This is a genomic window from Streptomyces echinoruber, from assembly GCF_014651135.1.
Taxonomy (GTDB): Bacteria; Actinomycetota; Actinomycetes; order Streptomycetales; family Streptomycetaceae; genus Streptomyces; species Streptomyces echinoruber.
This window is the reverse complement of record NZ_BMWH01000006.1, coordinates 1-57,671: the sequence shown is the minus strand read 5'-3', so window position 1 is coordinate 57,671 and position 57,671 is coordinate 1. Positions and strand designations below refer to the sequence as shown.

At 73.7% G+C, this 57,671-nt stretch carries 41 protein-coding genes and 2 pseudogenes (1 of these 43 running past the window's edge); 27 read left to right on the top strand and 16 right to left on the bottom strand.

What is annotated here, in order from left to right; genetic code table 11:
- From IE225_RS10660 to IE225_RS10650, 3 genes are all read left to right on the top strand, one after another.
- Nucleotides 1-323: the 3' portion of a sigma-70 family RNA polymerase sigma factor gene (locus tag IE225_RS10660; protein WP_190057175.1), read on the top strand. It extends 226 nt beyond the left edge of the window; only the last 323 of its 549 coding nucleotides appear in the window; its start codon lies off the left edge, out of view; the stop codon is at nt 321-323.
- Between the two features lie 133 nt (nt 324-456).
- Nucleotides 457-987: a hypothetical protein gene (locus IE225_RS10655; RefSeq protein ID WP_190057174.1), complete on the top strand. Its 531-nt coding sequence runs from the start codon at nt 457-459 to the stop codon at nt 985-987.
- 308 nt (nt 988-1,295) lie between these two features.
- Nucleotides 1,296-1,964, top strand: a complete 669-nt coding sequence (locus IE225_RS10650; RefSeq protein ID WP_190057173.1) for a zf-HC2 domain-containing protein — start codon at nt 1,296-1,298, stop codon at nt 1,962-1,964.
- Nucleotides 1,965-2,075: 111 nt separating this feature from the next.
- Here the strand turns inward: IE225_RS10650 and IE225_RS10645 are convergent, their stop codons facing one another.
- Nucleotides 2,076-4,160, bottom strand: coding sequence for a SpoIIE family protein phosphatase (locus IE225_RS10645; protein WP_190057172.1), 2,085 nt, complete (start codon nt 4,158-4,160; stop codon nt 2,076-2,078).
- 259 nt (nt 4,161-4,419) lie between these two features.
- Between IE225_RS10645 and IE225_RS10640 the strand changes: the two genes are divergently transcribed.
- On the top strand, nt 4,420-5,841 hold the full coding sequence (locus IE225_RS10640; protein ID WP_190057171.1) for a lipase maturation factor family protein: 1,422 nt from the start codon (nt 4,420-4,422) through the stop codon (nt 5,839-5,841).
- A 211-nt stretch (nt 5,842-6,052) separates the two neighbouring features.
- Nucleotides 6,053-7,396: an amidase gene (locus IE225_RS10635; RefSeq protein ID WP_190057170.1), complete on the top strand. Its 1,344-nt coding sequence runs from the start codon at nt 6,053-6,055 to the stop codon at nt 7,394-7,396.
- Nucleotides 7,397-7,408: 12 nt separating this feature from the next.
- Here IE225_RS10635 and IE225_RS10630 read toward each other — a convergent pair whose 3' ends face one another.
- From IE225_RS10630 to IE225_RS10590, 9 genes are all read right to left on the bottom strand, one after another.
- The gene (locus IE225_RS10630) at nt 7,409-7,924 is read right to left on the bottom strand and encodes a GNAT family N-acetyltransferase (protein WP_190057355.1); all 516 of its coding nucleotides are present in this window, start codon (nt 7,922-7,924) and stop codon (nt 7,409-7,411) included.
- A 125-nt stretch (nt 7,925-8,049) separates the two neighbouring features.
- Nucleotides 8,050-8,226: a hypothetical protein gene (locus tag IE225_RS10625; RefSeq protein ID WP_190057169.1), complete on the bottom strand. Its 177-nt coding sequence runs from the start codon at nt 8,224-8,226 to the stop codon at nt 8,050-8,052.
- A 463-nt stretch (nt 8,227-8,689) separates the two neighbouring features.
- Complete coding sequence (locus IE225_RS10620; protein WP_229879416.1) at nt 8,690-10,300, bottom strand: SDR family NAD(P)-dependent oxidoreductase; 1,611 nt, start codon at nt 10,298-10,300, stop codon at nt 8,690-8,692.
- A 125-nt stretch (nt 10,301-10,425) separates the two neighbouring features.
- Nucleotides 10,426-11,787, bottom strand: coding sequence for a wax ester/triacylglycerol synthase family O-acyltransferase (locus IE225_RS10615; RefSeq protein ID WP_190057168.1), 1,362 nt, complete (start codon nt 11,785-11,787; stop codon nt 10,426-10,428).
- A 155-nt stretch (nt 11,788-11,942) separates the two neighbouring features.
- Nucleotides 11,943-14,267, bottom strand: a complete 2,325-nt coding sequence (locus IE225_RS10610; protein ID WP_190057167.1) for a GH92 family glycosyl hydrolase — start codon at nt 14,265-14,267, stop codon at nt 11,943-11,945.
- Between the two features lie 77 nt (nt 14,268-14,344).
- Nucleotides 14,345-16,957 (bottom strand): PA14 domain-containing protein, encoded by a 2,613-nt coding sequence (locus IE225_RS10605; RefSeq protein ID WP_190057166.1) that lies wholly within the window; start codon nt 16,955-16,957, stop codon nt 14,345-14,347.
- Between the two features lie 439 nt (nt 16,958-17,396).
- Nucleotides 17,397-18,617 (bottom strand): glucose-1-phosphate adenylyltransferase, encoded by a 1,221-nt coding sequence (gene glgC, locus IE225_RS10600; RefSeq protein ID WP_190057165.1) that lies wholly within the window; start codon nt 18,615-18,617, stop codon nt 17,397-17,399.
- 50 nt (nt 18,618-18,667) lie between these two features.
- Nucleotides 18,668-19,819, bottom strand: a complete 1,152-nt coding sequence (glgA, locus tag IE225_RS10595; RefSeq protein WP_190057164.1) for a glycogen synthase — start codon at nt 19,817-19,819, stop codon at nt 18,668-18,670.
- Between the two features lie 39 nt (nt 19,820-19,858).
- On the bottom strand, nt 19,859-20,827 hold the full coding sequence (locus IE225_RS10590) for a (2Fe-2S)-binding protein (protein ID WP_190057353.1): 969 nt from the start codon (nt 20,825-20,827) through the stop codon (nt 19,859-19,861).
- A gap of 253 nt (nt 20,828-21,080) precedes the next feature.
- Here IE225_RS10590 and IE225_RS10585 point away from each other — a divergent pair, with 253 nt between their 5' ends.
- Nucleotides 21,081-22,229 carry a DMT family transporter gene (locus IE225_RS10585; protein ID WP_190057163.1) on the top strand — a complete coding sequence of 383 codons (1,149 nt, stop codon included), beginning with the start codon at nt 21,081-21,083 and terminating at the stop codon, nt 22,227-22,229.
- On the opposite strand, the gene IE225_RS10580 is transcribed toward IE225_RS10585, so the two are convergent.
- Entirely contained in the window at nt 22,219-23,472 is a 1,254-nt protein-coding gene (locus IE225_RS10580) for a transglycosylase family protein (RefSeq protein ID WP_190057162.1), read from the bottom strand. The genes IE225_RS10585 and IE225_RS10580 overlap by 11 nt on opposite strands.
- A gap of 461 nt (nt 23,473-23,933) precedes the next feature.
- Between IE225_RS10580 and gnd the strand changes: the two genes are divergently transcribed.
- Nucleotides 23,934-25,373: an NADP-dependent phosphogluconate dehydrogenase gene (gene gnd / locus IE225_RS10575; RefSeq protein ID WP_190057161.1), complete on the top strand. Its 1,440-nt coding sequence runs from the start codon at nt 23,934-23,936 to the stop codon at nt 25,371-25,373.
- 869 nt (nt 25,374-26,242) lie between these two features.
- Here gnd and panD read toward each other — a convergent pair.
- A complete protein-coding gene (gene panD, locus IE225_RS10570) occupies nt 26,243-26,662 on the bottom strand; it encodes an aspartate 1-decarboxylase (RefSeq protein ID WP_190057160.1) in 420 nt (139 codons plus the stop codon).
- 1,262 nt (nt 26,663-27,924) lie between these two features.
- Between panD and IE225_RS10565 the strand changes: the two genes are divergently transcribed.
- The 9 genes from IE225_RS10565 (at nt 27,925) to IE225_RS10525 (ending at nt 40,019) form a co-directional block, all read left to right on the top strand.
- Entirely contained in the window at nt 27,925-29,046 is a 1,122-nt protein-coding gene (locus tag IE225_RS10565) for a hypothetical protein (RefSeq protein WP_190057159.1), read from the top strand.
- A complete protein-coding gene (locus IE225_RS10560; protein WP_190057158.1) occupies nt 29,043-31,535 on the top strand; it encodes a TIGR03986 family type III CRISPR-associated RAMP protein in 2,493 nt (830 codons plus the stop codon). Before IE225_RS10565 ends, IE225_RS10560 begins: the two co-directional genes overlap by 4 nt.
- Nucleotides 31,532-33,259 (top strand): Cas10/Cmr2 second palm domain-containing protein, encoded by a 1,728-nt coding sequence (locus IE225_RS10555; protein ID WP_190057157.1) that lies wholly within the window; start codon nt 31,532-31,534, stop codon nt 33,257-33,259. The genes IE225_RS10560 and IE225_RS10555 overlap by 4 nt, the downstream gene beginning before the upstream one ends.
- Nucleotides 33,244-34,116, top strand: a complete 873-nt coding sequence (locus tag IE225_RS10550) for an RAMP superfamily CRISPR-associated protein (protein WP_190057156.1) — start codon at nt 33,244-33,246, stop codon at nt 34,114-34,116. The genes IE225_RS10555 and IE225_RS10550 overlap by 16 nt, the downstream gene beginning before the upstream one ends.
- Nucleotides 34,113-35,579, top strand: coding sequence for a type III-B CRISPR module-associated Cmr3 family protein (locus IE225_RS10545; RefSeq protein WP_190057155.1), 1,467 nt, complete (start codon nt 34,113-34,115; stop codon nt 35,577-35,579). The genes IE225_RS10550 and IE225_RS10545 overlap by 4 nt, the downstream gene beginning before the upstream one ends.
- The gene (locus tag IE225_RS10540) at nt 35,576-37,372 is read left to right on the top strand and encodes an RAMP superfamily CRISPR-associated protein (RefSeq protein ID WP_190057154.1); all 1,797 of its coding nucleotides are present in this window, start codon (nt 35,576-35,578) and stop codon (nt 37,370-37,372) included. The genes IE225_RS10545 and IE225_RS10540 overlap by 4 nt, the downstream gene beginning before the upstream one ends.
- A complete protein-coding gene (locus IE225_RS10535) occupies nt 37,369-37,920 on the top strand; it encodes a hypothetical protein (RefSeq protein WP_190057153.1) in 552 nt (183 codons plus the stop codon). Before IE225_RS10540 ends, IE225_RS10535 begins: the two co-directional genes overlap by 4 nt.
- Nucleotides 37,920-38,672: a CRISPR system precrRNA processing endoribonuclease RAMP protein Cas6 gene (gene cas6 / locus IE225_RS10530; protein WP_190057152.1), complete on the top strand. Its 753-nt coding sequence runs from the start codon at nt 37,920-37,922 to the stop codon at nt 38,670-38,672. Before IE225_RS10535 ends, cas6 begins: the two co-directional genes overlap by 1 nt.
- A gap of 843 nt (nt 38,673-39,515) precedes the next feature.
- Nucleotides 39,516-40,019, top strand: a complete 504-nt coding sequence (locus IE225_RS10525; protein ID WP_190057151.1) for a hypothetical protein — start codon at nt 39,516-39,518, stop codon at nt 40,017-40,019.
- Between the two features lie 239 nt (nt 40,020-40,258).
- On the opposite strand, the gene IE225_RS10520 is transcribed toward IE225_RS10525, so the two are convergent.
- The 3 genes and pseudogenes from IE225_RS10520 to IE225_RS34220 form a co-directional block, all read right to left on the bottom strand.
- The gene (locus IE225_RS10520; protein WP_190057150.1) at nt 40,259-41,137 is read right to left on the bottom strand and encodes a class I SAM-dependent methyltransferase; all 879 of its coding nucleotides are present in this window, start codon (nt 41,135-41,137) and stop codon (nt 40,259-40,261) included.
- A 120-nt stretch (nt 41,138-41,257) separates the two neighbouring features.
- Entirely contained in the window at nt 41,258-41,854 is a 597-nt protein-coding gene (locus IE225_RS10515; RefSeq protein WP_190057149.1) for a helix-turn-helix domain-containing protein, read from the bottom strand.
- Between the two features lie 151 nt (nt 41,855-42,005).
- Nucleotides 42,006-42,412, bottom strand: a pseudogene (locus tag IE225_RS34220) ((R)-mandelonitrile lyase).
- On the opposite strand from IE225_RS34220, the pseudogene IE225_RS10505 reads away from it, so the two are divergent.
- Together IE225_RS10505 and IE225_RS10500 are read left to right on the top strand one after the other, a co-directional pair.
- Nucleotides 42,360-44,244, top strand: a pseudogene (locus IE225_RS10505) (alpha-L-rhamnosidase-related protein). The pseudogenes IE225_RS34220 and IE225_RS10505 overlap by 53 nt on opposite strands.
- Nucleotides 44,245-44,679: 435 nt before the next feature.
- Nucleotides 44,680-45,396 carry a TetR/AcrR family transcriptional regulator gene (locus IE225_RS10500; RefSeq protein WP_190057148.1) on the top strand — a complete coding sequence of 239 codons (717 nt, stop codon included), beginning with the start codon at nt 44,680-44,682 and terminating at the stop codon, nt 45,394-45,396.
- Here the strand turns inward: IE225_RS10500 and IE225_RS10495 are convergent.
- Entirely contained in the window at nt 45,365-48,217 is a 2,853-nt protein-coding gene (locus IE225_RS10495) for a BREX system ATP-binding domain-containing protein (protein WP_190057147.1), read from the bottom strand. The two genes, IE225_RS10500 and IE225_RS10495, sit on opposite strands and share 32 nt — an antisense overlap.
- A gap of 555 nt (nt 48,218-48,772) precedes the next feature.
- Between IE225_RS10495 and IE225_RS10490 the strand changes: the two genes are divergently transcribed.
- From IE225_RS10490 to IE225_RS10450, 9 genes are all read left to right on the top strand, one after another.
- Nucleotides 48,773-49,375 carry a condensation domain-containing protein gene (locus IE225_RS10490; protein ID WP_190057146.1) on the top strand — a complete coding sequence of 201 codons (603 nt, stop codon included), beginning with the start codon at nt 48,773-48,775 and terminating at the stop codon, nt 49,373-49,375.
- Nucleotides 49,375-50,121, top strand: a complete 747-nt coding sequence (locus IE225_RS10485) for a thioesterase II family protein (RefSeq protein WP_190057145.1) — start codon at nt 49,375-49,377, stop codon at nt 50,119-50,121. The genes IE225_RS10490 and IE225_RS10485 overlap by 1 nt, the downstream gene beginning before the upstream one ends.
- Before the next feature lie 131 nt (nt 50,122-50,252).
- A complete protein-coding gene (locus IE225_RS10480; RefSeq protein ID WP_190057144.1) occupies nt 50,253-51,134 on the top strand; it encodes a class I SAM-dependent methyltransferase in 882 nt (293 codons plus the stop codon).
- 461 nt (nt 51,135-51,595) lie between these two features.
- Complete coding sequence (locus IE225_RS10475; protein WP_190057143.1) at nt 51,596-52,423, top strand: AfsR/SARP family transcriptional regulator; 828 nt, start codon at nt 51,596-51,598, stop codon at nt 52,421-52,423.
- 119 nt (nt 52,424-52,542) lie between these two features.
- Nucleotides 52,543-53,007, top strand: a complete 465-nt coding sequence (locus tag IE225_RS10470; RefSeq protein ID WP_190057142.1) for a group II truncated hemoglobin — start codon at nt 52,543-52,545, stop codon at nt 53,005-53,007.
- A 444-nt stretch (nt 53,008-53,451) separates the two neighbouring features.
- Nucleotides 53,452-54,678: a Cmx/CmrA family chloramphenicol efflux MFS transporter gene (locus IE225_RS10465; protein ID WP_190057141.1), complete on the top strand. Its 1,227-nt coding sequence runs from the start codon at nt 53,452-53,454 to the stop codon at nt 54,676-54,678.
- Between the two features lie 79 nt (nt 54,679-54,757).
- Nucleotides 54,758-55,507 (top strand): methyltransferase, encoded by a 750-nt coding sequence (locus IE225_RS10460; protein WP_190057140.1) that lies wholly within the window; start codon nt 54,758-54,760, stop codon nt 55,505-55,507.
- A 95-nt stretch (nt 55,508-55,602) separates the two neighbouring features.
- Nucleotides 55,603-57,060, top strand: coding sequence for an NAD(P)/FAD-dependent oxidoreductase (locus IE225_RS10455; protein ID WP_190057139.1), 1,458 nt, complete (start codon nt 55,603-55,605; stop codon nt 57,058-57,060).
- Nucleotides 57,061-57,191: 131 nt separating this feature from the next.
- On the top strand, nt 57,192-57,599 hold the full coding sequence (locus IE225_RS10450) for a RidA family protein (protein WP_190057138.1): 408 nt from the start codon (nt 57,192-57,194) through the stop codon (nt 57,597-57,599).
- The last annotated feature ends 72 nt before the right edge of the window (nt 57,600-57,671 follow it).

Below are 57,671 nucleotides of genomic sequence, written 5' to 3'. Positions count from 1 at the left end.
CGGTCGGTCGGCGGCTGGCGATCGACGCCCGCCGCGCCCGGCAGGCACGGCCCGCCGAGGTCGGGGACGCGATCCTGGAGAACCTGCGGGTGAGCGCGGACCACGCCGAACGGGCGGCCGCGGCGCTCGACGTGCGGGAGGCTGTGAAGACCCTCACGCCGGAACACCGTGAAGTCCTGGTGCTGGTGTATTTCGAGGGGGCCAGTGTGGCGGAGGCCGCGCACACCCTCGGCATCCCGCCCGGTACCGTGAAGTCCCGCGCGTATTACGCGCTGCGCGCCCTGCGCCGGATGCTTCCGGGATACGCCGCCGACCTGCGGTGAAACCACCGCCGAAGTAAAGCCTTCGCAAAGCGCCTTGCTGAGGACCGCGGTGGGGAGTCGGCTGTCCTCATCCGTGTTCCGGACTCGGACCCGGGGTCGGGCGACGCGCACCACCGGAGGAAGGCAGGAAGGGATGCTGCACAGAGGTCATGAGGGCACGGACGGCACGGGCGGCGGAGAACTGACCGTCCCCATGGCGTGGTTGTACGCCGAGTACATCGCCGACGAGCTGCTGCGCACCGGCGACCTGATGCCGCCGACGTCCTTCGAGTTCCGCGCCGGGCGGGACGCGCTGGCGCTCACCGTCTTCCTGTCCGGCTCCACGGACGGCGACGCGCCCTGCGTGCACTCCCCCCTGAAGGACGTCTCCCGGCTGGAGACCTGGCTGTCGCTCACGGCGTACGACCAGCCGTGGCAGGACTGGGTGCGCGAGCGTCTCGCCGAACGCGCGGCCGACGCGGCGGCCTCCGGTGTCCCGGCGCCCGACCTGGTGCTCGCCGAGGCCGCCTGGCGCTGGCTGGAGGAGACCGAGCTGCTCGCCCCGGACCTGGACGCGGTGCCGGGCAAGGGAGCGCTGGTCGGCGAGGACGAGGGGCCGAAGGTGTGGACGCCGGCGTGGCAACTGGGACTGCCGCTGGGGCACCTCGCCATCCACCTCTTCTAGCTCTGCGGGCCCTTACGGACCTTCCGGCCCTTTCGGCGCTTCCGGACTTTCCAGCGCTTTCGGACCTTCCGGAGCTCGCGGCTCTTCCGGAGCTTGTGGCCCTTGCGGCGCTGTCGGCTCCTCGGGCCTCGGGGGCCTTCTCGAGGGTCTTTTTTCCGCCTCTTCGGGGACGGGACCAATCCGCGCGGCGGACCGCTCCGAATCCTTCGGTTGCGATTCCGCCGTGGCTTGAGTGATTCGGCTGCCTGGTACGTACCGGTGGGAGCAAGGAGTCACCCCACCCGTACTCACCGGCACGAGGATTCGGCATGAGGTCCCTGGAAAGGCATCGCGACGTCGGCGCCTACGCGCTCGGCGTGCTGGACGATGCGGACGCGTTCCGCTTCGAGGACCACCTCATGGAGTGCCCTCGCTGCGCGGCACACGTCACCGAATTCGGGCCGACGACACGGCAGTTGATGCTGTACCGGCGGGCGACGCCGCGCTCCGTGCACCCCGTGGCCCAGCCCGGTCCCCGACTGTTGGACCGGCTGCTGGGCGAGGTGGCCGTCAGGCGGCGCGCCGGCCGGCGCCGCCTGCTGTTCGCCCTGGCCGCCTCGGTGGTGCTCGCCGTGGCCGGTCCCGGCGTCGCCTTCACGGCCGCCCACCGGGACGCCTCCGCCTCCGAGGCCGGCGTCCGGGTCACCGCGACCGACCGGGCGACCGGCGTATGGGCGGCCGTGAAGGCGGAGGACTACCCCTACGGCAGCGAGGTGGAGCTGCGGGTGAAGGACGGCTCGGGCGCCCACACCTGCCGCCTGGTCGCCGTCGGCCGCGACGGCTCGCAGGAGACGGTCACCACCTGGGCCGTCCCCGGCGGCGGCACCGCCCGCCCCACCACCACCCACGGCGGCACCGCCCTCCATCCCGACGAGATCGCCCGCTTCGAGGTCCGCACGGCCGACGGCCGCCTCCTGGTCGCCCTGGCCCCGCGCTGACCGGGGCGGCGGGCACGGCCGCGGGCACGGCCGCGGGCACGGCGGCGCGCCGCCGGAAGGCCGGCGCCGGCCGCGGTGCCCGTCCGCCGCCCATGGGTCCGGGCCGCCGGCTCAGGCCGGCCTCGCCACCACGAAGTCGCACCACACGACCTTGCCGCCGCCCCGCGCCTCCACGCCCCACCGGTCCGCGAGCAGGTCGACCAGGAGCAGCCCGCGCCCGGAGACGCCGGACTCGCCCGCGTCCCGGGGGCGCGGCAGGGCGCTGGAGGTGTCCTCGACCTCCACCCGCAGCCGCCGGCCGCCGCCGGTGAGGGCGCGCAGGGTGACGACGGCGGCGCCCTCGGTGTGCATCAGGGCGTTGGTGATGAGCTCGTCGGCGACGAGCTCCACCTCGTCGGCGAGCTCGGCGGCGTCCCAGGCGTGCACCGCGGCGCGGATCATCCGCCGGGCCTGGCTGAGCGCTTCGGGGTCGCCGGGCGCCACGTGCTGCTGCAGGCGGCCGCCGGCCTCCTGGACGGCCGGGTCGCTGCGGCGCAGGAGCAGCAGCGCCACGTCGTCGCCCCCGAAGCCGGTGTCGGCCTCGTCGATGAGCCGGTCGGCGAGGACGTGCACGTCCTCGGGGCCGGCGTCGATCAGCGCGGTCAGCGCCCGCATGCCGTCGTCGAGGTCGGAGCCCGGCTTCTCGACCAGGCCGTCGGTGCACAGCAGCAGCGTCTCGCCCGGGTCGAGCTCCAGCGTCGCCACCGGGTAGGCGAGGCGCCCGAACTCGGCGGACAGGCCGAGCGGCAGCCCGCCCTCGACGCTCACGCGGCGGCAGCGGCCGTCGCTGCCGCGCACCAGTGGGTCGATGTGCCCGGCCCGCACCACCTGCACCACCCCGGTGGCGAGGTCGGTCTCGGCGTACAGGCAGGTGGCGAAGCGGTCGGTGTCAAGTTCGTGCAGGAACACGGAGGCGCGGGCCATGACGGTGGCCGGGGTGTGGCCCTCGGCGGCGTAGGCGCGCAGCACGATGCGCAGCTGGCCCATCACGGCGGCGGCGTGCGTGTCGTGGCCCTGCACGTCGCCGATGACGGCGCCGACCCGGCCGCCGGGCAGCGGGATGAGGTCGTACCAGTCGCCGCCGATGTCCCGGCCGAGCATGCCGCCGAGGGAGGCGGCGCGGTAGCGGACGGCGACGTCGGCGCCGGGGACGCTGGGGATGGTGCGCGGCAGCATGGCCTGCTGCAGGCTCTGGGCGAGGTCCATCTCCTGCTCGTAGAGCATGGCGCGCTGCAGGCTCTGCGCGATGCTGCTGCCGAGGGCGAGCAGGACGCTGCGTTCCTCGGGGGTGAAGCCGCGCCGGTCGCTGTAGAGCAGGCCGATGGCGCCGATGGGGCGGGCCTGGGCGATCAGCGGCAGATAGGCGGCGGAGGTGATGCGCAGGCCGGTGATGTGCGGCCACAGGACGGGGTAGCCCTCGGCGAACTCCTGCGGCGACTCGATGAAGCGGGGGCTGAGGGTGCGCACGACCTCGCTCATCGGGTAGGGGTCGTCGATGCCGGTGATGCGGGTGCCGGGCACGAAGCTGCCCGGGGGTCCCTCGGCGACCAGCCGGATGCGGCCGGCCTCGACCAGGCCCATGACCAGGCTGGCGGCGCCCAGGTTGGGCAGGCCCTCGGTGTCCTTCAGCACGTCGAGGACGTCCTCGACGGTGCGGGCGTGGGCGAGGGCGACCGTGGTCCGCTCCACCACGTCGGCCCGTTCGCGGCGGACCGCGTCCCGGACGGGCTCCTCGCGTACGGCGGGGTCGCTGAGCTCCTCGGTGGCGTCCCGGACGATGCCGATGATGCGGCGCGGGCGGCCCGTCTCGTCGCGCCGGATGTAGCCCTGGGTGTGGGCCCAGTGCAGGGTGCCGTCGCGGCGGCGGACGCGGAAGTAGGCGCCGTAGTTCTCGCTGCCGTCCTTGAGCGCCTGGGCGATCAGCGCGTCCAGGCGGTAGGCCTCGGTGGGCGGGACCCGGCGGGTGAGGTGCGCGGGGTGGCCGTCGTACTCGCCGGGACGCAGGTCGAAGATCTCGTGCGCCAGCGGGTCCATGTGGAACAGCCCGACGTCCAGGTCCCAGTCGAAGCTGCCCATGCGGTTGAGCGCCAGAATGGGGTCCGGGTGCGCGGGCCAGTCGTCCGGGAGTGACAGGGCGCTCGCTCCCCGATCAGCCATGCGCCCACCTTGCCAGGATTCACCCGGTTTTTCGACCGGGAAGAGCGGTCTCTTTTCCCCCCGGACACCGGTTTCTCTCTTCTTCACCGGAGTTTTCACCCCGGTCCTCGCCCGAACCACCACCCCCATCCCCACCCGAGCCGCCCCTTCGAGGCAGCCGGTTCCGCGGAAGTGGGTACCGGGCACTACGGCACGACCGGCACGACCGGCGCGGGCGGGCGCGCGGGCGGCGGAGAGATACGGAGAGGAGGACCCGGCCGTGGGATGGTTCACCGCTCCCGACTACTGGCTGAGCCGGCTGGTGTTCCAGCGGGCGCTGGCGGGGGTGTACCTGGTCGCGTTCCTGACGGCCGCGCTGCAGTTCCGGGCGCTGCTCGGCGAGCGCGGGCTGCTGCCCGCCGCGCGGTTCGTGGCGCGGGTGCCGTTCCGGCGGGCGCCGAGCCTGTTCCACCTGCACTGTTCGGACCGGTTCTGCGCGGCCTGCGCGTGGACGGGCTGCGCGGTGTCGGCGGCGCTGGCGGCGGGCGCGGACGGGCTGTTGCCGCTGTGGGGCGGCATGCTGCTGTGGCTGGTGCCGTGGGCGCTGTACCTGTCGATCGTCAACGTGGGCCAGACGTGGTACGCCTTCGGCTGGGAGTCGCTGCTGCTGGAGGTCGGCTTCCTGGCGGTCTTCCTCGGCAACGACGAGGTCGACCCGCCCGTCGTCGTGCTGTTCCTGCTGCGCTGGATCCTGTTCCGGCTGGAGTTCGGCGCCGGCCTGATCAAGATGCGCGGCGACGCCTGCTGGCGGAACCTGACCTGCCTGCACTACCACCACGAGACGCAGCCGATGCCGGGCCCGCTGAGCTGGTTCTTCCACCGCCTGCCGGCCCCCCTGCACAAGGTGGAGACGGCCGCGAACCACGTCACCCAACTGGTGGTGCCGTTCCTGCTGTTCGCCCCGCAGCCCATCGCCGCGGTCGCGGCGGCACTGATGATCGCCACCCAGCTGTGGCTGGTGCTGTCGGGCAACTTCTCCTGGCTGAACTGGCTCACGATCGTGCTGGCGCTGTCGGTGATCCCCTACCCGGTGCACGCCCCGCCGGTGCCCGGAGCACCGCTGTGGTACGGGGTGGTGGTGCTCGCCGTCTCGGCGTTCCTCGTGTTCCTCAGCCACCGCCCGGTGCTGAACATGCTCTCGCGGCGCCAGGTGATGAACCGCTCCTTCGACCCGCTGCACCTGGTCAACACCTACGGCGCCTTCGGCAGCGTCAGCCGGGTCCGGCACGAGGTGGTGCTGGAGGGCACCCTGGACGACACGCCGGCCGAGGACGGCGACTGGCGGGAGTACGAGTTCCGGGGCAAGCCGGGTGATCCGCGGCGCTGGCCGCGCCAGTTCGCGCCGTACCACCTGCGCCTGGACTGGCTGATGTGGTTCGCGGCGCTGTCCCCGGCGTACGCCGGGGAGTGGTTCGGCACGCTGGTGAAGCGGCTGCTGGAGAACGACCCCGGCACACTGAAGCTGCTGCGCCGCTCGCCCTTCCCGTCGGACACCCCGCCGCGCTACGTCCGCGCCCGCCTGTTCCGCTACCGCTTCACCACCTGGCGCGAGCTGCGCGAGACCGGCGCCTGCTGGGAGCGGACGTACGTGCGGGAGTACCTGCCGCCGACCCGGCTGGCCGGGACGGCGCACCGGTCGTAGCCGGTCCTCGGAGCGGAGGGCGGCGCGGAGTACGGCGCGGGGTGCGGCCCGGCGGAGTACGGCGCGGCGGAGTGCGGTGCGCCGCACTCCGCCGGGACCTGCCGTCGGCCTCTCGACGCGGCGGCCTTCCCGGGGCAGAGTGCTCGCAGCGTACTCGCCAGTACGCGGGAAAGTCCCCGCCCGCCATCCCCGCCATCCCCGAGGAGCGCCCGTGACCAGCTGGGTCGGCCGCAGTGCCGCTGACATCGCCGCCGCCGTACGCGAGAAGCGGGCCACGCCCCGCGAGGTGGTGGCCGAGCACCTGGCGCGGATCGAGCGGCTCGACGGCCGCCTCGGCGCCTTCCGCACCGTGCGCGCCGAGGCGGCGCTCGCGGAGGCCGACGAGGTCGCGGACCGGCCGGACCTGGACCGGCTGCCGCTCGCGGGAGTACCGGTGGCCGTCAAGGACAACGTCGCCGTGCGCGGCGAGGCGCGGCGGGTGGGCTCCGCGGCGACACCCGAGGCGCCCGCCGCCGAGGACCACGTGACGGTGACCCGGCTGCGGGCGGCGGGCGCGGTGGTCGTGGGGCTGACCAACGTGCCGGAACTGTGCGTCTTCGGCACCACGGAGGGCGTCCACGGCACCGCCCGCAACCCCTGGGACCTCTCCCGCACGGCCGGCGGCTCCTCCGGCGGCAGCGCGACCGCGGTCGCGGCCGGGATGGTGCCGCTCGCGCTCGGCAACGACGGCATGGGCTCGCTGCGCATCCCGGCCGCCAACTGCGGCCTGGTGACGATCAAACCGGGGTACGGGGTGGTGCCCGCGGGCATCGGTGAGGGCGACTGGTTCGGCATGGCGGAGAACGGGCCGCTCGCCACCACCGTGGAGGACGCGCGCCTGATGCTGTCGGTCCTCGCGGACGCGCCGCTCCCGCCTGTGCGGGAGCCCGGGCCGCGCCGGATCGCCGTCTCGCTGCGCAGCCCGCTCGCGGGCGTGACCGTGAGCCGGCCGTACGCGGCCGCGGTCCGGGAGGCGGCCGGGCTGCTGGCCCGGGCGGGGCACCGGGTGCGGCGGGCCGAGCCGCCGTACCCGGCGTCGCTCGGCGTCACCGCGCTGACGCACTGGACCGCGGGCACCGCCGTGGACGCCCGCGGTCTGGACCCGCGGCGGCTGGCCCGGCGCACGCGCGTGCACGCGGCGGTGGGCCGGCGCTTCGTGGACCGGGTGGCCACGGGTGAGGCCCGGGAGCGGCTGCGGCGGCGCCTGGAGCCGTTCTTCGCCGCGTACGACGTGCTGCTCACACCGGCGCTGGCCCGCCGCTCCCCGTCGGCCGGGCCGTGGCACGAGCGGGGCTGGCTGCGCAACGTGCTGGTCAACACGGCCTACTCGCCGCTGACTCCCCCGTGGAACCTCACCGGCTGGCCCGCGATGGCGGTGCCCTTCGGCGCGCTGCCCTCGGGCGCCCCCTGCGCCGTGCAGCTGGTGGGGCGGCCGGGGACGGAGGCGGAGCTGCTGGCCCTCGCGGAGGAACTGGAGCGGCTCAGGCCCTGGCGGCGCACGGCGCCCCTCGACTGAGCCGGGGCCGGTTCAGCGCGGCTCGTCCTCCAGGGACCGGTACATGATGTGCAGGCCGACGGGTCCGTGCCGGGGGTGGTCGAAGGCCCTGGGCACGGTGCCGAGGACGGTGAAGCCGAGCGAAGTCCACAGTCCGACGGCGGGGTTGGTCTCGACGACCGCGTTGAACACCATGCCCCGGTAGCCGTCGGCGCGGGCCTCGGCCAGGACGTGCTCGGCGAGGGCGCGGCCGATGCCGCGGCCGGTGTGGTCGGGGTCGACCATGAAGCCGGCGTTGGCGATACGGGCGGCGGGCCCGCCGTAGTTGGGGGTGAGGTAGGCGGATCCGACGATCCGGCGGCCGGCGGGGCCGGAACCGGTGTCCTCCTCGGCGACGAAGACGCGCTTGACCGGGTGCATCCACAGGGCCCGGGCCTGTTCCTCGGGGGTGTCCGGGTCCCAGCTGTAGGTCTCGGCGGCGGCCACGATGCGGTGCCAGAAGGGCCAGATCCGCGGCCAGTCCTCGGGGGCGGCGTCTCTGATCTGCAAGGGCGGCTGCATGGGCGTGAGTCTGGCACGCCCATGCGGTGGGCGATCGCGACGGCCTGCCGTCCGGCGCGGGCCGGTCCGCGGGGCCGGTCTGCGCGGGCCGGTCCGCGCGGGTCACACGCCGGTCAGTCCACGCTGGGCAGGATGTGGGGCTCGGCGAGGTCGTCCTCGTAGCCCGCCAGGCGGATCGGGGCGGACCGGGCCCACACGTCGAGGCTCCCCAGGTCCCCGGGCCTGCGGCCGGTCGCGCGCTCGGCGGGTTCCTCGAGCTCCTGGTCGCGCTTGGTCTTTTCCGGTGTCACCGCGCACTCCTTATGTGTCGGTCACCCTCGGGGCAGTCCGGTCACGGTACGGCCCGGCGCCTGACGCCCGCTCGGGTCTGGCTGAAGGACGGTTCGGACGCGGTGGCGCCGTACGACTCGTGGGAGAGCAGGCCGTGGTGCCGGCTTGTCCCATGACGGACCGTGGGTGCGGGTGGAACCCCCAAGGGTGGTGTCCGCCTGTTCCAGGGTAACCAAATGAGCGGCCGTCCGCTCGATAGGGCTGAAAACAACCGGTAACTATTCCGTGTCGATCCGTGTCCCCTAGGGCTGGTCAGGGCTGCTTTGTCAGGGAATGTCCCGCAGGAAATCCACCCGTTCGGACCACTCGTGCGGGCCACCGGGGCGCACCTCCGCCGCGGCTCCCCGAACGCCCGCCCGGGCACCGGACGAGACCGGTGCCCGGGCGGTGCCGGCTGACGCGCTGCCAGTGCCCGGGCGGGACTCACCACTTGCCGGGCGCGTAGTCCTTGAGGAAGACGCCGTACAGATCCTCGCCCGCCTCGCCGCGCACGATGGGGTCGTAGACGCGGGCGGCGCCGTCGACGAGGTCGAGGGGCGCGTGGAAGCCGGCCGCGGCGAGGCGGACCTTGTCCGGGTGCGGGCGCTCGTCGGTGATCCAGCCGGTGTCGACGGACGTCATGAGGATGCCGTCCTTCTCGAACATCTCCCGGGCGCTGGTGCGGGTGAGCATGTTCAGGGCGGCCTTGGCCATGTTGGTGTGCGGGTGGCCGGCGCCCTTGTAGCCGCGGTTGAAGACGCCCTCCATGGCGGAGACGTTGACGATGTACTTCCGCCGGGCCGGGGAGGCGGCCAGTGCCGCGCGCAGGCGGCTGATCAGGATGAACGGCGCCGTGGAGTTGCACAGCTGCACCTCGAGCAGCTCCACCGGCGTGACCTCCTCGACGGTCTGCACCCAGCTGTTGGTGTCGTGCAGGTCGGGCACCAGGCCGCCGGCGTCGATGGCCGTGCCCGCCTGGATGCGCTCCAGGGAGGCCGAGCCGGAGACCAGCGCGAGGTCGGTGACGTCCTGCGCGGTCAGGGCGCCGGAGCCCGCGCCGGGCAGGGCGGCCACGGCGCCGGAGCCGAAGGCGCCGATCACCTCGCGGGCGGGCAGCTCACCGGCGGGCAGCGGGGCGGACTCGGCGGCGAGCAGCTCGCGGTAGGCCTGCGGGGAGCGGCGGACGGTCTGGGCGGCGTTGTTGATCAGGATGTCGAGGGGGCCCTCGGCGGCGACGGAGTCGGCGAGCGCGACGACCTGGGCGGGGTCGCGCAGGTCGATGCCGACGATCTTCAGGCGGTGGATCCACCGGTCGCTGTCGGGCTGGGCCTTGAAGCGGCGCACGGCGTCGTTCGGGAACCGCGTGGTGATGGTGGTGTGCGCGCCGTCGCGCAGCAGCTTCAGCGCGATGTACATGCCGATCTTGGCGCGGCCGCCGGTGAGCAGGGCGCGGCGGCCGGTCAGGTCGGTGCGGGCGTCGCGCCGGGCGCGGTTCTCGGCGGCGCACTTCGGGCAGAGCTGGTGGTAGAAGTAGTCGACCTCGACGTAGCGCTCCTTGCACACGTAGCAGGAGCGGGGCCGCTGGAGTATGCCGGCGATCTGCCCCTCGGCCACCCGCGAGGACGGCAGGATGCCCGCCGTCTCGTCGTCGACGCGCCGCGCCGAGCCCGTCGCGGTGGCCTCGGTGACCTTCCGGTCGTGCGCGGTCTTGGCGGCCCGGCGCTCCTGGCGGCGGCGCTGCTTGACCATGCGGTAGATGTGCGAGGTGGCCCGGCGCACCCTGACCGCGTCGGGGTGGTCGACCTCCAGCCGGTCCAGCTCCTCCAGCACGCTCAGACACACGGCGAGCCGCTCCGGGTCGATCCCGGGTCCGAACGCCTCCGCGGCCTTTTCGCCCGCCGCCTCCACGGCCTTTGCGTCCACCGTCTCCGCGGTTTTTGCCTCCGCCGCCTCCGCGGCTTTCGCGTCCGCCGTCTCCACGGTCGCGGACGCCGTCTCGACGGCCGTCTCGGCCACCTGGTCCGCGGTCACCGGCCCGTCGCCCGTCACCGTCATCGCGCTGCCGTTCCCTCTCCCTGCGCAGCGCTCCGACCGCGCCCGCCTTTGACCGGGGAATTCTACGGAGGCGCGCCCACGGGGCAAAACGGCGGCCGCCCACCGCTCGGGCGGCCGCCCGCCGCTCAGCGGTCGCAGACCGCCAGCAGCGTCTCCACCTCCGCCGACAGCGCCGCCGCCAGCCGGTCCAGGTCGGGCACCGCCTCGGCGTCGGCGACCAGCCCGTAGTGGACGTGGCCCCGGTAGGTGGAGACGGCGACCGCCAGGGACTGGCCGGGAGCGAGCGGCGCGAACGGGTAGACCGCGGTCACGGGATGGCCGCCGAGCCGCAGGCCGATGCCGGGCAGCGGGACGCTGGTGACGAGGATGTCGAACCAGAGGCGGGCGGCCTGGCCGACCAGGGGGCCGCCGAGGCGGTGGCCGAGGGCGGGGACGTGGTCGGCGAGGAGGGCGACGGCGCCCGCGCCGCGGTGCGGGCCGGCGTCCTTGTTGCGGTCCATGGCGGTGCGCACGGCGTTCAGGCGGCCGAGGGGGTCGGCCTCGCCGACGGGCAGCCGCATCAGGTAGCCGGAGAGCCGGTTGCCCTGCGGGTGGGCGGTGCGCGGGCGGCGCCGGGAGACGGGGATCAGCGCGCGGGGCGCCACGCCGTCGCTGCCGTCGCCGCGCGCGTCGAGCCAGCGGCGCAGCGCGCCGGCGACGACGGCGATGAGCACGTCGTTGACGGTGCCGCCGACGCTCTTGCGCACGCGGTGCACGTCGTCGAGGTCGAGGACGACGCCGGCGGTGCGGCGGGTGCCGGTGGCCGGGGCGGTGAGGGCCGGGGTGGGGCGGGCGGTGAGGGTGGACACGGCGAGGGAGGCGCCGATGTCGAGGGCCCGGCCCACGTCGGACACGGTGTCGCGCAGCAGGCCGGGCAGCCGGCGCAGGCCGGGCAGCAGACCGCGCGGCGGGTTTGCGGGGAGCGGCCGGGGGGCGGGCGTGTCCATGGGGTCCAGGACGGCGGCGGCGAGCGTGAGGGCCCGCAGGCCGTCGGCGAGGGCGTGGTGGAACTTGAACAGCACGGCGAACGACATCCCGTCCGCGCCGGGCAGCACGTGCGCCTCCCACGGCGGCCGGTTCCGCGCCAGCGGACGCTGCATCAGGCGCCCGGCGTCCGCGTGGAAGTCGCCGGTGGGGGCGTGCAGCCGGACGTGGTGCAGGGGGTCGAAGTCCGGGTCGGGTTCGCGGGCCGCGCCGCCGAAGACCATCGGCCGGCGCAGCAGGGAGGTCAGCGACGGCTCGGATCCCTTGGGCTGCCACACGTCCCGGATCCGCATGCGCAGGCCGGACACGCCGGCCGCGCGGGCGGCGAGCAGGTCGGCGGCGTGGGCACCGGCGGTGGGCGAGTGGGCCGCGAACACGCCGAGCGCGCCGAGGTGCATGGGGTGCTCGGGGGACTCGATGTGCCAGAACGCCAGATCGAGTGGTGCCAGCAGGTCAGCGGTCACGGGCTTGCCTCGCGTCGACGTCGGGGTGGGCCTGCAGTCAATCCCCGACGGGCGATCACGGTCAAGCACAACAGGGCTACTCTCGGTCAACGGCCGGTCAAGTCCCGCCCCTCGGCGAGGGGCGGGACCCGTGACCGCCCGGGGTCACCCGTATGTCACGTCAGCGCAGGTGGCGCCGCGTCCGGTGCCGTGCCCCAGGCCGACGGCCGTGGGCCGACCGTGAAGCGCAGCGTGTGCAGTGAGCGCAGCGCGTCCGTCGTCAGATACGTCCGGTCGTACGTCACCCCGTCGGCGCGCACGCCCTGCACGTACCGGTCGGTGGCGGAGGTTCCGGGTGCCGTGACGGTCAGCCGGCCGCCCGGGAAGTAGCGGCGGTCCAGCCTCAGGTCGACCCGGTCGAAGACGGGCGTGGACAGCCCCCAGGTGGCGTAGCCGGGCTGCACCGGGAAGATCCCGATCGACGACAGCACCATCCACGCGGACATGGTGCCGAGGTCGTCGTTGCCGGTCATGCCGGTCGGCGCGTCGGTGAACAGGGTCAGCGCCGCGTGCACCACGTCCGTGGTCTTCCACGGCTGCCCGGTGGACAGGTAGGTGTACGGCGCGATGAGGTCGGGTTCGTTCTGCGGGTTGTACTTGTCGGCGTTGTAGTAGTCGTACGGCCCGTTGACCCACACCTCGCGCGCGGTCTTCGCCGGGTCCTTCAGGAGCCGGTCGTAGGCGAAGAAGGCGTCCAGCCGGTCGTTGGTCGCCTGTTTGCCGCCGATGAGGTCGACCAGGCCGGGCAGGTCCTGCGGCACCAGCCACTGGTACTGCCAGGAGGTGCCCTCGTGGAAGCCGACGCTCTGCGCCGGGTCCGCCGGGCCGGTGAAGGCGCCGGAGGCGTCCCGGGCGCGGAAGAAGCCGGTGGAGGGGTCGAAGAGGGTGCGGTAGCTGCGGGCGCGTTCGGTGTAGCGGCGCGCGTCGTCCGGGTGGCCGAGGTCGCGGGCCATGCGCGCGAGCATCGCGTCCGACAGGGCGTACTCCAGGGTGGCGGAGGCGCCGTGGTCGTAGTCGGAGTCGCCGGGCTTGGTGTGCGGGCGGTTCTTGATGTACGGCACGAAGCCGCGCGCGAGGTAGTCCGGGGTGCCCTCCCGGCCCACGTAGGGCGAGTCGGCGGGCGGCACGCCGTCGGCGTTCTTCTTCAGCGCCCGGTACGCCCGCTCCTCCCAGCCCTTCAGCAGGCCCTGCTGGTAGGCGTTGGTGAGGAAGGGAGTGACCGGGTCGCCGGTCATGATGTTGGTCTCGACGGTGCCGTAGCCCCACTTGGGCAGCCAGCCGCCCTCCTCGTCGATCTTGATGACGGAGACGGCCATGTCCCGGGCCTCGCGCGGGGCGAGGAGGGACAGCAGCTGGGACTGGGTGCGGTAGGTGTCCCACAGGGACCAGTTCTGGTAGTACGTGAAGCCCCGCGCGCGGTGGGTCTTCTGGTCCCAGCCGGTGTAGCGGCCGTCGGCGTCGCTGCCGACGTTCGGCGCGAGGAACGACCGGTACAGCGAGGAGTAGAAGGTGCGGCGCAGGCCGTCGTCGCCGCCCCGCACGCGGACGGTCTCCAGGCGCCGCTCCCAGGCCTGCCGGGCGGCGCGGCGCACCCGGTCGAACGGCCGGCCGCCCTCGGCGCGCAGGTTGACCTCCGCGCCGTGGGCGTCGACGTAGGACAGGGCGGTGGTGGCCTCGACGGTGCGGTCCTTCGTGGTGTCGAAGCGGACGTAGGCGCCGTCGGTGCCGGTTCTCGCGCCGTCGGTGACGGTGCCGCCCTGCCAGGTGCCGTGGGCGGTGAAGGGCCGGTCGAAGCGGGTGAGGGTGTAGACGGTGTAGGGGCGGGTGTCACCGCAGAAGCCGCGGCCGGTGATGGCGGTGCGCACGGTGCGGTCGTCCACGATCTCGACGCGGGTGGCGACCTTGCGGTGCAGCGACTGGGCCGCGTTCAGCAGCACGTTCGCCTTGTCGGTGGCGGGGAAGGTGTAGCGCTGCACGCCGGTGCGGGCGGTCGCGGTGAGCTCGGCCTCGATGCCGCTCTTCAGGCCGACCCGGTAGTAGCCGGGGCTCGCCTCCTCGTCGTCGTGGCCGAACCCGGCCGCGTACTTCGCGTAGTCCGTCTGCGTGACATCCCCGGTGGTGGGCAGCACGGGCAGGTCGCCGCCGATGCCGCAGCCGACGCCGGAGAGGTGGACCAGGGAGAAGCCGCGGATGTGGTCGTGGGCGTAGTCGTAGCCGGTGTTGTGGCCGGTGTCCGGGGAAAGCTGGACCATGCCGAAGGGCACGGCCGCGCCGGGGTAGGTGTTGCCCTCGTTCTGGGTGCCGATGAACGGGTTGACCAGGTCGGTGAGGTGGCCGTCGGGCGGCTCGGCGGCCCGTGCGGCGGTGGCGGGGGCGGCCAGCACCGCGGACGCCACCAGCGCGGACGCCGTGCACAGGCGCAGACGCCGGATCCATCTCATACGGGAAGACCTCCGGAAGGAGTCGACATCGTTGTCGTGGGTGCCTGCAGGGTCGCAGCCATGATCAGGGCCGCGGGTCAGTCCGCCGCGCATCCGGCGGGCGTGGCCTGCGACGCGTCGCGGATCAGCGCCTGCTGAGCGGCCCTCACCCGGTCCGCGTCCGGCTTGAGGACGCGCCGGTCGTAGGTGAGCAGGCCGTTGAGTTCGCCCTCGACATCGCTGATCTGGGTGTAGACCGCGCCGTTGCCGCCACGGCAGGCCAGCTGCCGCACCTCGCCCAGCTTGGTGAGGTAGTCGTCGGTGTAGGCCGCCGGGTCGACGTCGACATACGACTGCTGCACCGGCCAGGCGTGGCCGGGCACCGCGAGGCCGAGGCCGCCGTACTCGCCGCTGACCAGGGCGCGTTGGCCGTCGGGGTGGGGCGGCAGGGCGGGGCTGGGGTAGCCGTGCTCGTCCATGATGTCGCCGGCGCCGCCGTCGCGGCCGAGGTTGAGCCCGGACATGCCGTTGACCAGCCGGATCGGGTCCCACTCCTTGGCCTGCCGGGCGATGCGGCCCTCGTCGTACTGGCCCCAGCCCTCGTTGAAGGTGATCCACATGACGATCGACGGGCTGCTCGCGTGCTCGTCGATCATCTCCTTCAGCTCGTGCTCGAACTCGGTGCGGGCCGCGGGCGAGGGGTCGACGCCGGCCGTCATGGCGGGCATGTCCTGCCACACCATCAGACCCAGCCGGTCGGCCCAGTAGTACCAGCGGTCCGGCTCGACCTTGATGTGCTTGCGGACGGCGTTGAAGCCGAGCTGCTTGTGCACCTTCAGGTCGTGGGCGAGGGCCTCGTCGGTGGGCGCGGTGTGCAGGCCGTCGGGCCAGAAGCCCTGATCGAGGGTGGCCATCATGAAGACGGGCTTGCCGTTGAGGAGGGTGCGCGGGGTGCCGCTCACCTTCTCCACGGCGACGGAGCGCAGGCCGAAGTAGCTGCCGACGCGGTCGGCGCCGACGCCGACCTTCAGGCCGTACAGGAACGGGTCGTCCGGCGACCACAGGTGCGGGTCCTTCAGGGTGAGGGTCAGCGGACCGCCGGTACGGCCGCGGGCGGTGGCCACCGCGCGGTGCCCGGCGTAGGCCGTGGCCTTCACCGGCAGGCCGGCGCGGACGCCGCGGGCCTCGACGGTGAGCGTGCCGCGGGCCGCGTCGGGGGTGAGCTTGAGGGAGTCGACGTGGTCGGGGGCGACCGGCTCCATCCACACCGTCTGCCAGATGCCGGAGGTGGGGGTGTACCAGATGCCGCTGGGGTCCAGGCGCTGCTTGCCCAGCGGCGGGTTCTCGCCGCCGGCGGCGTCGGTCGGGTCGTACACGCCGACGATCAGCTCCTGGGTGCGGCCGGGCTTGAGGGCATCGGTGACGTCGGCGCTGAACTTGTCGTAGCCGCCCTGGTGTCGGGCCACCTTCACGCCGTTGACGTACACCTCGGCCCGCCAGTCCACGGCGCCGAAGTTCAGCCGCAGCCGGCGGCCGGAGCCGATGTGCCAGTCGGCGGGGACGGTGAAGGTGCGCCGGTACCACATGCGGTCCTCGTGCCGTTCGAGGCCGGAGAGCTGGGACTCCACCGGGTAGGGCACGACGATGCGCTCGGACAGGGTGCGGCCGGTCGGGGGCCGCTCCCCCGCCGCCGCGGCGGCGAACTGCCAGCGGCCGTTGAGCGAGCGCCACTGACTGCGCGTCAACTGCGGCCGGGGGTACTCGGGCAGGGGGTGGTCCGGGTCCACCCGGTCGGCCCACCGGGTGCGCAGCTCGTGGGTGGAGTGGTTGGGACCGCTGCTCCAGAAGGCGTTGACAACGTTGCCGTCGCCAGCGGCGAGGCCGCCCTGCCCGTCATAGCGGACGTCCGCGGTGCCGGGGGCGGTGCCGGTCTTGTTGCCGACCACGGGCTCCTTCAGGGAGACCAGCAGGGAACGCGGGTCGGCGGGGTCCAGCTCGGCCGTGCCCAGCGGCCACTCGGCGCCGCCGATCACCGCCCGGAGGTGGTCGGTGAGGCCGGCCGGCGGGGCGGCGAGGCGGTGGGCGAAGTCGAGCCGCAGGGTGCGGCCGTCCCGGCCGACCTCGGTGGCGATCGCACCGTCGTAGTCGAAGCCGTCGGGGAGGCGGAACGCCGACTGCGGGACGGTCTGCTTGGTGCCGCCGGGCGGGGTCCAGCGCAGGTGGAAGTTGGAGCCGCCGTAGTGCTCGAAGTACTCGACCTTGATGTCGTAGGCCGTGCCGGCCGTCAACTCCACGGGCGGGGAGGTCTGTTCGACGTCCCAGTCGTCGACCCAGTGGTCGATGACCAGGCGGCCGCCGATCCACAGGCGGAAGCCGTTGTCGGCGCTGACGGCGAAGGTGTGCGGGCCGGTCCGCTCCGGCACGAGCCTGCCGGTCCAGCGGACGCTGACGTCGTCGGACCGCCCGGTGGCGAAGGCCAGGCGGGGTTCGAGATTGTCGAAGTCGAGCTGCGGGTCGAGGCCGGTGGCCTTCAGCTCGTGGAAGTCGAAGGCGCCGGGGGCGGACTGGGTGTAGTAGTCGCCCTTGAGGCCGTGGACCTCGGCCGGGTCGGCGTCGGCGGCGCTCGCGGAGGGTGCGGCGGTGAGTCCGGCGAGGCAGAGGGCCACGCCGAGCAGGAAGGCGAGCCGGTGTTTGAGGCGGGTGTGGCGCAAGGGTCCTCCTGAGGGCAGGAAGGGTCTGTCTTGCTGTGCCTGTGTGCTCGAGTGCGCCCGTAACAACGTTGTCATGGGCAGCAGTTGGCATCACACCATGGGAATCGCGCTCAGTCCAGGTACATGACAAACACGGAGGGGCGCAGAGGGCGCGAGGGGCCCGGCCGACGAGTTGTGCCGGGCCGGGGACGCCTTCCGCACCCCGCTTGGCCATGTGCCCGCGCACAACGCGCCGGGCACGGAGCATCCTCGGTCCGGCCCGGCCGGCGAGCCGCGCCGGACCGAGGAGGTCCTGATGCGGAGCCCCGGTCGGCGCCGTCGATGCGGGCGCCGGGCCGACGGCGTTGAGCTGACGAGGGCGGGCCGACGGCGCCGGGCGGACGAGGGCGGGCCGACGGCGCCGGGCGGACGAGGGCGGGCCGACGGCGCCGGGCGCGCCCTACACCACCCGCTGTCCCTTGCCCAGCGCGATCACCCCGCCCTTGGAGACGGTGTACAGCTCGGCGTCGCGTTCGGCGTTGACCCCGATCGTGGCGCCGGGCGGCACCTCGATGTTCTTGTCCAGGATCGCGCCGCGCACGATCGCGCCCCGCCCGATGTGCACGTTGTCGTGCAGCACCGAGCCCTGCACCACCGCGCCGGGGTCGACGACGACGCCCGGGGAGAGCACCGAGCGGGTGACCTGGCCGCGGATGAGGCAGCCGGAGCTGATGATCGACTCGCTGGCGATGCCGCCGGCGTTGAAGCGGGCCGGCGAGAGCTGGCTGGAGTGGGTGTAGATGGGCCAGCTGCGGTTGTAGAGGTTGAAGGCGGGGCGCTCGGCGATCAGGTCCATGTGCGCCTCGTAGTACGCGTCGATCGTTCCCACGTCACGCCAGTAGCCCTGGTCGCGACTGGTCTCGCCGGGCACGTGGTTTTCGCTGAAGTCGTACAGCTGCGCCTCGCCGCGGTCGGTGAGCTGCGGCAGGATCGATCCGCCCATGTCGTGCGCGGAGTCGTCGTCCTCCGCGTCCCGGTGCAGCGCCTCCACCAGCACCTTGGTGGTGAACAGGTAGTTGCCCATGGAGGCGAAGACGCAGTTCGGGTCGTCGGGCAGGCCGGGCGGGTCGGCGGGCTTCTCCAGGAACCCCTGGACGGTGCGGCCGTCGGAGCCGGGGCTGATGACGCCGAACTGGGACGACTCCTCGCGCGGCACCCGGATGCCGGCGACCGTGACGCCCGCGCCGGACTCGATGTGCTGCTGGAGCATCTGCCGCGGGTCCATGCGGTAGACGTGGTCGGCGCCGAAGACGGCCACGTAGTCGGGCTGCTCGTCGTAAATCAGGTTGAGGGACTGCAGGATCGCGTCGGCGCTGCCCAGGTACCAGCGCGGGCCGAGCCGCTGCTGCGCCGGGACCGGCGTGACGTAGTTGCCGAGCAGGCTGGACATGCGCCACGTGGTGGTGATGTGCCGGTCCAGCGAGTGCGACTTGTACTGGGTCAGCACGCAGATGCGCAGGATGTCGCCGTTGACGAGGTTGGACAGGACGAAGTCGACGAGGCGGTAGGTGCCGCCGAAGGTGACCGCGGGCTTCGCGCGGTCCGCGGTCAGGGGCATCAGGCGTTTGCCCTCTCCACCTGCGAGCACGATGCCGAGCACCGAAGGTCCACCACGACGCATGGCCGCTCCCCTCACGCCAGATGCCCCATGAATGCCCCGAGCCGGGCCGGTCAATCCTGTGTGACGATCTTCTCGTAGAGCCGGACCGTGCGCCGGGCCACCGCGTCCCAGCCGAACTCGCCCACCGCCCGCTCCCGGCCCGCCTCGCCCATCCGCCGGGCGGCCGCCGGATCGCCGAGCACCGTGTCGATCGCCCGCGCCAGGTTCGCCTCGAAGTCGTCGTCCAGCGGCACCAGCAGCCCCGTCTCGCCGTCCGCCACGACCTCCGGGATGCCGCCCACCCGGGAGGCCACGACCGGCGTGCCGCAGGCCATCGCCTCCAGGTTGACGATGCCGAGCGGCTCGTACACCGACGGGCAGACGAACAGGGCCGCGTGGGTGAGCAGCTGCACCACCTCCGAGCGCGGCAGCATCCGCGGGATCCAGTGCACGCCGTCGCGGACCCGGCTCAGCTCCGCGTGCAGCTCGCGGAACTCCCGGTCGATCTCCGGCGTGTCGGGGGCGCCGGCGCACAGCACCACCTGTGCCGCCGGATCGACGTCCCGCACCGCGCGCAGCAGGTGCGGCACGCCCTTCTGCCGGGTGATCCGGCCGACGAACAGTACGTACGGGCGGCCGGTGTCGATGCCCAGGCGGTCGAGGACGTCGGTGCCGTGGTCGGGCCGGTACAGGTCGGTGTCGATGCCGTTGTGCACGACGTGCACCTTCTCCGCGTCCAGCGCCGGGTAGCAGGAGAGGATGTCGTCGCGCATCGCGCCGGAGACGGCGATCACCGCGTCCGCGGCCTCGACGGCCGTGCGCTCGGCCCAGCTGGACAGCGCGTACCCGCCGCCGAGCTGCTCGGCCTTCCAGGGGCGCAGCGGCTCCAGGGAGTGCGCGGTCATCACGTGCGGCACGCCGTACAGCAGCTTGGCCAGGTGGCCGGCGAGGTTGGCGTACCAGGTGTGCGAGTGGACCAGCTCGCGGTCCTGCAGATCGGCGGCGATGGACAGGTCGACGGAGAAGGTGCGCAGCGCGTCGTTGGCGCCGTCCAGGACGGACCAGGGGCGGTGGCGTACGACGCCCTCGTCGCGGCCCTCGCCCCAGCAGTGCACCTCCAGGTCGACCAGCGGCCTCAGCTCGCGGGCCAGGAACTCGACGTGGACGCCGGCGCCGCCGTAGACGTCCGGCGGGTACTCCCGGCTCAGCAGTCCCACTCGCACCGTGCAACCCCCTGCTCTCAGTGGCCGGTCCCTTCATGGTCACCCGGACGGGGCGCGTGGGGAAGAGCGCGGCGGCCGTGGAAAGCAGCAGTCGCCGCAGACCCCGCCGCCCGGGACGCGGTAGTACAGGCAGCAGCTGCGGCGCCGGAGGGTTGTGCCGGGGGCCAGGAGGGCGGTGTCCGGGAGGCCGAGGGCCGAGGTTTCGGTGTCGTTCGGGGTTCCGGTGTCCGGGAGGTCGGGATCCGGGGTTTCGGTGCCGTTCGGGGTTTCCGTGTCGTCCGGGGTTCCGGTGTCCGGGACGCCGGTGAGGGTGCCGCGCAGCCGGGGGTGGCGCAGCAACTGCGCGATGAGGGCGCGGGTCCGCTCCCCGGCCTGCGCGCGGCCCGTCTCGCCGGCCCAGTGGTGCAGCCGGCGGGCCGCGCCCACGAGCGCCGAGGCCGCGTTGCCCCACAGCAGGCCGGGGGCGAGCCGGTGGCGGGCGCGCAGGGCGGTGGCGAGCGGGTCGAGGTGGGCGTCCAGCACGGTGGCGGCGAGCGTCGCGGGGTCCGCGGGCAGCGGGCGCACCTCGGTGAGCCACAGGTCGTCGGGGGCACCGGCGGCCGGATCCCAGCGCAGCAGGGCGGGATCGAGGTCGGGGAGGCTGCCGTACAGGGCGGCGCAGCCCAGCGCGACCGACCACAGCCGGGCGGCGAGCCCCTGATGGGCCACGGAGGCGGCGACCCGGAGCTCGGGCGTGCGCAGGGCGTCCGCGACCCGCCGGACACGGGCGGCCAGCGGATCGCGGTGGACATCCGGCGACAGGTCGCCGGACGTACGAGGACGCGACGGGTCATCGGCCGGGCGGTGGCGCGACGGATCGCCGGCCGGGCGGTGGCGCGACGGATCGCCGGCCGGGTCCGCGTAGGCCCGGGCCAGCGTCGGCAGGGGGCGGGGCGGGACTGCCGCCGTGCGCAGGAGAAAGAAGCCGCCGAGCGGGCGCAGCGCGGTGAGGCCGGGGTCCAGGTTCAGGTCCAGGTCCACGACGAGCAGTAGTAGCAGAAGCGGGACGGGGAACCCGCAGGGGAAGCCCGCAGGGGATGTCCACCCGGCGTCGCCCACCCTGGGGATGACGACACCGTTGGCGTACTCCATCCGGAGTAGCACGGAGTGCGTGCTCAGGGACGACGACGGGAAGAACGGGACGAGGCAGGGTGTTGGGCATGGAAAGCCACCGTTCGCCGCGTCGGGCCCCGCGCCCCCGCCTGCCGCAGAGGAGCAGCCGATGAGCGCCCTCGCGCTGTCCGTGCTGCTGTCGCTCGTGTCCGCGGTCGCCTACGCGGGCGGAGCGATCGTGCAGGAGCGTGTCGCGGTGACCGGCTCCGGCACCGCGTACGCGGCGCTGCGCCGGCCCGGCTGGTGGGGCGCGGTCGCGCTCAACGGCCTGGGCGGCCTGCTGCACGTGGTGGCGCTGGCCTGCGGTCCGCTCAGCCTGGTGCAGCCGCTGGGCGCGCTGACCATCGTCTTCGCGCTGCCCATGGCGGCGCTGTTCGTGGGCCGGCGGGCCGGGGCGGTCGCCTGGCGCGGTGCCCTGATGGCGACGGTGGGTCTCGCGGGTCTGCTCTCCCTGGTCGGTTCCTCGCCCGCGCAGTCGCCGAGCACGGCCGAGCGGCTGCTGCTCGCCCTGGTCACCGGCGGTGCCGTGGCGGCGCTCACGGCGGCGGGCGGGGCGGCCCACCGGCATCCGGCGGTGCGCAGCGGGCTGCTCGCCACCGCCTCCGGCATCGCCTTCGGCATGTCGTCCGTGTTCACCAAGACCGTCGCGGTCGACGTCACCGACGGCGGCGTGCGCGGGGACCTGCCGTCGGTGGCGGCGATAGCGGTGTTCGCCACGGCCGGCCTGCTGCTGTCGCAGGCCGCCTACCGGGGCGGCGGCCTGGCGGCGCCGCTGGCCACGCTGACGGTGGTCAACCCGGTGGCGGCGGCCGCGGTCGGCCTCACCGTGTTCGGCGAGACCTTCCGCCACGGCACCGCGGGCACCGTCCTGGCCCTCGGCTGCGGAGTGGTCGCGGCCGGCGGACTGATCCTGCTGACGACGGAGCGGATGCAGGAGCACGAGCAGGAGCACGAATGCGGGCACGGACGCGAACGCGGGCACGGGCGGCAGGAGGCCGGCTCCGGCGGCCCTCGGGCGGCGGAGCCGGCGGCGCGGGACGCGGTCGCCGCCGACGCCGGGCACGACGCCGTCGACACCGGCGACGCTGTGTACGGCGCCGGGCGGCCGTCCGCGTACGGCGCCGGGCGGCCGTCCGCGGAGAGTATCCCCGCCGGCGCGTACGGCGTCGGGTCGTGCGGCGCCTGGTTCTGGTACGGCGGTCCTAGCCTGCCGGTGCCCGTCCCGGAGCGGGACCGGCCGCGTGCGGTCAGATCCTGACGCCGCCGGCGCGCAGGTAGGCGAGCGGATCGATGTCCGTGCCGAAGCCGGGCCCGGTGCGCACCTCGAAGTGCAGGTGGGGCCCGGTGACGTTGCCGGTGGAGCCGGAGCGGCCGATGCGCTGCCCGGCGGTGACCGCCTGCCCGGCCTTCACGGAGATCGCCGACAGGTGCGCGTACTGGGTGTAGCGGCCGTCGGCGTGCCGGATCACCACCTGGTAGCCGTACGAGCCGCCCCAGCCGGCGGTGACGACCCGGCCGGCCCCGGCCGCCCTGACGGAGGTGCCGGTGGGCACCGGGAAGTCCACGCCGGTGTGGTAGCCCTTCGACCAGTGCGACCCGGCGGCCCGGTACGGCGTGCCCACGGACGCGGTGACGGGCGCGACCAGGGTGTGCGCGGCGCTGCCGCGGGAGGTCTTCTCGTGGGAGGTCTTCTCACGGGAGGTCTTCTCGGGGGAGCGGGACGCGGACGTGCTGCGGTGCGGGGCGGACGGTTCGCCCCTGTCCCTACCCCTGTCCTTGGCCTTGTCCTTGGCCTTCTTCGCGGTCTTGCCGGTGTCGAGGGTGAGCCGCTGGCCCGGCAGAATGAGGTTCGGGTCGGCGCCGACGGTGGCCCGGTTGGCCGCGTACAACTGCCGCCAGCCGCCGCTGACGTGCTGCCGGCCGGCGATGCCGGAGAGGGTGTCGCCCTGCACGACGGTGTACATCTCGGACCTGCCCGCCCGGGACTGGGGCGTGGTCTGCGGCTGCACGTCGCGCACCGAGTCGCGGGTGCTGCGGACACTGCGGATGCTGTGGGTGCCGTGGGTGCTGTCGGCGGCGATCCGGGAGGCGTCGCCGTCCGGGTGGACGCCGGGGCCGGGGCCGCCGCGGGTGAGTCCGGCGCGCACGGAGCACACCGGCCAGGCACCGGGGCCCTGGCCGTCGAGGACCTTCTCCGCCACGGCGATCTGCTGGTCGCGGGTGGCCAGGTCGGCGCGCGGCGCGTAGCGGATGCCGCCGTAGGCCGCCCAGGTGGACTGGGTGAACTGCAGCCCGCCGTAGTAGCCGTTGCCGGTGTTGACGTGCCAATTGCCGCTCGACTCGCAGGCGGCGACCTTGGCCCACGTGCCCGCGTCGGCGGCGTGGGCCGCGCCGGCACCGATGAGCGGCAGCGCCATGCCGGCGCCGCCCGCCGTGACGGTGAGCGAGGCGCGGTTGATCCTGTTCGGCTGGTACCGGCGGTGCCGTCCGCGTACGGCCATGGGACCCCCTCGACATGCGTCAGGAGCGGCAAAAGTAAGCGCCGCCAACCGGCCGCGGCAAGACGGCAATCGGCCGCCGGACGCGCCAAGTGGCCGGTATTCGCCGCCCGTTGCCGACGCGACGGCGGCGGCCGCGTACCGTACGCCGCCGTTCCTTCCGCGTCTCTTTCCCCGTCTCTTTCCGCGCCTCTTCCGTGTCCCCCGCCTCTCCCTCTCGCTTCTCTTTCCGCGCCCTTCGTGAGTACGGCGGGGGTCCCGGTGCGTATCTGCCTGCGCGGCACCGTGCGCCCCCGGGCGTGCGGGCGGCGTACCGGCACGTCAGGATGGGCCGTGCGCACGGTCGTGCCGGTCCACCACCGGGACGCCGGCCGCGACGATACTGGCGGGCACGAGCGGAACCACCCCTACCGAGGTCACCAGGTCTCTCCGACCTTTCGGGAACGTCTTAGGAGCCACACCTCATGAGCAAGTCAGCGCAGATCGGCGTCACGGGTCTCGCGGTCATGGGCCGCAACCTCGCCCGCAACTTCGCGCGCAACGGCTACACCGTCGCGGTGCACAACCGCACGGCGTCCCGGACGCACGCGCTGGTCGAGGAGTTCGGCGGCGAGGGCGACTTCGTCGCCTGCGAGACCGCGAAGGAGTTCGTGGCGGCGCTGGAGCGGCCCCGCCGCCTGGTCGTCATGGTGAAGGCCGGCGAACCGACCGACGCGGTGATCCAGGAGTTCGCGCCGCTGCTGGAGCCCGGCGACATGATCATCGACGGCGGCAACGCGCACTTCGCCGACACCCGGCGCCGGGAGCGCGAACTGCGCGAGCGGGGCATCCACTTCGTCGGCACCGGTATCTCGGGAGGCGAGGAGGGCGCCCTGCACGGCCCGTCGATCATGCCGGGCGGCTCGCCGGAGTCGTACGAGTCCCTCGGCCCGATGCTGGAGAAGATCTCCGCGAAGGCGGCGGACGGCTCGCCCTGCGTGACGCACGTCGGCCCGGACGGCGCCGGGCACTTCGTGAAGATGGTGCACAACGGCATCGAATACGCCGACATGCAGCTGATCGGCGAGGCGTACCAGCTCCTGCGGGACGTCGCCGGCTACTCCCCCGCCGAGATCGCGGACATCTTCCGCACCTGGAACACCGGACGCCTGGACTCCTACCTGATCGAGATCACGGCCGAGGTGCTGTCGCACGTGGACGCCGCGACGGGCAGGCCGTTCGTGGACATCGTGGTGGACCAGGCCGAGCAGAAGGGCACCGGCCGCTGGACCGTGCAGATCGCGCTGGACCTCGGGGTCCCGGTGTCCGGGATCGCGGAGGCGGTCTTCGCCCGCTCGCTGTCGGGCCACGCCGCGCTGCGGGCGGCCTCGCGCTCCCTGGCGGGACCGAAGGCGTCCGCACTGGACAGGTCCGAGGCCGGGGCGTTCGCGGACCGGGTGGAGCAGGCGCTGTACGCGTCGAAGATCGTGTCGTACACGCAGGGCTTCCACGAGATCGCCGCGGGCAGCGAGGAGTACGGCTGGGACATCGACCTCGGCGCGGTCTCCTCGATCTGGCGGGGCGGCTGCATCATCCGCGCGGCCTTCCTGGACCGCATCCGCGCCGCCTACGACGCCCGGCCGGACCTGCCGAGCCTGCTGAGCGACGAGACCTTCGCCCAGGAGATCGCCGCCGCCCAGGACGACTGGCGCGAGGTGCTGGTCACCGCCACCCGCCAGGGTGTCCCCACGCCCGGTTTCGCGGCGGCCCTCGCCTACTACGACGCCCTGCGCGCCGAACGCCTGCCCGCCGCCCTCACCCAGGGCCAGCGGGACTTCTTCGGCGCGCACACCTACCGGCGCGTCGACCGGGACGGCTCGTTCCACACGCTGTGGGGCGGCGACCGGTCCGAGGTGGAGGCCTGAGCCTGAGCCTGAGCTTTTAGGAGCTTTCCTGGGCTTTTGGGAGCTTTACGGAACGGCACCGTGAACGGGCGACGGGCGGCCGACGGGTCGCCCGCCGCCCGTTCCGTGCTCCGGCCGCCCGTTCCGTGTCCGGCCGCCCGTTCCGTGTCCGGCCGCCCGTTCCGTGTCCGGCCGCCCGTTCCGTGTCCGGCCGCCCGTTCCGTGTCCGGCCGCCCGTTCCGGGGTCGGGCGGCCGGAGCACGGCGGCGGCCAGGTGGCCGGCCTCGTTCGGAGCGCGAGCGTCGGCAGCGGATCCGGCCGCGGTGACGTGCTGCGCGCTGTCAGGACGGCGGTGTGTGTCAGGACAGGGGCGGCCCCGGCTCCGGGTTCGGGACCGGTTCCGGGCCCGGTGGGATCGGGGACGGGGGCGGCTCCGGGACGGGACCGGGTTCCGGGGGTGGTCCCGGGGTGGGGCCGGGCTGCGGGGGCGCAGGGGTGGGCCCCGGCTGCGGCGGCGGCTCGGGAGCGGGGTCCGGCTGCGGGGTCGGGCCGGGCTCCGGCGTCGGCACCGGGTGGCGGGGATCCTCCGGGCCCGGCAGGGGCCCGGGAGGCGCGGGGTCGGGATACGGATTGGTCATGGCGTCCTCCGGCCAGTCTCGGTCGACGTCGGCTCTGGACTACTCCCCCGCCTACCCGAGGAGTGCGCGTACAGTCACTCCCCGGGGTTGCGGCCGGGGTCCGAGTGGTCGGCCGGGTGGCGGGGTCACAGGCTGCTTCCCATGCCCCCGTCCCCGCCTCGCCCCTCCCTGCCCCGCTTCCCCTATCCTCGCTCCGGTCCGCGCGACCGCCCGTGCCGCCGTCGGCGGCATGGGCGCAGGCGCGAGGGCGGGTCAGGCCGAGACGGCCTGCGGGCTGCGCCGCTGGTCGCTGCCCGGCACCGGTGCGGACGGATCGGCGCCCAAGGCGACGATCCGGTTGGCGGCGTCGACGTGCACGACCCGCGGCGTCAGCGTCCGCGCCTCGGCGTCGGTCACCTGGGCGTAGCTGATGATGATGACCAGGTCGCCGGGGTGCACGAGATGGGCGGCGGCCCCGTTGATGCCGATGACCCCCGACCCGCGCTCGCCCTCGATGACGTACGTCTCGAGCCGGGCGCCGTTGGTGATGTCGACGATGTGCACCAACTCCCCGGGCAGCAGGTCGGCCGCGTCCATCAGGTCCGCGTCGATGGTGACGGACCCGACGTAGTGCAGGTCGGCCTGGGTGACGGTGGCGCGGTGGATCTTCGACTTGAACATGGTTCGCAACATCGGAGCACTCCTGCAAGTAGGCTCCCTGCCTGCGTTTTTGCAGGTCAAGGGCGGTTTCCGCACCTTACGGCGAGTCGCGCGTCCGGACAGCTTCCCCCAGGTTCTCCAGGACTCGTGCTGACCCGATGCCGACTTTCCTGACGGCGCGTCAGACCTCTCTGTGGGGTGCCCGGAGCCGTCACCGGCCCTGCGCCACCCCACCACGATCGGCGGCGCCAGCCTACGCAACGCACCCCGAAGACGCTCGTGACCATCGCCACAGCGGAACGCCCGGCCGTCCCGACGACAACCGAGCGCCGTCATGCGGTCCGGCCGGCCTTGACCACACCAGGACACACGCGCCTCATCTTCCGCGTCCAGTTGACAGCGACAGGGGCCTCAGGACATCGGACCCCTGCCATGACTCATGCGACGCGGAGCATATCGAGTCGGGAAACCGCTACATCGGGCGGTTTGCCCACTGGCACTGAGCAAGGTTTCTATGCCCTTTGAGCGGGCTTTGTTGGGAAACTCGCCACAGAGCTCCAAAGGGTCGCGACTATCGCAGCACCGTTTCTATGCCCTTTGAATGGGTGTTGCTGGGGAACGACGGGCGTTGCTGGGGAACGCTGACGCCCAGCGCCCTGCGCTGACGCCGCAAGCACGTTTCTATGCCCCTCAGCCGGGCGCTGCCCGGAAAACACCTTCAGAGGCGTCCAGCGACTCGGATTTCAACATCTGGTTTTCTATGCCCTTCAGTCGGACGTCATTCGAAAACTTTTCTCCAAATCCACCAGCCGCACCCCGCAACAACGATGCCCGTTGCGCAGGACCGTCCGCCACCCCCTCCCGCGCACAGTGATCTACATAACGATCTACATAACACAAGCCTCCTTGATGGACCTGACCTGCAGAGATGCCCTACGCGGAAACTGCCTCGAAACGCCGACCGGGAAGTACCCGGTAACGGAACATCGCAGCCGGCCTGACGCCTCGGGGGTCCGGGGGAAGCGGCCGCTGTCACCTCGGATGACCTCCGAACCCCCATCATCCCTCTCCCACCCTCTTCCACCAAGATTTCCCGGAACTGTCCGCTTCCCGGTATCCGTCCTGCTACGGTCACCGACCGGGATACGTACGGCATACGAGCGTCGGCCGGTGACCTGCACGGACACGGACCGGCGGCCTGCGGGGACGCGGGCGGAACAGCGCACACGGCAGGTGCGGCCGGTGTGCCGAGTGCGCGTCACTCGTTCCGTGCGGCGAGGGGGAGGGAACGGCGTTTGGCTTCGCGGAGGTTGGGCTGGCTGGTGCGGTTTCTGGCGTCCTCGCAGGGTCTGTTGACCATCGGGGCGTCGGTGGCGGCCGGGCTCGCGGTGGGACTGCTGCCGGATCTGGTGCAGGCCGTGCCCGGGGTCGGGGAGGACTGGTGGTGGCTGACGGCCGTCGCGGTGGTCGCCGTGGTGGTGTTCGCCGTCTGCGCCACGCTGCTGCACGGCAAGGAGGGGGTGGGGATCGTCCTGGTGGTGGGCGAGGACGGCTGGGACGTCACCCGGCTGGAGGCCATGCGGAGGAACGCCCTGGAGAGGCATGCGGGTTGCTTCACCGTCAACGTCTCCGAGCTGCTCGGTGAGGACGATCGTGAGGTCCGCGACCGCGTCCGGTTCGCCCACCGGGTCATGCAGGCCCGGCTGACGGAGGACGGCCAGTCGCACGAGGACGTCTCCCTCTATGTCACCGCCCGTCACCCCGACGCCTACTACCTCGGTGGTCTTCTGCGCGATCAGCGGCAGGCCCGCTTGAGTCTGATGATGCAGTCCCGCCGGGCCGGCGTCGGGATCGTCGAGGCCCTGCGGTTGCACAGCGACCTCGCCGATCCGCCGTCGCCTTCGCAGAAGGAGCTGCTGCGTGAGGTGCTGGTACGGGATCCGGTGACCGAGGGGCCGGAATGGGTGCCGTTCGAGCAGCCCGAGGGGGTCACGGCCCGGCGGATCGCCCTCGTCCTGCCGCTGGCCGGGCACATCGTGGGCACCCGGGAGAAGGCGCTGGCCGCCGCGCGCGACGGCCGTCACCCGGAGTACCGCTTCCCCCGTCAGAACAGCCCCGCCGACATCGACCGCAACCGCTGCGCCGGGGCCCTCGTCTTCGCCACCAGGCCGGGGGACGTCCCCGACCGGCGTGAGATCTACGAGGCGCTGATCCGGTACGTCAACGAGGAGTGGCGGCGGCAGATGGCCGAGGTACTCGAGGAGCAGGGCGACCCGTTACGCGGCTGGCTGTTCACCGACGGCCCCGTGGCGGTCGTCCTGGCCCTGGGCAACCTGCTGGGGCGGCAGACCGACCTGGTGCCCCACCAGCGGCCCGCCCGGGAGGGCACGGAAACGAGAACGAGGGTGGCCCGATGAGCCGCCCGGACAGCCGGGGCGGCAAGCGCGCCGACAACCGTACGGGCCGAGGCGCCCGCCCCGGTGGCGGCCGTGCCGGGGACGACCGGGCCGACGTCTTCATCAACCCGTACACCTTCGTCCCCTTCCCCGCCTTCCCCGACCCCGGCGACCGCCGCGCCCTCCGCGCCGCGCCCGCCGGACACGACCGGCTCGCGCCCGGCCGGTTCAGCGGCAGTGTCGAGGTCGAGCTGACGGCCCGCAGTCCGCTGCTGTTGCGGGGGATCAGGCCCGGTGAGGAGGGGACGTTCCCCCGGCGGCGGGACGCGGAGGGCCGGGCCGTGCCCTTTGTGCCCGGCTCGTCCCTCGCGGGCGCGGTGCGCTCGCTGCACGAGGCGCTCGCCGGAGGCTGTTTGAGGGTCTTCGACGCGGATTTCCGTCCCGGTTACCGCGACGTCGCACGCGACCGCAGGGGCTGGCGCCTGGCCCGTGTGGACGCCGTCGACCGGGACGGGCGCCCGACCAGGCTGAACGTCTGCGAGGCGGAGGAGGTCTGGGTCCCCGCCGAACTCCTCGCCCATGAGGACGTGCTGGGCAGCGCGGAGGCCGTGGTGACCGGGGCGACCGTGCACCTGGAGTCGAAGGGCGAGAAGGTCTCCTTCGGGAAGAACAACAACCTTCCCGTCTCGCGTTGGCAGCTCACCGACCAGGCGAAGGTCCGGCGCGGCGCGACCTGGGTGGTGCTGGTCACCGACAGCAACGCCCGGCCGGGCGAGCGCAGGAACAAGACGTACGGCTGGGTGTCCACCCGGTACTTCTGCGCGGTCGGCAAGCTCTCGGCGCGCAGCAGCGAAGTGCGGACCGGTCCGGACTGGGACCGGGTGTGGCAGCGGTTCCTGGATGCCGTCGACGGCACCGACGACATGCGCCGGGCCCGTCAGGAAGGGACCGCCTACGCCGAGAAGCCGGAGCCGGTGCCTGTCCACTTCCCTGCCCGGACCACCAAGAACCTCGGCCTGGAACCGAAACTCGTCGGCAGGCGCATCCCCGTCCGGCGGCGGCTCTTCGAAGGGCAGGTGGTCTGGGTCCGGCTGGGCAGGGCGGCCGGGAAGTCGAAGGAGTCCGGACTTCCCCTGGTGACCGTCGAGGACATCTCGCTGTCCCGGATTTGGCGCCACGCCGGCGGCGAGCACACCGCCGGGGAACGGGTGCCCGAGGTACTGCACCCGTGCCGGGACGCACGCGAACTGTGCCCCACCTGCCGGGTGTTCGGCTCCGCCGACACGGACGACCCTGCCGAGACGGACGACCCCGCCGACACGGACGGCCCTGCCGAGACGGACGACCCCGACCGCGCGCCGGCCCGGCAGCGGTCGTACGACGACGCGGCGGCCCGGCAGCGGTCGTACCGAGGGCATCTGCGGTTCTCGGACGGTCTGCTGGTGCGCGGGGACCGCGGAGCCGGCACAGGCGGTGAGTCCGGCGGCGGTGCCGTCGAACCCGTGGCCTACGCCCTCCCCCCGCTCTCCGCGCCTCGCCCCGGTGCCGGACAGTTCTACCTGACCAACCCCACGGGCAGGAAGGTGCCCGAACCCGAGCCGCAGGCCGACCCGTTGCGCGAGTGGGGATCCGCCCTGGACGCGCGCGAGCAGGGGAAGCGCCTCCTGCGCGGACGCAAGCAGTACTGGTTGACCGGCCGTCCCGGCCGCCGCCCGTACTTCCGTGCCACGGCGGACCGGCCCCAGGTCTTCCACGAGTTGTACGCCCAGGAAGACGGCCGCGAGAACCGGATGCTCACCCGCGCCGAGGCCGTCCCGGCCGGGGCCCGCTTCCGCTTCACCGTCCACTACGAGAACCTCGATCTCGCCGAACTCGGCGGCGTCCTGGCAGCCTTGGCCCCGCAGTACGCGCTCGGCGAACCCGGCGAGGACGACGGCACCCTCGGGTTCGCCCTCGGCGGCGGGCGCCCCCTCGGTTTCGGCACCTGTACCTCGCGGATCACCGCCCTGCGCGTGGAGAGCGCCCTCGGCCGGTACGCGGGAGTGGAGGAGGACACCGGGGAGGTGGAGCCGGAGCAGGCCGTCGCCGCGTTCGCACACGCGGTCCCCGACGCCGTACGCGCGACCTGGAAGGCCCTCCGCCACGCGCTGACCCTGGACCGGGCCGCCCCGCACCTGGTGTGGTACCCGCCCGCCGGAGAACTGCCCGAGCAGGACCCCCTTCCGCCCGGCAACCTCATGACCAGCTTCGAGTTCTGGAAGCAGAGCAGGGGTTTTCGCGGCGAACCGAAGCCCAAGGAGCCGGACAAGGAGGTGTACCACCCACTGCAGAGCCTGCCGCCCGTCACCGCCGCGCCGCGGGATCTGGGCCTGGACGTGGTACCGGACCCCGACCAGCGCAAGCAGGGCATGGAGCGGCTACGCAGAGCCGACGGCGGAGCCGACAGCGGAGTCGGCGACCGGAGCGAGGACAGCAACGGGAACCGGAACGGGGGACGACCGCGAGCATGACCGTCACCGGCGAAGAGCACGCCCGGCAGGAACAGCGGCCACCAGGCCCGCGGCATGCGGCGGACAGGACCCGCGCCCGGCTCGGCCACGCCCACGTCTACATCGACATCGGTTTCGTCCGCATCCAGCGCTACCTCGCCCGTACCGCCAAGCTGCGCGGGCGCCGCGCCGCCAGCGACCATCTGGCCCGCGCGACCGACAGCGAGGCGGTGGCCGCCGCGCTGCCTCCCGGCCTGGCCGGGCTGGCCGAGGCGAACCCGGAGGCGGGCCGGGCCGACGGTGTCATCAGCCTGCGTCTCGCCCCGCACGCCCCGCACGCCCCGGACTCCCTGGACGCACGCGACCGGCTCGTCCAGGACGTGATCGACGCGGTGTTCGCCGGGCTGCGGGAGGAGTTCCCCGGCGCGGAGCTGGAGGCGGTGTGGGGCACGGGCGAGTCGTATCTCGCGGCGCGGATGCGGGACATGGTTCCGCGGCAGGCGCGCGGCGAGGTCCGCGTCGAGCTGCCCGCACCCGCCGAGTTCCCGCTCGCCCAGCCCTGCCGACTCTGCCACACGGACCCGGCGGCCGGAACCGCCCAAGTGCCCGGCGAACGGCGTGAGCAGGCCGTCTGCCCGGACTGCGCGCGGCGTCTGGCCCACGACCGGCGGGCCCTGGCGCGCGAGCGGCGCGGTGACGGGGACGCCAGCGCCGAATCCCGGCTGCAGAAGGCGATCGGATGCGCGCCGGCCCCCGACACGCTTCAGGAACTGGCCGAACACACCCTGGACCTGGACCACACCCGGCAAGGTGCGGGGAAGGGTACGGGGGGCGGAGCCGCCAAGGGCGGCGGGAGCGGCGCGCACAGCCGGGACGGTGGCCCCCGCGGCACCCAGCTCGCCACCGTGTACATCGACGGCAACGCGGTCGGCGCCTTCTTCCGGGCGCTCGCATCGGCGGCCTCCGCCTCCGCCGAGCTGAGACGGGCGAAGGAGACGATCTCCGCCGAACTGGCCGAAGCCACCGTCATGGCTCTGCACCTGGCGACGGAGCAGGTGATGGAAGGGCCCGCAAGGACCGGCCCGCTGCTCGTGGTCCCGCATGTCGTGGGCGGTGACGACGTCCTGGTCAGTCTTCCCGCCGACCGGGCGTGGACGTTCACCCTCACCTATCTGGAGATGTTCCACGACCTGCTGGCGGAGACCACCGGGCCGGTCCTCCGGCTGCTTCCCGCCCCTCGCCCCGAGCCGCCCACCGCCTCCGCGGGGATCGTCTTCGCCCACAGCACGTACCCGATGAACCTCGTCGTCGACCTGGCCGAGGAACGGCTCACCCGCGCCAAACGGGCCACCAGCGGCGCGGCCTGCTCGGTCGACTTCGTGGACGTCACCGCCGACGGACCGCACGGCACCGCGGACCCGGCCCTGCCGCTCGCGGCCCTGGACGCGCGGACCCGCGCCGCGCTCGCCGCCCTCGCCCGCACTCCGGCCGCCCACCGCCGCGAACTGGCCGCCGCCGTACGCGCACACGGACCGTTGATCGCCGCCCGGACCGTCGGCGCACGGGTCGGACACCGGCAACTCGCCGACGCCTTCGACCTGTTCCTGCCCCCCGACGACACGGGCACCCACGACTTCCGCAGTTTCCCCGGCTCCTCCGGTTCCCTCGACTCCCCCGGCTCCCCGCCGCCCCTCATCTCCTTGTCCCACGCCCTGCGCATCGCCCGGTGGTGGCCGACTTCATGATCGTGACGCTCACCTTCCACAGCGCTTTCCGCGTCGGCACCGGTGATGCCGACGGCACCGCCCACGCCACCGTCGACCGCGACGACCCGGTGCCCGCCTCCTCCCTCAAGGGCCTGATGCGGGCCAGTGCCGAACGGCTGCTGCCGTACCGGCCCGAGGTCGTGGCGGCCGTGTTCGGCGCCCCCCGCCGCCCCTGCCCGTGGCACTGGAGCCCGGCCCGGTTCGACCGGTCGCCGGAGACGTACGGGCCGGAGACGTACAGGCAGGAGGCGTGCGGGCGGCAGACGTACGGGCAGGAACGGGAAGCAGACCAGGGCCGGGATCCGCAGGCGCAGGATCCGGGTCCCGACCCGGACGTCACCCCTCCCGTCACCCGCCGCGCCCGGGTCGGCCTCGATCCGGCCACCGGCACCGCCCTCGGCGACCACCTCGTGATCGCCGAGGAGATGTCCGCGGCCACCGCCCGTTTCACCGTCACCCGCGTCGGCCCGCTGCCTCTCGCCCCCGACGGCCGGCCCTGGCTCGGCCTGACCGAGGAGGACCACTTCGCCGTCCTCGCCTGCGCGGCGGCCGGCGTGCACGAGCTGGGCGCCGGACGCCGCCGCGGCCTGGGCTGGGTGAGCTGCGAAACCGCCGAGCCGCGCCTGGACGACGCCCTCCTCGCCCGCTTCGACCGCCTCGCCACCGCCCTGCCGGACGACGCCCCCGCGGACGGTGCCCCGATGGACGGTGCTCCGATGGACGGCACCCCCGCGGGCGGTGCTCCGGTGGACGATGCCCCTTCGAACGGCCGGGACACGACCGGCCGCGCCTCCGACTCCGCGCCGGACACGACCCCGGCGGAGGGAGCCCGATGAACACCCCGGCGAGCACCCACCCGTTCCCGGCGTTCCGGGTCTACGAGGCCACCGTGACCGCCCGCCAGCACCTGTCCCTGGGCACCCGCCCCGCCGGTACGGCCCCCCTCCGCACCCACCGGCACATCCCCGGTTCGGTGCTGCGCGGCGCGCTGGCCGCCGTATGGATCGCCGCCCACGGCACACCGGACCGGCTGCACACCTCCCACCCGCACCTGTACGACCGGTTCACCGAGCTGTTCGAGGGCGCGGTGCGCTACGAGCCGCTGTACGCGCCGGGCTGGGAGGCCGTGCCGATGTCCGTGCTGCGCTGCAAGTACCCGCGCGACGAGGCGTGCGCCGCCTGGGTCGAGGACGAGGCGTTCCCCACCCGCGGTGACGACCGCTGCCCGTCCTGCGGGGTGCCCGGCAGGCGTTCCAAGGGAACGGTCGAGTCCGTGCACGCGTCCGAGTCCGCCCGTGACCTGGTCGCCCAGAGAGTACGGCTCCAGCTCGACGACGCCACGGGCACAGCCGAGCGCGGCCTGCTCTTCACCCGGGAGGCGATCCGGCCGCGTACGGGGGACGGTGCTCCCCGCACCTTCACCGGCCGTGTCGTCGTCCCCGCCGGCCTCTCCCCCGACGCCCTGGCCTGGCTCACCGGCCCGGCCCGCCACCGGATCCACCTCGGCGGGCGGCGCGGCACCGGCGGCGGCGCCGACCTCACCCTGACCCCCGCCGCCACCGGCACCCCCACCGTCACCGGCCGCCGCCTCGCCCTCCGGCTGACCGCCCCCGCCCTGTTCACCGATTCCTCGGGGCTGCCCCTGACCGTGCCCGACACCGGCGGACTCGGCGAACTCCTCGGCGTCCCCGTCACCCTCGTGCGCTCCTGGACCCGGCACGAGCACGTCGGCGGCTGGCACGCCGCCGCCAACCTGCCCAAGCCCGTGGAACTCGCCGCCGGAGCGGGCAGCACCTACCTCCTCGAAGCCGCCGAACCTCCCGATCCCCGCCGCGTGGCCGCTCTCGCGGACCGGGGACTCGGACTGCGGCGCGCCGAGGGCTTCGGCGCTTTGACCGTGGCCACCACCGCCTGGCGGCCACCGGACACCCCGAAGGACCCGGGCGGCGCGCCGTCCGGGTTCACCGACGACGACCGGGTGCGGGCCGCCGCCCGGGCGCTCGCCGAGACCGGGCACGGCTGGTGGTTCGTGAACGAGCTGCGCGCCTACGTCACCGCCCGCGGCCAGGGCGCCGAGCGCAGCACCGCCCTCCTCGACCGTCCGCACCTGGCCGACCTGACGCCCGGTCAGCGCCGCACCGTCGAGGCCGTCCTGATGCGGCCGGACCACGAACTGCCGCTGCTCCGCCGCATCGTCGTCCACCTCGAAGCCCATGTACGGGCCGGCAGAGCGGGCCTGGACGGCACGGCCGACGGAGGCGACAGCAGTGCCACGGCCCCCGCGGGAGACGACCGGTGATCATCAGCCTGTACCAGCTCACCCTCACCCTCGACACCCCCGGCGCCGTCAGCGCTCCCGAGAGCCGGGCCGCGGGCGGCGGCGGGGACGACGCCCTGCCCGTGGCCCGCGACCACGAGGGGCGGCCCGCCGTACCCGCCACCTCGCTGGCGGGCTCGCTCAGGGCTCATGCGGCGGCCGGAGGAGTGGACGTGCTGTTCCTCTTCGGCGGCACCCGCAAGGAACCCGACCCGGAGGACCCCCGGCGCGAACGCACCGTCCCCGTGGCCTCGCCCGTACGCTTCCTCGGCACCCGCACCGAGCTGCCGCGCAGCGCGCCGACGACCCTGCACCGCACCCGCAACGCCATCGACCGCCGCCGCGCGGCCCCCGCCCCGAACGCTCTGTTCACCCGCGAACTCCTCCCGCCCGGCACCGAGATCACGGTCTGGCTCCGTCTCGACGCCGACCCGGTCGCCCCCGGCACTCCGGCGAAGGAACGAACCGAGGCCCACGAGCGAGCCGACCGGGCCGCCAAGAAGCGTGCCGAGACCCTGGAGCGCATCCTGGCCACCTGGCGTCCGGTCGTCGGGGGCTCCCGCGGCACCGGCCACGGCCGCGGCCGGCTCACCGCCGTACGCCGCCGCACGCTCGACCTCACCGACCCGGCCGACCGCCGCCGCTGGCTGCTGAAGGGCGGCCCGAGCCTCTTCGACGACGCCGACGACATCACACAGGCCGTCCTCGGAGACCGGGCCGCGGAGAGAGAGGCCGCGGAGAGAGAGGCCGCGGAGGGAACAGGCGGCGAGGCGACGGAGCGGGCGGGGAAAGGCACGCACGCGGCGCAGGCCGGTGCCGAAGACCCGCTCCTGCTGGGCCGCGTCCTCGCCTTCGATGTCGTCGACGCCCTGCACATCGGCACCGGCCGCACGGCCGAGGAGACCGAAGCCGCCGGTGACGGCCGACGCGGCACCAAGCGGTTCCTGCTCCACCGGGACCACGCCGGCCGCCCCGTCGTGCCCGGCTCCACCTGGAAGGGGCTGCTGCGCACGCGATGCGAGTTCATCCTCCGCAGCCTCGGCGAGGACGCCTGCGCTCCGCTGTCCCCATGGACGGCACGGGCAGCCGACACGGCTGACGCCACCGACACGGCCGGCGCGACCGGCACAACCAGTGCGGCAGGCGCGGACGGCGCGACCGGCGCGGCGGAAACACCGAATGCGGCCGGGTGCGACACCTGCCGCGTCTGCCATGCCTTCGGACACACCGGACGGCGCGGACGCCTCGTCTTCCTCGACTCCCCCCTGCTCGCCCCCGACACCCCGGGTTCCGGCGCCCCCGGCCCCGCGCAGGTCACCAGCCGCAACCACGTCGCCCTCGACCGCGTCACCTCGGGCGCCGCCGACGGGGCGCTCTACACCCACGAGGTGGTCGAGGAGGCACGCGTCGAGCTGCGGATCCTCGACGAACCGCCGTCCCCGGCGGACGCCTCGCCGCCGGACCCGCTGTTCCTGGACGTCCTCCACCTCGCCCTGTACGACCTGCACACCGGGGCGCTCGGCGTCGGCCACGCCACCACCCGCGGCTACGGCACCCTGCGCGGCGCCGAGAACGACGGCGGCGCCACGAGCCCGTCACGGGCGTCCACCGCGCAGTACCTGGAGTCCGCCGCCCACGAGGCACGCGCCCGCATCGGCCAGGCCCTGTCCTCCCCGTCCTCGTCCTCCCTGTCCTCGTCCTCCCTGTCCTCGTCCTCCCTGTCCTCGTCCTCCCCGTCCTCCCCGTCCTCCCCGTCCTCGGAGGCCGCCGTATGAGCCGCACGAGTTCCCCGACACGCTCCGCACCGCCGCCCACCGTCCGGACGGCCTGGATGCGCCTGCACCGCCTCGGCCCCCTTTCCTGGCCCGCCCTGCGCGCCCTGCTGACCGCGGACTCCTCATACGCCGGGGCCCACTGCGCCTGGTCCGACCTGCACGGATTCCACCTCCAGCCCGCGACCGCCCTGCCCGCGCGGCCGCCTGCCGCCACCCACCTGTGGGCCTGGGCCGGCGGATGGGCACTCCGCGCCCGCCTCGACGACGGCCGCGCCCTGACCGCCGTACTGCGCCCCGAACCCGGCGACGCCCCACCCGACGACGCCCCACCCGGCGACGGGGGCCGCCCCGGGAGCGGACCGGTCCGGGTCCACGTCCGTATCCGTCCCGGTCTGCCCTGGCAGCCCGACGACCATCAAGTGGGCCGCCCCGACCACGATCTCCCCACTCCCCGCATCCAGCTTCTGGAACTCACCGGCGCCACACCCGCCACCTTCGTCGGCGAACGCCCAGAGCCGTCCGCCCCCACCCGAGGGGCGATGCCCTGATGCCCTCCCGCTGGACCCTCGTACTGGAGGCGGACCGGCCCGACGCCGAACGCCCCGTCCCGCCCAGGCAGTTGCACGGCCTCGCCGCCTCACTCCTCGAACACGCGGGCACCGACCACCGCGCCCAGGACAAGCCCTACACGGTTTCCCCGCTCATGGCCGCCCCGGCGCGCAGCCACGCGCCGCACGGCAGGGCCACGACCGCCGTACTGCGCCTCGGCTGGCTCCCCGACACCCCACGCCCCGACCTGACCCGGCTGACCGGAACCCGCATCCGGCTGGGCGCGCAGTTCTTCACGGTCGCCTCGGCGCACGAGGACCTCATGCCGTACGCGGCACTCGTCCGGGTACCGCCCGCCGAACGAGCCGTCCTGGACTTCCGCTCGGTCACCTACTTCTCCCGCAACGGCCGCTGGCACCCCCTGCCCGACCCCGTGCTGCTGTACGGGGGCCTGATCCGGCGCTGGAACCTCTTCGCCCCACCACAGGCACGACTGACGGACGTGGAGGAAAAAGAACTGCTCGGGACCGTGGCCCTCTCCGCCCACGACATCTCCTCCAGCCCTGTGAGCCCCGCCTCCGGCACCCGGATCGGCTTCACCGGCACAGCGGTCTTCCGGCTTCTCGACCAGCACGGGCCAAGTCCACGGGCATGGCAACTCTTCACCGCACTCTCACTGTTCGCCATGGCCGCGGGCGTCGGCGCCCAGACCACCCACGGCCTGGGGACGGTGGAGGTGACCCTGCAGTGACCTCCCCTCCGGCCGAGCGTCACCGCCCTCACGCCGAGACCGGCCGTACGGCCACTTTCCGCGCGCGGTGTTTACGCAGGTCACGACACCCGACGAGACGGATGCGGCTCACGTCACAGCCCGGCAGGCCGCCTCCACGCCCGTTCCGCGCAACGGACATCGTCACCGCAGGTGGAAGAGGGTAGGATCCGCCGAGGGTTTCCAAACAACGCCCGCCCAAAGGGTATAGAAACCGGATGAGGAGTGCCGCCAGTAAGAAGCCCACCGTTTCCAAACAACGCCCGCTCAAAGGGCATAGAAACCCCTCGCGCACGAGGTACACCGTGAGCGACCGCACGTGTTTCCCGAACAACGCCCGGCCAAAGGGCATAGAAACTTCTACCGCCGAGTGCGTGACGCCTTTCCTGCTACATACTCGTTGAAGCAAGTCGGCAGTCTTCGCCTGTGAGTTGGGGGAGCCGGTTGGACGGGCAAAGCGGAGATGTCCAAGGACGGGTGCAGCCGCCGGAGGAGCCCGAGCCGGGGTCGTCCGCGGCCACGGCCCCGGACGACCCACCTGGGGACGGGGATTCCAGCGAACCGGATCCGGACCTCGGCGGCGAGCCGGGAGAAGGCGACGGGCCGGGCGGGTCAGGCAGGCCAGAAGGGTCGGGCGAACCGGGCGGGCCTGACGAACCAGACGGGCCGGGGCGGAATCGGAATGACGGGCGCCGAAGCGCGCCCGATGAGGACGGCGCGGCGGGGGATCCGCAGACGTCGCGAACGGGCGGCGGACAGGGCGGCAGAAGGATCTCGTGGGAGCGCGCGGGTGTCATCGTCGGCGTTCTGGCCCTGCTGGCGGGCATGGCGGCCTGGCTGCTGCCGAACCCGACGCGCACCGTGTGCGGCCTGAGCGGCCATCGTTTCCCCGGCTGCAACGACGTGCCCGACGCGTATCTGGGCACCTGGCGGGGGCGCGTGACGATGACGCTGGGCGGCGAGAGCGGGACCGACGCGGTGACGATCCACCGGGCCTCGGTCGGCGAGGGAAAAGCCGCGGACCAGCGCGCGGTCGACTGGAGACGCGACGGCCAGGGGCGTGACCGGGGGTGCTCGCGCGAGTGGCGGCTGAAGTCCGTCCGGGACGATCGCATGACCTTCGAGGTGACGGAGACGCACCCCAACGATCCGACGGCCGGCACCGCCGAAGAGGGCTGCCTGCCCGATGTCACGGTGGAGGTCCGGCTCGTCGAGAACGACACGATCACGATCACCGGGTATGCGGGCGCGTCGTCGAATTCGCTCGTCGCTCTCCCCGGGATGGCTCTCTACCAGGGAACTCTCCATCGCGTCGACGCCGCCGACTGACTTGGCGGACGGCCGGGTTCGACTGCTTGCCGCTTCCGGGGCGGGGGCGGTCCGCGGTGGCGACCCGGGCGGGGCGGTCCGCGGTGGCGACCCGGGCGGGGCGGTCCGCGGTGGCGACCCGGGTGGCGCGCCTCTTCCACCGCCTGGGACCGGCCTGTCCATCGCCTGAAACCGGCCGGCCCACCGATGGGACCAGTCGGCCCACCGCCTGAAGACCGGCCGGCCCGGTGCAGCGGCGGTCAGGTGCGGCGTGCGGCCCAGACGGTGCGCTCGGTGCGCACGGTCAGGTCGCCGCGGCGCAGGATGCTGTGCGGGCTGTCGGTGTCGAGCAGGTGGTTCAGAGCGGTCAGGTCCTCGGCCGTCAGGGCGGGGGCGACGCTGCCGCGCATGCGGCGCAGGCTGCCGAGTGCGTAGCGGCCCACCGCGTCGGTGCGGGACGGGCCGGCGTCGACCACGACGGTGCGTTCGTCCTCGACGGTGAAACCGGCTGCGGTCAGCAGGGAACCCCAGTCGGCGCCGCGGTGGGGTACGTGCTCGGCGTGGTGGCGGTCGAGGACGGCGTGGCAGCGCTCCTCGAGACCGGGCGCGTTTTCCGGGGCGTTCTTCGGCAGGAACCGGGGGAAGCCGGCCAACTCGACGACGGCGAACAGCCCGTCCGGTGCCAGCAGGTCGTGGACCTGGCGCAGGGTGCGGCCGGGGTCGGCCATGTGGTGCAGGGAGGCCGACGCCCAGACCAGCTCCGGTGTGCCGAGCTCGGGCCACGTGCTCGCGTCGAGGTCGGCCTGCACGATGCGCACGCGGTCGGCGACTTCGGCCGCCGCCGCCTTCTCCCGCAGGCGGTGCAGGTGGGCGGTCGAGGAGTCGACGGCGGTCACCTCCGCCGCGGGAAAGCGCCGGAGCAGAGCCAGGGTGCCGGCCCCGGTCCCGCAGCCCAGGTCCACGATGCGGCGGGGAGCGGTTCGGACGGGAAGCCAGGCGGTGATGGACGCGGTGTGCTCGGCGAGCACGTCCGCGTCCAGGTCGAGGATCTCCACCTGGTCGGTCGCGTCGTGTTCGAGGGCGTGCCGGTGGGTTCGGTGAGCGCCGTGGGGCGCCGGGTGCGGGGTGGGGTGGGTCATGCGCTCACGCTAAGCGGGCCGGGCACGCGCGGCCCGGCGGGTTTCGGAACGCGCAAGACGATGACCGGTGGGGTTGCGCGGGACGCAAACGGGGTTCACCGCGACGGGCGGTTCATCCCGTCAGCGTCCTGACGGGCGGTTCGTCCCGTCAGTGCCCTCGTCGCGCTGGTGGCCGCGGCGGGCGTCGCGGTCGTAGATGCCGAGGATCTCGCAGGGTCCGCCCTCGGCGCCGATGGCGTGCGGGAGCATCGTGGGGAACTCCGCCGCCTGGTGGGTCTCGATCCGGAAACGCCGGTTGCCCAGCAGCAGGACCGCGGTGCCGGAGAGGACGACGAGCCATTCGCGGCCCGGGTGGGCCCGCATGCGCGCGGGGTTGTCGGGCGGCGGTTCGGTCATGCGCCGGCGTACGACGGTCATGCCGGGCTCCGCCTTGACGGGCCAGCGCATCAGCCCGTGGGCGCGGTCGATCGTCGGGTGGGAGACGACGTCGTCCGCGGCGGTCTCGACCAGTTGGTCGAGGGAGGTGTCCAGGGCGCGGGCGAGGGTGACGAGCTGGTCCAGGGCCAGGCGGCGCCGGCCGTTCTCGATGCGGCTGAGCGTGGACGGGCTGATCCGGGCGCGGGCGGCCAGCTCCTCCAGGGACCAGCCCTGGGCCACGCGCAGGGCGCGGATGCGTTTGCGTACCAGGCTGTCCAGCTCACCACCGTCTTGCGCCATGAGCAGCATCGTATGCCCCAGAGGCAAGGCATGATCACGGAGGACCGCGCCGCCCCCGCGCGGCGGCTGTCGGCCGTCGGCCGGATACCGGGGCGCCGGACGCTCCGGGCGCCGTCCCCGCGCGGCGGCCGGGACGGGCGTCCTGCGGGTGTCAGGGGCGGGTGCGGGTGCTCCTGCGCGGGCCGTTGTACTCGGCGTCGGTGACGTGGTCGAGCCAGGAGACGTCGTCGGTCTCCCACAGCGCGAGGTGGACCATGAACCGATCGGGGGCGGCGCCGTGCCGGTGCTCCTCGCCCGGGGTGTCCAGATCACGTCGCCGGGGTGGGCCTGGAGGATGTCGCCTCCGCGGGACTGGATCAGGGCGATGCCCTCGGCGATGCAGAGGGCCTGCCCCAGTCCGTGGGAGTGCCAGGCGGTGCGGGCGCCGGGCGCGAAGCGCACCAGGTTGGCCCGGGCCCGGGAGGGTTCCTCGCCCCGGTGGATCACATCGGCCCAGGCGTCGCCGGTGAACCACTCCTCGGGCAGCTTCACGGTGGGCGGCTGCTGGACGATCTCCATCTGGGTCTCCTTGCTGGGGGTGGGGCGTGCCGTTCGGGGCCACGCACGCGGCGCCGTGCGGGTTGTCGCGCCGGTGGGTGGCGGCGCCGGGCCCGTGGGGCCGGGTCGTCCCCGGGCAGCCCCCGTCCAGCTGCGCCGCGACTTCCGGCCGCCCGCCGCCCGGCGCGTCGCCCGCGCCCGGCTGTACGCGACGGCACTCGGCCTGTACGAGGCCCACGTCAACGGCCGGCGCGTCGGCACCGACCGGCTCGCCCCCGGCTGGACCGACTACCGCAAGCGCGTCCCGTACCGGACCCACGACGTCACCGACCTGCTGCGGCCCGGCGCCAACGCGATCGGCATGCTCCTCGCGCCCGGCTGGTACGCCGGCAGCGTCGGCAGGTTCGGCCCGCACCAGTATGGTGAACAGCCCTTACTGCTGGCCCAGTTAAAGGTCACCTACACCGACAGCGGCACCGACACCGTCACCACCGGACCCGACTGGCGCTGCGTCACCGGCCCGTCCAGAGCGCGGACCTGCTGATGGGCGAGGAGTACGACGCCCGGCTCGAGACCCCCGGCTGGAGTTCGCCCGGTTTCGACGCTCCGCGTGGCGGCCCGCCGTCGCCGCCCCGGCCGCCACCGCCTCCGTGGCGGTGGCGGCCCAGACCGACGCGCCGGTCCGCGTCGCGCAGGAGCCGGCCCCCGTCGAGGTCACCGAGCCGGCTCCCGGCGTGTTCGCTTCGGCCTGGGCCAGAACATGGTCGGATCGGTCCGCCTGCGGATCTCCGGGGGTCAGGCCGGGCAGACGGTGCGGCTGGGGCGACGCCGGGGTCACCGTGCCGTGGAACCTGTACCGGGCGTCCGGGGACCGGCAGGTGCTGGAGCAGAGTTTCCCCGCCATGCGGGCGTGGCCGGATTATCTGGAGAAGCACAGCACGGGGTACCTGCGGCCCGCCGAGGGCTACGGCGACTGGCTCAACGTCTCCGACGAGACCCCCAAGGACGTCGTCGCCACCGCCTGCTTCGCCCGCAGCGCGGACCTCGTCGCCCGGGCCGCCCGCGCGCTGGGCGAGGACCCGCGGCCGTACGAGACGCTGTCGGCCAGGGTCCGGGAGGCGTTCGCCGAGGCGTACGTCTCCGCCGACGGCCGGATCAAGGGCGACACCCAGACCGCCTACGTGCCGGCGCTGTCGTTCGGCCTGCTGCCCGAGGACGGCGGCGTGCGCCGGGCCGCCGCCGACCGGCTGGTGGAACTGATCGAGGGCCGGGACCGGCACCTGTCCGCGGGCTTCCTCGGCACCCCGCTCCTGCTGCCCGTGCTCACCGCCGTCGGCCGCACCGACGTGGCCCACCGGCTGCTGCACCGGCGCACCTTCCCGTCATGGGGCTACCAGATCGACAGGGGCGCCACCACGATGGGGGAGCGCTGGGACTCCATCAGGCCCGACGGCGGCTTCCAGGACCCGTCGATGAACTCGTTCAACCACTACGCCTACGGCAGCGTCGGCGAGTGGATGTACCGGGACATCACCGGGATCAGCCCCGGCGCGCCGGGCTTCTCGCACATCGTCGTCCGCCCCCGCCCCGGCGGCGAGGTGCGTGCGGCCGCGGGCCGGTACGACTCCGTGTACGGGCCGATCGGCACGCGGTGACGGCCGAGCGGGGGCACGTTCGCGCTGGAGGTGTCCGTGCCGGTCAACACCACGGCGGAGGTGTGGGTACCCGCCCGCCGGGCCTTCTCGGTGGCGCGGGACGAGGCGGAGGGCGCGCGGTTCCTGCGGATGCGGGACGGCTGCGCCGTCTTCGCCGCCGGCTCCGGCACCTACCGGTTCTCGGCCCCGTACGCCTGAGGTCCCGTACGCCTGAAGTCCCGTACGCCTGAGGTTCCGCGCCAGCCGGCACCGGTCCCGGGAGCGGCCGCGGACGAGTCGTGCCGCGGGCGGCTCCCGGGTCGGGTCGCCGGGGGTTCCCGGCGACCTGGCCCGAACCGGTCCACCGGTCGGTACGGCCGGGTGGCGTGGTGTGCCGCCGGAGTGAAGTCCGCGCAGCTCCAAGGGATTTCGCATTGCGACAGTTGTGTTTCGGCGGGCCCGTTTCCGTACCCGGCGCCGCCGCGGTGCGCCATGATGATGCTCTCAGGTCCCCCTACTGGTGGACGCCTACTGGTGGACGCCTACTGGTGGACGCCTACTGGTGGACGCCTACTGGTGGACGCCTACTGGTGGACGCCTACTGGTGGACGCCTACTGGTGAACACGGTGATCAGGGTGTGGAGCGGGAGCCAGGTGACTCGTGACAGTGCACCGGCGCCGGACCGGGCGATGCAGCCGCTGACTCGTCCGCACATCGTGGCGGCGGGCCTGCGTCTGCTGGAGCGCGAGGGCGCCGCAGGTCTGAGCATGCGCAAGCTGGCCGGCGAGCTGGGCAGGGCCCCGGCCGCCGTCTACCGGCACATCAGCAACAAACGCGAGCTGCTGTCCCTGCTGTTCGACGAGGTGTCCCGGCAGATCGTCGTCCCGGACGCCGGGGGCGACCCTCGTACGGTCGTTCTGGAGGCGGCGCAGAGCGCGCACCGGACGATGGAGGAGCACGGGTGGATCGCCGCCGGGATGCTCGACGGGGAGCTGCCCGGCGCTGCCTCGCTGCGGCTGGCGGAGTTCATCCTGGACGTCCTGGTCCGCAACGGGATGAGTGACGTGCAGGCCGCGCGCCTGTACGTCGCCCTCTGGCAGTTCCTGGTGGGGCACCTGGTGGCCGCGGCCGGGGTGCCCGGCTGCCCGTCCCCGGGCCCGGTGGCGCGGCCCGGGGACGGGGACGGGGACTGTCCGACCGTCCGCCGGGTCGCTCCGCTCATCGAGCGGATGAGCGACCAGGAGCGGTTCACCACCGGGCTGCGGCTGCTGCTGGACGGAGCGTTCGCGGAGCCGCGGGCCCCGCGTGCCGGGACGGCCGCCGAGGAGGAGGTGCCCGTCAGCCGGCCTGCACCTGGGGCAGCGGAGTGAGACCGGTCCGGTGCTGGTGGAGCAGCACCGGGGCCGGGGCGTCCTGCCCGGGCGGGAAGAACTTGGCCAGCTCGTGCCGGCCGCTGATGCGCAACTTCCGGTAGGAGTGGGTGAGATGGGACTCCACGTTGCGCAGGCTCACCTTCAGCAGCCGGGCGATGCTGCGGTTGCTCATGCCGCGCGAGGCGAGTTCGGAGATCTGCCTCTCGGTGGGGGTGAGCAGCGACTCCATGGAGTCCTTGCGCGGGTCGGGCCGGCCGCCCGCGTCCCTCAACTCCCGCTGCACCGCCGCCACCAGGCCGTCGGCGCCGAGCGAGATGCCGATCTCGTTGGCCCGGTGGAGCAGTTCGCGGGCGCGCTTGGCCTTGCCGCTCTGCCGGTGGACGCGTCCCGCCGCGTACAGCGCGTGGGCGAGGAGCAGCGGCGCCGGGGCCGATTCGAGGAGTTCCACGGCCCGGTCGGTGAGTTCGAGCGCTTCGTGTCCCGAGCCGGCCGCGGCTTGGGCGACCAGGGCGCGGCCCAGGGCGAAGGGCGCGTTCCAGCGGCGAGCCAGTTCGGCCTCCTCCTGGGCGACGCGGCGGGCCGTGGCGACGTTGCCGAGGGCGGTCTGGAGCATGGCCCGGGTCGAACGCCAGGGCAGGACGGCCGGGTTGACGATGCCTCGGCGTTCCAGCTCCTGCGCGCAGTGGGCGATCAGGGTGAGGCCGCGCTGTGCCTCGCCGAGCCGTCCCAGGGCCCGCGCGGCGCTGTGCAGGAGGTGGAGCCGCCACCAGGTGACGGGTTGTCCGCCGGTGAGCGGCGCGACCTCGTCGAGGAGGCCGCCGGCCGCGGCGACGTCGTCCTTCTCCAGGGCCACGTCGATGAGCACGCTGCGGGCCAGCGCCCCGGCGTGGTACCGGTCCGCGCCGATCCGGGCGAGCAGGTCGGCCGCCCGGCGGGCGTCCGCCCCGGCTTCCGTCAGCAGTCCGCGGTGGAGCTGGACCAGGCCGCGCACGGCCAGGGCCTCGGCGATCCGGGTCACGGTGCCCTCGGCGCGGGCGAGCCGCACCTCGGTGTCCAGGTGCCGCTGGGCCTCGTCCGCGTCGCCGGCCCAGAGCAGGGCGAGGAGCGCGTGGTACCACGTGGGCGAGCCGTACGGGGCGCGCGGCACGGACAGGATGCGGCGGGCGATCCGCCGTACCGCCGGTGCCGAGTCGCCCGTGGCGGTGCGGATCAGCAGCACCCGTTCCAGCCGTTCCTCGTCCCCGGCCCCGGGCCGGTAGGTGCCCTCGTGGAGCCGTACGTGGGTGAGCGCCCGGCGCAGCCGCGCGGCGGCGGAGGGCTCCAGCGGGTCCGTCCCCCGCTGGGCGTCCTCCAGGACCCGGCGGGCGCGGGCGGGCTCGTCGAGGCGGAGGAGGATGCCGGACAGCCGCAGTGCCCGGCGGGCCCGCTCGGCGGGTCCGCGGGCGACGGCGGCGTGCGTGGTCAGGGCGCGGGCGGCGGCAGGCAGGTCGAGGCCGGTGAGGGCCTGGATGCGCAGGTCCTCGGCGTGGGCGGCCAGCTTCTCCGGTACGCCGTGCAGGACGGCCTTCTCGACCAGGCGGCGGGCCTCCTCGGGGTCGCGGCCGACCAGGTCCCCGGCGACGTCCAGCAGCAGCCGGGTCATCCACGGCTCGTCCAGGCGGTGGGAGCGCAGGAGGTGCGTGGCGACGTCCTCGCCGGGGGCTCCGCGGTGCCTCAGGCAACGGGCGGCGAGGCGGTGGAGTTCGGCACGTTCGGGGCAGGGGATGTCCTGGTAGAGCAGATCGGCCAGCACGGGGTGGCGGAACGTCAGGTCGTGCGGGTGCAGCAGCCCCGACTCGGTGAGGCGGGTGAGGCAGCGGCAGGCGTCCTCCTTGGGGACGCCGCACAGGTCGGCGAGGAGGACGGCGTCCACCGGGCCGCCCAGCACGCTGACGGCCCTGGCGATCCGCAGGCCGTTGGGGTCCAGACGCCTGAGCAGGCACAGGATGCGCTCCTTGACCGGCTGCAGGCGCATCCGCTCCTCCGGCGGCTCCGCCGGTACGTGGCCGGTGAGGGTGCCCGCGGACGGCCCGTTACCGGTGGGGCGGGAAGGGCCGGTGCGGCCCGCGGGCACGGTCCGTAACTGCTCGGTCAGCAGATACGGGTTGCCGCCGCTGTCGGCGACGATGGCGTCCACGGCCTCCCGGCCGTGGCCGCAGAGCGCGGCGGCGAGGTCGAGGGCGGCGCTCGGGCTGAGGTCGTGCAGACGGATGTGGCGGTCGGGGCGGACGCCCTCCATGAACTCGACCAGGAGGTGCTGGTCGGTCGCCGGTTCCCCGCAGCGTTTGCCGGCGAGCAGCACGGCGGGGAGGTTCTCCAGACGACGGCTGAGAAAGCCCAGCCACAGCAGCGACTGGCGGTCGGCGTGCTGGAGGCAGTCGACCGTCAGCAGGACCGGGGTGCGCTGCGCGGCCCTGCCTATGCACGCGCACAGCTCCGAAAGGAGCGGGTAGTCGGGGTCGGCCGGTTCGCCGTCGTCCCGGTGCGCCCGGCACCACGCGAAGACCCGCTCCCATGCCTCCACCGCCTCGGGCAGCGCCCCGAGGAGCTGGTGCACGACCCCGAAGGCGAACCGCTGCTCGGTGGGGGACGCGGTGGCGGAGAGCACGACCATGCCCTGCTCCCGTGCGGCCTCCTCGGCCCAGCGCAGGAGTGAGGTCTTGCCGGTCCCGATGATTCCCTCCACCAGCCCGGCCGCGCCCGCGCCCGCTCTCGCGGAATCGAGCATTCGGACGATCGTCTTCGTTTCTTCGCTCCTGCCGAACAGTTCCCGGGGCACCGCCCCATACCTCCTGTCTGCACAGTGAACGACTTGGGTGACAAGAAACCGGACGAGGCCGTCCTGTCGGTGGCTCGCACGGCCTCGCCCGTTCGCCGACCGGTGCGACCGCGTTTTCCTGCGGGAGCGGGACGCAGGAGATCCGATGCCTCAAGACATGCAAAACCGGTGCCGTCAAGACCGTTTTCCGGCCTTGACGGCACCGTCGCCGCCACGGCAGGAAGCAAGGTGCTTGAACGGGGGCGGCAGGCATGTCCGTGATCACCTCACCTCACCCTCGCTGAGCACCGGTGAACGGCGTACACACCTGACGAGCCGAAGCTAGCACGACAAGCCGCCGAATTTGTACGGGAGCTTCCGCCCGGCGACTCCCAAGCGTGTTTCTTCGGCCAATGCTTCGGTGCCACCGTATTGCTGCCCACGCGTACCGCACGGGTACGGTCGACACGGCTTCGCGGCGGTGACCAGTGGGCCGTGCGGAAAGCAGTCACCGCGATTCCCGATCCCTTCGCCCCCACCTCTTGGCGGAAATCTGATGGAAGGAGCGGTACCCCCGTGTCCGCGATCAGTGAGGAGCTTCGCCCTCCGGGGTCCGTGCACCCGTCCCCGCCGCGGGCGGGCCACGTCCCGCACGGCGACGGCCGCACCGAGCAGTTCGTGCTGTCCCTGACCGGAATCCTGCCGCACGTGTACGAGCAGGCCTGGCAGGCCGTCCTGGACGGTACGCCGCTGTGCCGCACCGCCTTCCACCGGCTGCCGGACGGCGGACTGCTGCGCACGGTCCGGCCCCGTGCCCGCTTCCGCCTGCAGATCGTGGACTGGCGGGCCACCCGTACGGAGGTGCAGGACGCCCGGCTGGCCGAGCGGCTGGCCCTGGAGTCCGCCACCGGACTCCCCCTGGACCAGGCGCCGTTGATGCGTGCCACACTCATCCGGCGCGACGACCGGACCTGGACCTTCGCCTGGCGCTGCGCCCGGGAGCTGCTGGACCGGCGGACGGGGCTGCGCCTGCTGGCGGAGGCCGCCGAGGCGTACCAGTCGCTGCTGCGGGGCGCCGTCCCGCGCCGCGCCGAACACCGGCCCGGTGCGGACGCCCCGTGCGGCACCGGCGGCCGGCCGGGTGCGCGCACCCGGCTCGTGGGGGCGGTGGGCCGGTGATGAGCGACACCTCGGTGCGGTTGTTCTGCCTCCCCTTCGAGGGCGCCTCGGCGGGCGTGTACCTGCCCTGGTGCGAGGCGCTCAGCCCCTCGGTGGTCGTCACGCCCGTGGAGCTGCCGGGCCGCGGCCGCCATCCGCGCACCCGCCCGTGCGGCCGGCTGGAGCCGCTGCTGGCCGAGATCATGCCGTACGTGGCCCGCATGTGCGACCGGCCGTTCGCGCTCTACGGGCACGGCTTCGGCGCCCTCCTGGCGTACGAGATCGCGGCGCGGCTGGAGTGGGAGCACGACGCGGTCGCCGAGCGTCTGTACGTGTCGGGCGCCGGCCTGCCGCACCGGCCGGCGCCGGAGCGGGCGGTCGGCCATCTGCCGGAGGCCGAGATGCTGCGCAGGCTCGACGGGCAGGGCCGCACACCCCCGGGCGCCCGGGACCCGCGGCGGGCGGGCCGGGTGCTTCCCGCGCTGCGCGCGGACCTCGCGGTCCTGGAGTCGTACCGGCGCGATCCGCGCCATGTCGTGCACTGCCCGGTCACCGCCATGGGCGGGCTGGGCGACCGGAGCGTCACGGAGGCCGACCTGGCCGGGTGGCGCCGGTGCACCCGGCGTTCGCTGCGGGTGGAGATGTTCCCCGGCGACCACTACTTCCCGCTCACCGCCCAGTGGGAGCTGCTGGAGACCTTCGGCCGGGATCTGACCGGTCCCCGGGCCGCGCGCCGCGCGCTGCCGGCGGCCGCGGCGGCGTACTGAGGGGGCCGCGACGGCGTACTGAGGCGGCGGCGACGGCGTACTGAGGCGGCCGCCCGGAACGGTTGCGGAACCGGCAACAAGGATTGTCGGAACGTCCGGGCGTCCGCATGCTGGTCGCCGGAGGTGACCGTATGATCACACATCGCCCCGAGGGCGTCGACGGTGACGCCTTCGAGCTGGAGCAAGAGGCGGAACTGCGTTCCGGCTTCCTGGCCGAGGCGGCCCACTGGCTGCGGGACCTGCTCGGGCCCGGGGAGCGGGTGGCGGCGGCGGTCCGCCGGGTGCTGGACGTGGGCAGCGGTCCGGGAGCGGCCTCCTGCGCGCTGGCCCGCGCCTTCCCGCAGGCGGACGTCGTCGCCGTGGACCGGTCGCCCTTACTGCTCGCCCGGGCCGAGGAGCGGGCCGCGGAACGCGGGCTGGCCGGGCGGATCACCACCCGGCGGGCCGAACGGCCCGAGGAGTTCGGCCGGCTGGGACCGGCCGACGTGATCTGGGCCGGCAACGTCTGCCGCCACCTGGGCGACCAGCAGGCGGCCCTGCGGAGTCTGGCGTCCGCGCTGCGGCCCGGCGGGCTGCTCGCCGTCGCCGAAGGCGGTCTGCCTCCGCGTTTCCTGCCCCGCGACATCGGCATCGGGCGCCCCGGCCTCCAGGCCCGCCTGGACGCGGCGGAGGAGGAGCACTTCGCCGCCGGGCGCGCCCGCCTGCCGGGCTCCACCTCCGTGGTCGAGGACTGGCCGTGCCTGCTGGCGGCGGCCGGGCTCGTCCCCACCGGCACCCGCACCTTCCTGATCGACCTCCCCGCCCCGCTGGGCCTGGCGGCGCGCCGGTACCTGCACACCCGGCTGACCCGGCTGCTCGTCGAGATCGGCGACCGGCTCGACCTCGGCGACCGGCTGACCCTGGAGCAGCTCGTGGACGGGGACACCTGCACGGGCATCCTGTGGCGGCCGGACGCCTTCTATCTCACGGCGGTCACCGTGCACACCGCCCGACTGTGCCGGGACCGCGCCTGAACGTCCCGGCGGACGGTTCCGCGACCGTATACCGCCGCGGCACATCCGGCCCGCGCACAAACCGCCGTGACGGCACGCACACGAATACACCGCCGCGAGGGCACGCACACGAGCACACCGCCGCGACGGCACATACACGAATACATCGCCGTGAAGACACGCACCGGAATACGCGCTATTCACCGCCTCCCGGTGCACTGGGAGCACGCCCCCCACTTTCTCCTCATCCGGCACCGCCGGGGGCGTGCCCTTCGGCATGCCCGGATTCCACGCACGCCGCCGGACACCGTTCCCACCGCTTTCCCGGCCCTCGTGGTGCGGTACGGCACAGATTCTTCGGTCAGCCCTACGGTCCCACCGTATTGAGCCCTCCACCCCCGCACTCCTACGTTCCTTCCTGGGCAGCCGCCCGAGGAATCGAGGAAACCGGACACACGCGGGTGAGTCACGGGAGGAGAAGCGTGAAGGTTCGGATTCTGGGACCGCTGCACGCCGAAACCGGCGGAGTTCCCGTCGTCCCGACCGCGGCGAAGACGCGGCAGATTCTGGCGCTCCTCGCCCTCCACCCGGGGCAGCCCGTTCCGGTGACCACGCTGCTGGAGGAGATGTGGGGCCAAACGCCGCCGCGCAGCGCGCACACCACGCTCCAGACGTACATCCTGCGGCTGCGCCGGATGCTGGCCGCCGCGCTGGGCGGCCCGGACGGCCCGGCCCGCGCGCGGGAGGTGCTGGCGACCGGTCACGGGGGCTATCTGCTGCACATCGCCGAGGAGGACGTCGACGCCCTGGCGTACCAGCGGATGGCGCAGGCCGGTCACGCCGCCTTCGCGGACGGCGACAGCGAGCTGGCGGCCCGGCTGCTGCGCGGCGCGCTGGCGTTGTGGCGGGGGCCGGCGCTGGTGGACGTGCGGGCCGGGGCGGCGCTGCGGATCCAGGCGGCCCGCCTGGAGGAGAGCCGGCTGCTCGCGACGGAACGCCGCGTCGATGCCGAGCTGCGGCTCGGCAGGCACAGCGAACTCCTGGCGGAACTGGTCGAACTGACGCAGCGTCACCCCACCAACGAGCGGCTGCACGCGCAGGCCATGGTGGCGTTCTACCGCTCCGGGCGGCGGTCCTCGGCGCTGGAGCTGTACCGCGGGCTGCGCCGGCGGCTGATCGAGGAACTGGGCCTGGAGCCCTCCGTACAACTGCGGCGGCTGCACCAGGCGGTGCTCTCGACGGATCCCCGGCTGGACGCGGCCGCCCAGGGCGGCCGGCCGACACCGGCCTTCGACCTGTACGCGGCCTGAGCGTTCCGCCGCACCCGCCGCACCCGGCACGCCCGGCGCGCCCGGCACGCAGGCAGCCGCGCCCCCGCGGACACGTACCCCTCTTCCCCGGACAGGACGACCGAGCGAAAGGTGACACAGTGGCGGAACGGGTTCCCACCCTGTACGAGTGGGCCGGCGGCGCCGAGGCGCTGGAACGGCTGACGGAGGAGTTCTACGCGCGCGTCCGCAAGGACGAGTTGCTCGCCCCGCTCTTCGCGCACATGGCGGAGGACCACCCCCAGCACGTCGCGGTCTTCCTCGGCGAGGTGCTCGGCGGGCCGGAGCACTACACCGAGCACCACGGCGGTTTCCGTCACATGCTCTCCCGGCACCGGGGCCGCAGGATCAGGCCCGAGCAGCGGGCGCGGTGGATGGAGCTGATGCTGGAGGCGATGGACGTGGTGGGCCTGCCGGACGACCCGGAGTTCCGCTCGGCGTTCGTCGGCTACCTCGAGTTCGGCTCCCGCCGCGCGATGGCGAACTCCCAGCCGGACGCCGAGCCCACGCGTCGTACGACCATCAAGAAGTGGGGCTGGGGCGAGGCCCCGCCCGGCACCGACTGATCCGGCCGCCGGAGCGAAGGCAGCGGGGACGGAGCCGGTTTCCACGCCGCTCACCGCCTCCGCGTCCCGGTATCGGCAACAGATGTTGTCCGTCTGCCGCCGCCGGTCCCAGCATGGGGGCACGTGGTGATCACCACGATCGAGGTGGGTCGCCGAGGCGTCCGCACCCGGCAAGAGGGCGCCGGCCGGGGGGCGTTCGGCAGCGCCGCACCCGTCCGCCCGGCAGGACGCCGCGCCTTCCCACCCTGATCCGCACACCCGAGCAACCCGGACAAGGAGTTCGCACATGCGTTTGACCGCCCCTGGGCTGGTGAGAAGCGTCACCGCGCAGACGGGGCCCGAGCGTGTTCCGCAGCTTCCGCGGACCGACGGGCTCGCCTCGGTCCGGCCGGTCCGTCCGGCCGGGGCGCAGTCGGCCGCCGTGCAGGCAGGAGGTGACGGCCGATGAGCGTCCAGACCGAACGCCCGGAGTCGGGTTCCCGCACCACCGGCAACCGGCTGCCGCTGGCGGTCTACCTGCTCGCCTTCAGCCTGTTCGCGATGGGCAGCGCCGAGTTCCTGCTCGCCGGGGTCCTGCCGTCGATCGCCGACGACCTCGACATCTCCCTGTCCTCCGCGGGCGCGCTGATCTCGGCGTTCGCCATCGGGGTGGTGATCGGCGGCCCGCCCCTGGCCGTCCTGACCCTGCGCTGGCCGCGGCGGACCACGCTGGTGACCTCGCAGGCCGTCTTCGCCGCCTCGGTGGCGATCGGCCTGGTGACCGACGACTACGGCGTGCTGCTGGTCACCCGCTTCCTGTGCGGCCTGGCCTACGCCGGGTTCTGGGCGGTCGCCGCGGTCACCGCGATCAGCCTCGTCACCCCCGACCGCACCGCACGCGCCTCCGGCGTGGTGGTCAGCGGCCTCAGCGTCGCCATGGTGGGCGGCGGCCCGGCCGGTGCGCTGCTCAGCCACTTCACCACCTGGCAGGGCGGATTCTGGGCCGTGGTCACCCTCACCGCTGTCGGAGCGGTCCTGACGCTGCTGGCCGTGCCCGCGACCCGGTCGGCCGAGGAACCCAGCGTGCGGCGGGAGCTGCGCAGCATGAGGCAGCCGCAGCTGTGGGTCGTGTACGCCGCCACCCTCCTGAGCACCGCGGCGTACATGATCTCGTACAACTACCTCGCGGCGTTCCTCACCGACATCACCGGCGTCCGCGCCGTGTGGGTGCCCGGGATCCTCGCGCTGTTCGGCGTCGGTGCCTTCGTCGGCCTGTCCGTCGGCGGCAGGATCTCCGACGGGCGTCCCCATCACGCGCTCCTGATCGGGGCGGCCGGGATCCTGGCCGTCTCCGTCCTGCTCGCCGTCCTCGCCCGGCACGCCCTGGCCGTGGTCCCGCTGGTCCTGCTCCTGGGAGTCGCGGGATTCGTGCTCAACCCGGCCATCTACGGGCGGGTGTTCACCGTCGCGTCCCAGGCGCCCACCCTGGCCGGCTCCACCGCCGTCTCCATGTTCCAGCTCGGCATCAGCCTCGTCCCCGTCCTGGCCGGAGTCGCTCTCGACGCCGGCGCCGGACTGACCTCCATCCCCTGGCTCGGCGCCGGCCTGGCCCTGCTCACCGTCCCGGCCGTCCTCGTCGAGCGGGCGATGGCCCGCAACCGGGCTCGGGCCCCCCTGCCCGGCGAGAACTGACCGCACCACCCGACCGTCGGGAGCCCCGGAGAAAGAGCCGACGGACCCGCTCCGCGGGCTCCCCCCGAGGGAGGATCGAATGGAGAACGAACTCGGTTACGAATTAGGAAATCTGACCCTGGCTCAGATCCAGGACCCGAACCGTCCGACGCAGACGACCTTCTCGCTGCTGGGGATGGAGTGGGAGCTGCTCCCCGAGGTGTTTCCCCCCTACACGGACCCGGGCCCCGGCCTGTTCGCCTCCTGGGTGCCCTACGAGAAGGGCAGCCGGTTCCTGGAGATGGGCTGCGGCGCGGGCATCGCCGCGGTCATCGCCGCACAGCGCGGCTGCGAGCGCGTCGTGGCACTGGACATCAACCCGGCGGCGGTGGAGACCACCCGGCGCAACGCCGCCCGGCACCAGGTGGCCGCCCGGGTGACGGCGCTGACCAGCGACCTGTTCGACGCCCTGGACCCGGCCGAAGTGCTCGACCTCATGTTCTGGAACACGCCGTTCATCGAGGCGCCCGAGGACCGGCCCTACCAGGGGCAGATCGAGCGGGCGGTGTTCGACCCCGGGTACGGGATGCTGCGCAGGTTCTTCCGCGACGCCGGGCCCCACCTGGCCGCGGACGGACGGATCTACCTGGGCACCAGCGAGGCGATGGGAAACCCGGAGAAAATGCTGCGGGCGGCCGCCGACGCGGGTTTCCAGGGCCGCAGGTACCGCACCGAGTCCGTCGAGATCCCCGCGGCGGAATTCGCCGACTCCCCCGTGGTCAAGGCCCACACCAACGAGCGCGGAACGGTGGAGATGGACTTCACGATGTACGAGTTCCGGCGCAACTGAGACCGTGCTCCCCCTCTGCTCATCGACCCACCGGCACAGACGGATTTCACTTCACGTCCGGGCTGCGTGAGAACGCCCCGGAAGATGGGAATGTGATGAACGCCAACGGGAAAGCAGACGGCACCGGCTTCGATGTCGTCGTCGTCGGAAACGGAGTTCTGGGGCTCTCGCTCGCGTGGGTCCTGGCACGGCGCGGGCAGCGGGTGGCGGTGCTGGGCCGGCCGCACCGGCCCTGGGCCGGCTCGGCCGCGGCCGGCGCCATGCTCGGCTGCTTCGGCGAGGTCACCACCTCCCTGCTGGCCAGCGAGTACGGCAGGGCCAAGCTGGAACTCGGCATCCAGGCCTCCCGGATGTGGCCCCAGTGGCTGGCGCGGCTGGAGGACGAGACCGACGGCGCCGCCGTCAAGACCGCCGAGGGCACCACCGTCATCCTCAACACCATCGGCACGGCCGAGATCGACGACGCCAACTACAACGCCATCCGCGCCGAACTCGTCCGCTACTCGGAGCCCTTCGAGGACGTCGAGCCCGCCGACCTGGACTGGGTGGACGCCGAACCGATCTCCCGCCCGCTGAAGGCCTTCCACATCCCCGGCGAGCATGCGGTGAACGCCGCCGCCCTGCTGGAGCGGCTGGAGTCGGCGGTCGTCCGCGCGGGCGGCACCCTCGTCCCCGAGTTCGCCACCCGCGTCGAGTACCAGGGCGAGAGGGTGACCGGAGTCGTCCTGGCCTCCGGGGAGCGGATCGGCGCCGACCACGTGACGCTGGCCGCCGGAGCACGCACCCAGGATCTCCTGGACGGCCTGCCCGTCGGGCCCCGCATCCCCCGCCTCGTCAGCGGCTACGGTGTCTCCTCCCTCATCAGGACCGCCGACGGAACCACACCGGGCAGCGTCATCCGGACCCCGAACCGCTCCTTCGCCTGCGGCCTGCACATCGTCCCCCGGGGCGAGGGGCAGATCTACGTCGGCGCCACCAACGTCATCTCCGTGGAGCCGCGCGACACCGCCGAGATGCGCGACCTGGTCTTCCTGCTGCAGTGCGCCCACCGCCAGGTCCGCCGCAACCTGTGGAACAGCGACGTCACCAGGGTCCAGGTCGGCAACCGCCCCGTGTCCGTGGACGCCTTCCCGCTGCTGGGCGAGGGCGGCATGAAGGGCCTGTGGATCATGACCGGCACCTACCGGGACGGCCTGCACCTCTCGCCGCTGCTGGCCCAGGACTTCGCCGCCCGGATCCTGGGCGAGCAGCCCCTGGCCGACCTGGCGCGCTTCGCGCCCGTGCGGCAGCCCATCCGGGCGTGGAGCCGCGAGGAGAGCGTGGACATCCTCGTCGAACACGAGATGGGCATCGGATACGAGCAGGACTGGACCATCCCCGTCGAGTGGCACCACTGGATCGAGATGGACCTGCGCCCGGCCACCCTCAACTGGGCCGACGAACTCGACCCCGAGTTCACCCCGCCGCCCGAGCTCCTCTTCGCCTCCCGCTTCGACCCCGAACTCGTCAGCATCCTGCGGAAGTACTACGCCACCTGTCGCGAGCACCGCTGACCCGGACCGCACGGCTCCACCACGAGCGGTCCGCCGACGACACGACGGTCACCCGGAGAAAGAGCACGACGGTCACCCGGAGACCCGGAGACCCAGAGACCAGAGACCCGGAGAAAGGAAAGGACAGAGCATTGGCTGTCGAGACGATCGACCCGCCCGGTCTTCCCAAGCCCGACGGCTGGCGGCAGCTCGCCGTCGGCACCGGAAGCCGCGTGGTGTTCCTCAGCGGCCAGGTCGCGCGCACCGCCGCCGGTGAACCGGTGGGGACCGGGGACCTGGCGGCGCAGACCGAGCAGGTCTACCTCAACATAGCCACCGGCCTGGCCGCGGCCGGCGCCACCTTCGACGACGTCCTGCGCCTGACCATGTACGTCGTGGACTGGTCCCTGCCCAAGTGGGCCGACATCACCGAAGGCGCCCGGCGCGCGGCCGCCCGGCTCGGCGCCGACGTCGTCCGGCCCACCACCCTCATCGGGGTCGCCACGCTCGCCGAACCCGACTTCCTCATCGAGATCGAGGCCACCGCCGTCGTCTCCTGACGGCGCGACGTCCGCAGGCGGCTCCCGGCCGGAACCCGGAGGTTCCGGCCGGGAGCCGCCGTCGTGCACGCC

Coding starts and splice junctions, on each gene's coding strand:
- IE225_RS10520 (WP_190057150.1), bottom strand. CDS start 41,137: ATGACCCACCCCACCCCGCACCCGGCGCCCCACGGCGCTCACCGAACC.
- IE225_RS10485 (WP_190057145.1), top strand. CDS start 49,375: ATGAGCGACACCTCGGTGCGGTTGTTCTGCCTCCCCTTCGAGGGCGCC.
- panD (WP_190057160.1), bottom strand. CDS start 26,662: ATGTTGCGAACCATGTTCAAGTCGAAGATCCACCGCGCCACCGTCACC.
- IE225_RS10555 (WP_190057157.1), top strand. CDS start 31,532: ATGACCGTCACCGGCGAAGAGCACGCCCGGCAGGAACAGCGGCCACCA.
- IE225_RS10455 (WP_190057139.1), top strand. CDS start 55,603: ATGAACGCCAACGGGAAAGCAGACGGCACCGGCTTCGATGTCGTCGTC.
- IE225_RS10535 (WP_190057153.1), top strand. CDS start 37,369: ATGAGCCGCACGAGTTCCCCGACACGCTCCGCACCGCCGCCCACCGTC.
- IE225_RS10585 (WP_190057163.1), top strand. CDS start 21,081: ATGAGCGCCCTCGCGCTGTCCGTGCTGCTGTCGCTCGTGTCCGCGGTC.
- IE225_RS10650 (WP_190057173.1), top strand. CDS start 1,296: ATGAGGTCCCTGGAAAGGCATCGCGACGTCGGCGCCTACGCGCTCGGC.
- IE225_RS10525 (WP_190057151.1), top strand. CDS start 39,516: ATGGCGGCCTGGCTGCTGCCGAACCCGACGCGCACCGTGTGCGGCCTG.
- IE225_RS10480 (WP_190057144.1), top strand. CDS start 50,253: ATGATCACACATCGCCCCGAGGGCGTCGACGGTGACGCCTTCGAGCTG.
- IE225_RS10620 (WP_229879416.1), bottom strand. CDS start 10,300: ATGACGGTGACGGGCGACGGGCCGGTGACCGCGGACCAGGTGGCCGAG.
- IE225_RS10645 (WP_190057172.1), bottom strand. CDS start 4,160: ATGGCTGATCGGGGAGCGAGCGCCCTGTCACTCCCGGACGACTGGCCC.
- cas6 (WP_190057152.1), top strand. CDS start 37,920: ATGCCCTCCCGCTGGACCCTCGTACTGGAGGCGGACCGGCCCGACGCC.
- glgC (WP_190057165.1), bottom strand. CDS start 18,617: ATGCGTCGTGGTGGACCTTCGGTGCTCGGCATCGTGCTCGCAGGTGGA.
- IE225_RS10560 (WP_190057158.1), top strand. CDS start 29,043: ATGAGCCGCCCGGACAGCCGGGGCGGCAAGCGCGCCGACAACCGTACG.
- IE225_RS10460 (WP_190057140.1), top strand. CDS start 54,758: ATGGAGAACGAACTCGGTTACGAATTAGGAAATCTGACCCTGGCTCAG.
- IE225_RS10610 (WP_190057167.1), bottom strand. CDS start 14,267: ATGAGATGGATCCGGCGTCTGCGCCTGTGCACGGCGTCCGCGCTGGTG.
- IE225_RS10515 (WP_190057149.1), bottom strand. CDS start 41,854: ATGGCGCAAGACGGTGGTGAGCTGGACAGCCTGGTACGCAAACGCATC.
- IE225_RS10545 (WP_190057155.1), top strand. CDS start 34,113: ATGAACACCCCGGCGAGCACCCACCCGTTCCCGGCGTTCCGGGTCTAC.
- gnd (WP_190057161.1), top strand. CDS start 23,934: ATGAGCAAGTCAGCGCAGATCGGCGTCACGGGTCTCGCGGTCATGGGC.
- IE225_RS10655 (WP_190057174.1), top strand. CDS start 457: ATGCTGCACAGAGGTCATGAGGGCACGGACGGCACGGGCGGCGGAGAA.
- IE225_RS10580 (WP_190057162.1), bottom strand. CDS start 23,472: ATGGCCGTACGCGGACGGCACCGCCGGTACCAGCCGAACAGGATCAAC.
- IE225_RS10465 (WP_190057141.1), top strand. CDS start 53,452: ATGAGCGTCCAGACCGAACGCCCGGAGTCGGGTTCCCGCACCACCGGC.